Origin of the sequence: Chroococcus sp. FPU101 (assembly GCF_017312365.1) — a bacterium.
In the GTDB taxonomy this organism is placed as follows: Bacteria; Cyanobacteriota; Cyanobacteriia; order Cyanobacteriales; family Microcystaceae; genus Chroococcus.
The window spans coordinates 115343-161373 of the sequence record NZ_BLJI01000008.1; the positions used below are offsets into that span (position 1 = coordinate 115343).

Below are 46031 nucleotides of genomic sequence, written 5' to 3' on the forward strand. Positions count from 1 at the left end.
ATCTGAGCTTCAGCTATATCAATTATTTGAGTCAACATTATACAAATATGAGAATTTATCTTAAATCTATCCTACCTAAATTTTAAAGCTAGTGATCGTTTTTTTGTTTGTTTTGGGAACCCTATTAATAATTTAATCACGGGGTTCAAGATGAAAGATTTTCTAACAGGTTTAAATAACCATATCTATCAACAAGATGACTTAAGTAACAATTGGAGAAAAGCTATTAATTTAGGAACAGCGCGTACAGGGAAACAATTTAGTATTAATGGGTTTTTGGGTGGTGTCAACCGCAGAGATATTTATGATAGTGTCGATCGTCTTCAATTTAATGTTAACAGAAATTTACATTTAGAACTCGATACCGATCCCAGTGTAATTACTGAATTAGTTCGGTTTGAAAGAGGTCAAGCTTTTGTGGTCGATTCCATTGAGTACGGAGAAAGCTTATCATTAAATTTATCACCTGGCCGTTATGGTTTAAGCTTTTTTGTAGAAGGTGATTTGATTAATTATCACGTTAATGCTCAATTTTCATCGATTTTCTAATAAACTAGCTGAATAAGTATCCAAAAATAAATGAGCATCAGGATGATGTCGTAAAATAGAGACAGGATAAGAAACGGTAATCTTTTCTTCTAATGCTGTTTTAACAATTTCTGCTTTACTGATACCTGATGCTAAACAAATAATTTTTTTAGCGGATAAGATGGTAGGAATAGTGAGGGTATAAGCATATTGAGGAACTGCATCAATTTCAGGAAAGTTATTTTGTTTAACTTGTGTTTGTCGGGTCGATTCTTCTAATTTAACTAATTTTACCCAATGAGGGTCATCAAAATTAGCAACACTCGGTTCATTAAACGCAATATGACCATTTTGACCAATACCGAGGAAACATAAATCTATAGGTTGTTTGTTTAATAGATTAGCATAGCGATCGCATTCTATAATTGGTTCAGTCGCATCACCTTTGATGTAGTGAAAATGCTTTGGTTTAACTCTTTTTTCAACCCGTTCTCGCAGATAATAACAAAAACTAGCAGTATTTTCCGCTTCCACACCGAGATATTCATCTAAATGAAATAATACTAGACGTGACCAGTCTACCCCACCTAAATCAATTAGCGCATCTAAAAATTGTATCTGAGTATTTCCTGTTGCTAAAAGTAGTCTTGCTTCAGTTTGTTGGTCTAGAATACTAATAAGATATTCTCTGACAATTTGAGCCGCACCTTGAGCAAGTTCAACCTCACTAGGATAGATATTAACCGACAATTGATTAATTTGAAAGGTTTTAGGAGTATTGCTAATAAGCATCATTGAAGGAATCTAAATCTTATCTAAGTTTAACAAGGCTAATAATCAGTAGAATATCATATATACTTTATCCAAGATAAACCGATGAATCAAGCTCTCTACGATCAAGATTATCAATTATGGATACAAAATACGATTAAACACCTTCAACAAAAAGAATTTTTAGAAATAGATATCGAACATTTAATCGAGGAATTAATTGATTTGGGTAAATCAGATAAAAAAGCATTAGAAAGTAATTTAATGATTTTATTAGCACATTTACTTAAATTAAGAGTGCAAGCGGATGTACCTGAATCAATGAAAAATAGTTGGTTAGCTTCAGTTGATGAACATCGTAAGAGAGTTTTAATAGATTTAGAAGAAACGCCTTCCCTAAAGTCTTATCTAACAACAGCTATAGAAAAAGCCTATAGTAATAGTCGTGATTTGGCAATTAAAGAAAGTAAACGAGCTAAATATGGGGTACAAATTCCTAATGAAAACAATTATCCTCTAGTTTGTCCTTTTTCAATCGAACAAATTTTAGATGAAGATTTTTATAGTTAAGTTAAATTATAATTTATTTTATCACAATTTAATCTCTCAATTATTATATATGTAATAATTAAACTTGATCAACTGTCATTTTGGGTAACATTAAAACATAACGATAACCCGACTCTGGTGAACCTTGAACGATGATTTTACCGCCCTGACTTTCGGCTAAATAACATCCTAATAATAGTCCTAAAAGTGACTGAGGATGTTCTTCTGAGTTTTTTAAATTAATTTCTTTAAAACGAATCAGATTAGCTTCAATTGAATTGGTACTGACAAATTGCTGTTCGGGTAAATCAAATTGATCAACTGTTGTCGTTGATAATAATCCATCTTTTTCTAAAACTAAACCTTTGTTTATTAATGAAGGATGAAAACTCACTTGAGGTAAACCATCAGCTAACCAAGGATGAGAAACCCAAATCGCTATATTCAAGGTGTTACTGCGTCTTGAAATATGGATTCGGATTTCACCACCTGATTCTGATGATTCTAAAACACTAATCACTAAATAATAGATCGCTTGCTTAATTTTATCTTTATCAAGTAACCAAATTCCTTTACCTGGTTCGACAGAAAGTCTTAATTCTTGACGCTTCTGTTTAGCCATTTCTGATAAATCATTAAGAATCTGCTGACAAATTAATTCAACATTAATCGGTGTTAAGTTTAATTTAGAAGCATTTTGCTCTGCTACTCCTAATTTCAGAATTTCATCAACTAATGCCGTCATTTGATGACCACTATCATTAATAATTTTAAGATAGTCTTTTTGTTTACCACTAAGTTGGCCAAAAACTTCACTTCTCAGAATACTAGACATTCCGACGATGGCTGTTAATGGGGTTCGTAATTCTTGAGTAAATCCTTTAAGCAGTCGTAATTTAATATCACTAATGGAGTAAGAGTTATTTTGTTTTGTTGGTGAATGTTCATCGGGTAAAATAGAATAATGATTGTCTTCTTTTGCTGGTTTTAAACTCAGCCATTCGGATTCGTTTTGGAGACGTTTTAAGACTAGATTATCTCGTTCAAACTCGCGTAGACACCATCTAGCAGTAAGAGTTAAGAATTCTACATCTTTTAAAGTAAATTGACGCGGAGTTATATCCATCACCGCTAATGTACCAATACACTGCCCATCGCTTGTCATGAGAGGAGTACCCAAATAGGAGCGTATATTATAATGTTGAGTTAAAAGACTGCGTGCAAAAACAGGATGATCGTAAGTATCTTCAATTTGGATGACTTGTTGGCTATCAACGACATAGGTACAAAAAGCTTCTATTCTCGGAATCTTGCGCGATGAGGCAATTTGATTCATTAATCCGAGTTGTGATAATCCTATAGCAGATTTTAGGTAAAGATGATCATAGACCATGATTCCTAAAATACAAATAGGGGTTTCTAGATAACGGGCCGCCATTTGGGTAGCTTCGTCAAATACGGGTATACTATCGGTTTCTAATAAGCCAAAACCCTTTAAAAGATTGACTCGCTGTTGTTCTCGAACGGCTGGGGTAAGACCATCTAAACGACAAAAAAGTCTATTCATATTCATTTGCATATCGACTTTGACCCTTGAATTGTTCGTTTGTACTTGCATTACCTTACCTTTCTCACTCGGCCTCGTTGTATCGGGTTTTGACAAGCACTTCTTTTTCTGATCGAGCAAATTTCTATCGAACTTTAATGATAAAAACTTCTCGCGTAGAGAATTTTTCTGTGCTGCTATCCATACAATTCCCAATTTAGGGAAATAATAAACATTTTAAGCAAAATTTCTTGTTAGTAATGATTGTACCCTTGAATATAGGTAAATTTAAGGCTACAGCTAAGAAGAATTTGAAAAAATCAACCCAATTTTTACGGAATTTTAGTTTTATTGACTGTTATGTATCGTTATTTATGCTATGAAGGTATTTTAAAAAGTAAAGATTGATGAAGACGGTTAAATGCAGTTGATCAGAAACATAGGTTTTAACGGATTGTGTAAAAGCGACAACAAGTTAAGCGAGGAGCCAAGTCAAAAAACGATACAATTGTTCTAGAGATAAAATAAAAAGATCTTCTGATTGAGGGGGATTCTCGCTATGATAGAGAACTTCTCAATCATAACGCCAGCCAACCGATCGCACACCTTGGGTTAAGACAAAGATGGTATACGAACCCCTACATCACAAATATCGTCCGCAAACCTTTGGCGACTTAGTAGGACAAGATGCGATCGCCAAAACCCTAATCAATGCGATCCTGAGTCGCAGGATTGCCCCAGCATACTTATTTACAGGGCCTAGAGGAACAGGTAAAACATCCTCAGCCCGTATTCTAGCGAAATCCTTAAATTGTCTAAGCAGTGAAGTCCCAACCCCAACACCCTGCGGTCAATGTGAGGTGTGTCGTGCGATCGCAGTCGGTTCGGCTTTGGATATTATTGAAATTGATGCAGCCAGTAATACAGGGGTCGATAATATTCGGGAAATCATTGAGCGATCGCAATTTGCCCCCGTTCAGTGTCGCTATAAAGTATATGTGATAGACGAGTGTCATATGCTTAGTACGGCTGCGTTTAATGCCCTTCTCAAAACCCTTGAAGAACCGCCAGACCGTGTAATTTTTGTTCTTGCAACAACTGACCCGCAACGAGTTTTACCAACGATTATTTCACGCTGTCAACGTTTTGATTATCGACGTATTCCTCTACAAGATATGGTCGATCATCTGAGTAAAATTGCTCATTTAGAAGACATTGATATTGATCCAGAAGCCGTTACATTAGTCGCCCAAATTGCTAACGGTGGACTCAGAGATGCAGAAAGCTTACTCGATCAACTTAGCTTACTTTCAGAGACGATTACAGCCGAAAAGGTCTGGGAATTAGTCGGCGCAGTTCCCGAACGAGATTTATTAACCCTCTTACAAGCGATTCACTCCAATCAAAGCGAAACAATTCTTGATCAATGTCGTCATTTAATGAACCGAGGACGTGAACCCCTAGTTGTTCTCCAAAATCTCGCTAGTTTTTATCTTAATTTACTCATTGCCAAAACAGCCCCTCATCGTCCTGATATGGTAGCCGTTACTGCTCCAACTTGGCAAGATCTTTGTACAGAGGCTTTGCAATGGGATCTGACTGAAATTCTGAGAGGTCAACAACGCCTTAAAGATAGTGAAATTCAACTGAAAAACACAACTCAGCCGCGTCTTTGGTTAGAAGTTACCCTGTTAGGCCTACTGCCACAAATTTCCGTTTCTAATACGATATCTGTGCCTGCGGTTACTCCCAAAACCGTAACGCCTGTTATTACGTCACAACCCAAACCCGAAGCCGTTCCATCCATACCACAACCCAAACCCGAACCCGTTGCTACTCCTGTTCAAAACATTAAACCAATTGAAATTGAACCCGAACCCATCACTACATCAACCTCGCAAGATTTTAATTTAGAGCAAATTTGGCAACAAGTTATTCAAGTTGTGGAACCAACAGCGAATAAAAGCTTATTCAAAGGACATTGTACTTTACTGAGTTTTAATGGTTCTGTTGCTGACGTTAGTATTGTATCTGATGGTTTATTAAAAGTTGTTCGCCAAAGAGTTCCTAGTCTAGAAGAAGCTTTTATTAAAGTCTCTCATCAACCCGTTAAAGTTAATATACACCTTGCTTCATCTACACCTAAACCGCCTCAGAAAGAAAAACCCTCCGAACCCGTTAACCCAGTTTCAGCCCCTCAAAATAATATCGTAACCATTCAACCTCAGCCCAAAATCGAAAAACCGTCCGTTGTTTCCGTGCCAAAAGCGGTTATAGAAACGCCTTCTCCTAATCTTTCTCAACCTACAGAAACAAACATCAGTGATCCTGACCTTAAATCTGCTGCTGAAAATTTTGCCAAAATTTTTGAGGGTGAGATTGTTATCATCAATTCCAAAATTACAGAGGATGAGGACACGGAAAACGCAGACTCAACAACAGAAACAACCGATAAACCCTTTCTTGCTGGTCGTCCGACCTTAAACGATATTTCAGATGATGAAGATATTCCCTTTTAATGGTCAAAACGAATCAGAATATTAGAAGATGACTATCACCGATGTGCCTTGAGAAGTATAACAAAATCCTCATAAGAGGGGATTACAAGGAATGTGGAAACATCCATAATAAAGAGGAGGTGTCATTTTTGCAAAAAAACTTAATATGCTAAATATAGATTAAGGCACTATTATTAATCGATTCTTATGGCCGCTTCTAATTCCTCTACTCACCATTCTGGTTGGCTAAAAACGCGATGGGATACTCTTAACTTTACCTCCCGTCTTCTCATTTTAGCTCTCGCTGCACCCCTAATTGTCCTCAATATTTGGGCATTATCTGCTATTTTTGGCTATTTTAAATCTTTATTTGTCATTCTCTTGACAGCTTCCGTTTTTTCGTTTTTACTCAGCTATCCCGTCGATTGGTTAGAACACAAAGGTTTAAAACGAGGACAAGCTGCCGTTTTAGTTTTTTTTACAACTTTGCTGATTGTTTTAGCAGTCGGGGTGATTCTTCTCCCCTTAGTTTTTACACAAGCACAACAATTAGTCGCCCGTTTACCAGAGTGGTTAGATTCGGGACAACGACAGTTAATGAAACTTGAACAACAAGCTGAAACGATGGGTTTACCCGTTCATTTTGATGGTTTAATTACTCAAATTAATAGTCAACTGGGAAATGAATTACAAAATTTAGCGGGAAAAACTTTAAATTTGGCGTTAAATTTTACTGTATTTACATTAGTAAAAGTTGTTGATGTTTTACTGGTCATCTTTTTAACTTTATATATATTGCTGCATGGTCAAACCGTTTGGTCAAGTTTAATTGATTGGTTGCCGAGGAAAGTACAAAAGCCTTTTTCTCTAACATTACGTTTGAGTTTTCAAAACTATTTTTTAGGCCAGACAGTAAGCGCGACTTGTATGGCAATTGGTCTAGTTTCAGGCTTTGTATTACTAAAAATTCCCTTTGGTTTATTATTTGGCCTCACAATTGGAGTCATGGCGTTGATTCCCTTTGGCGGTACAGTCGGCATTATTTCTTTTACTTTATTAGTGGCTTTGCGTGATATCGGTGCAGGATTACAAATGTTAGCAGTTGCCCTAGTGGTACAGCAAATTGTCGAAAATGGCATCGCACCCCGTATTTTAGGCAGTGTGACGGGTTTGAATCCTTTTTGGGTCTTGGTGTCTTTATTAATGGGGGCTAGGGTTGGCGGACTTTTGGGGGTAATTGTCGCTATTCCAATGGCAGTGATGATTAAAGAAGCCTTAAAAGTAATCCGTAGTGCGCCACAAGGAGAAAGATTATTTGACCCCGATGTTCATACAGAAGCCGAAAAACTGCCAACATCGGAGGAATATCAGAAAATTGTTAAATAGTTAACCTAAGTTTTGTTTAAGGAGCAACTTATCATACCTGTGAATTTTATCAAAAATTTCATTTTTATACATAACTAGATTTCTAGGTTATATCCAATTAGCTCATGGGGGGTACAAATTGAAAAAATTAGTTAACCTTTTCTCGGTCTTCCCAGTGTTGTAATATAAATGACTGCTTCATCGGTCGGTATTCCTAAAACTTCATTGACTTGATCATCAAAAAAGCCACCAATTCCACTGACTCCAAGATCTAGATATATAGCAGCTAAGTTTAAGCGTTGTCCTAAATGTCCTGCGTCTAAATGTAAATAACGATAAGCACGATCGCCATACCGATTGACAGCTTTCCCCAGATCAGCCGTATGAAAGACAACGGCGGCGGCATCCCGTCCTAATTCTTGTCCCAAACACAGATAATGTAACTCACGACGGAAATTCTTAAACCGAATTTGTCTTAATTCTTGAGATTTGGGCGCATAATAATAGCATCCTTCTTCTAGTCCCGCAACCCCAGAAACCGCAATAAAGGTTTGCAATAAATCTAAATCAAAATAGTCTGGCGCAGGATCGAGATTTTGAGCGATATAATTTTGCGGTTGATAGGTAAAGTTTAGTAAAGCTTTTAACTCATCTAAGCGAATTTCCGCACCACTATAAGCACGAGTCGAACGCCGTTTTAAAATTGTTGTCTCTAAACCTGATAATTTGTCTCCCCAACTAATCGGATACATTTGAGTAGGAACTTTTAGACAAAAGGGAAAATTATATTTATCTTCTATTTGAGTTTCTTTAGAAATCGCTAATTCAGAGGTATGTATTTCTGTTGCTTGGTGAAAATACGTCAATAAATCACCATCAGCCAGCTTGGGATAGTTGCGCTGAGTTCCAGACGGTAAAGCCGTGATTCCAGGGGATAAATGCTGTTTAATATCTAATAAATCGGCTAAGGGAATAACTGTCATGACGCTTTCGACTTGCCAATCAAGATACAATAAATCATTCATCGCCTGATCTAAAAAACCACCAATCAGATGAGGACGATAATCGACGATCGCACTAGCTAATTCAATATTACCCAACAAATGACCCGTATCTAAAAATATACGACGATAGGCTCGATCTTCATACCGCCACGCCGAACGATAAAAAATGGCTGTTGTAACTAAAGCAACTTGGGTATTATCTAACGCAGAATGCCATAAACAAGCCGACTGTAAATCCTGCCAGACATCATTTTCCCAAAAATGAATCAAAGAATGGCTTTGAGGTTGATAGTTATAAAGTCCTGGGGGTAAAAATGGAGTCCCCCGCGAGATTAAATACAGTTCGGCTGGATACAAACCCCCTGCTGATGGCGCAGATCTTAAATATAAGGGTATTCCCATTGTCGGAACTTTAGCCGTTAGACCATAACTATATGCCAACAGTTGCGATAGGCGTTTTCCCATTACAAGATTAGCATCACTCGAAGATGAAACCTGACTGGATAAATAGGGTTTAAGATCAAATGTATTGCCAATTTTGTATTCTTTAAAAGGACTTGGCTGATTTTCCCAGTCTAACGATTTATTTTTTGCTGCGATCGTCTGAGGATCATATTTTGTTCTCTCATGATAATACTCGGCAATTGAGACTGGTAACTCGCTCATAACAATTGATCTGAGGTGGTTTTTCTTCTATCGTAACTTTGTTCGAGCCTGAAAGTTATATTAAATAAAGCAAAGTTTCCTAGACTAATTTAAAAATACGAATGCTAAAAATCTTTGTTGACCGAGGGGGTACATTTACTGATTTAGTAGCAGTATCCGATAATCAGACTATCATTGATCGGTTATTACAAGATTCTAAATTCTTGATTGTTCCTTTACCTAACCAACAGTGGGTTATTCTCTACAAACTTCTTTCCGAAAACCCCGAACGATATTCGGATGCAGTGATTCAAGGCATTCGAGATATTCTTCAGATTAATACAAATGAACCGATTCCCACCGAACAAATTGAAGTGGTCAAAATGGGAACGACAGTAGCGACGAATGCTTTATTAGAACGAAAAGGAGACCGTACTGTATTATTAATCACCAAAGGCTTTAAAGATGCCCTGAGAATTGGTTATCAAAATCGTCCGAATATCTTTGCGCGTCAAATTATCTTACCGACGATGTTATATGAAAGCGTCATCGAAGTCGAGGAAAGATACGATACACATGGCAATGAATTAATTCCTGTAAAGAAAGAACAAGTTAAACAAGACTTACAACAAGCTTATGATACAGGGATTAGAAGTTGTGCGATCGTTTTTATGCACAGTTTCCGCTATCCTCAACACGAAACACAAGTCGCCAAAATTGCCAAGGAAATAGGTTACACGCAAGTTTCAGTATCCCATCAAGTTAGCCCACTGATGAAACTGGTTGCTAGAGGTGATACTACGGTTGTTGATGCGTATTTATCTCCAATACTAAAGCGTTACGTCAATCAAGTCGCCAGTCAATTACCCAATGTGCGATTAATGTTCATGAAATCTGATGGGGGATTAATCGATTGCCATCAGTTTCAAGGTAAAGATAGCATTTTATCGGGGCCTGCGGGGGGTATTGTTGGGGCAGTTCAAACCAGTATTAGAGGAGGTTTTAATAAAATCGTCACTTTTGATATGGGAGGAACTTCAACCGATGTCGCCCATTATAACGGGGAATATGAACGACAACTCGATAGTGAAATAGCAGGTGTTAGAATGCGCGTTCCTGTATTGAGTATTCACACGGTAGCTGCGGGAGGTGGTTCAATTTTATTCTATGACGGTTCACGGTTTCGCGTTGGGCCTGAGTCAGCAGGTGCAAATCCTGGCCCTGCTTGCTATCGTAGAGGTGGGCCCCTAACGGTTACTGATGCAAATGTGATGTTAGGAAAAATTCGCTCTGATTATTTTCCTCAGATTTTTGGAAAGGAGGGAAATTTACCCATCGATGCAGAAATTGTTCGACAAAAGTTTACTGAATTAGCACAAACAATTCAAAAAACACCCGAAGAAATTGCGGCAGGATTTATGACAATTGCAGTAGATAATATGGCTAATGCTCTTAAGAAAATTAGTCTACAACGGGGTTATGATGTATCGCAATATACCTTATCAACTTTTGGGGGTGCAGGAGGTCAAGTTGCTTGTTTAATTGCCGATACATTGGGAATTAAAACGATTTTTCTCCATCCCTACGCGGGGGTATTAAGTGCGTATGGAATGGGACTAGCAGATATCCGAGTGATTAAAGAAAGTGCAGTCGAACAAATCTTAACTCAGGCTTTATTATCACAATTAGAAAAACTGCTGACATTGCTCGAAAAACAGGCGAGAAATGAGTTAAATACAGAAAAATCTACTAAAGACGAAAAAGTTATCAAAAAAGTCAGTTTAAAATATCAAGGAACGGATTCAACTTTAACGGTTAGTTTTGCGCAAGATCTAGCGATGATGCAAAAAGAGTTTGAAACAGAACATCAAACTCGATATGGCTTTATTCAACCGCAAAAAGCGTTAATTGTCGAAAGAGTTTCTGTAGAAGTTATTCAAATAGTGGAAACACCCGAAGAAGCACTAATGACGCGGACTCGTTCTCTTGATGAAATGCCCGATCCTGTAGAAATTGTTCAAATTTTTACTAAGAATTCTTGGCAAGAAACACCCGTTTATCGGCGTGAGAATTTACAGCCTTTTGATGAAGTTGTGGGAACTGCTATCATTATCGAGAAAATTGGTACGATTATCGTAGAGAAAAATTGGATAGCAAAATTAACAGAAAACAATCATTTAGTTTTACAACGAGTCTAGAATCTAAAAATAGATAAACAAAAAATTTTGTAGGGATTTGGTCAGTATACCCCTACAAAAAATCTATAATTTTCACTAATTTAAGTTGTAGAAATTCTACAATTTTAGTAGATACCTAACCAGTGTAAGAATCCTTGTCCTGTGGTGACTTCAATGATTAAGGCAAGTAAAAAGCCAACCATTGCTAACCGACCGTTCCAGATTTCAGCAGAGGGGTTAGAACCGAATTGAAATTTGGTGGCAAATTCACCATATTTCCGTTGAGATTGCTGTTCGTAGTAGTCTACAGGTTGTTTGCTTTCCATGATTAAATTCCTGAACAAGTGTGAGTTATGTAACTTGACTTTTAATATAGCGTAAAATTTGTTTACATTTCTTCATACTTTAGATAGAACTAAAATAAAAAACACCTGATTTAAGTATCAGAGACTACTAAAAGTGCTGATCGATTGAGGAGCATTGACAGTTAAATCTAAATTATTTAAACTGCAAGCTAAAAATCCTTGCCCTAAATTTAAAGCCGAAAAAGGACTTTCTTCAGGAATCATAAGAGATGCTGAGATAAAACTTGGATTAACTTTAAATTGACTGTTGAAAGAGAGTAAATCACGTTCCTTGCGACTAAAAGAAGAACCCCTAAATTGAGGTAGCCACAATTTCGTTAGATTGAGCCATTCTGACTGGCGAGAAAAAACACAAAGAGTACGATCTTTTTGAGTAACCAGCACTTCTGAGTTTTTCCATTTAAAATCAGCAAATTCTTTCGGTAAACCCCAGATTTCGCGCCCTCCTCTAATTGAATCTTCATGATCCACATAGATATGAGAAACCCAAAAACCGATATGCTGTTGATAGCGAACCAAAGCAGGAACAACGATTAATTCATGGTATTCCAAAACTGACCCCGCTTGATAGGAAGCCAGATAAACACCGCCGATACTTTTTCTAGGTAAAATCGGAATAATTTCTAATTTTGCTGGAATAAAAGGTCGAGATACTTCAATACTAATCTGATGGAGACTGATTAAAGCTTTACCTGTTAGATGCCAAGGTGCAGGAGGATAGCTCATAAGCTTTCTATTGAGCAATAATGATTCACATTTATTCTGAAATAGGAAATAAGAATTAGGATGGTTCGTAAGACAGATTATCCAGCATTAATCTTTTTTAGTTAGATCCTGCTGATCTGACTCATCAAGGGTAGCCACAGGATGACTTAGTAATTAGTCATGCTCGTGTACCATAACACAAACAAGAATCAAAAGCTTTGTCAAATTCGGTTAGCTCGTTTTGATAGGGTGTGCGATCGCAAACTTGACACGGTTACTGACTAGGTTATTTAGTTTATCGTCTATTCTTCTGACTTTTTTATTACAGACTAACGTTAAATTAAACGACTTAATTTATTTGTATATAGACAACCATTTTATATATAATTCTAGAGAAAGCTTGATTCACTAACAGTGTAATACCAAAAATGCTTAAGTTTATTGATTTATTTGCAGGGATAGGAGGCTTTAGAATTGCGTTTGAAAATTTAGGCTGTCAATGTGTTTTTTCATCAGAATGGAATAAATTTTCACAAACAACTTATGAAGCCAATTTTAATCATAAGCCAGAAGGTGATATCACTTTAATTCCCACTTCAGAAATTCCCGATCATGATATATTAACGGCGGGTTTTCCTTGTCAGCCTTTTAGTATAGCAGGAGTAACTAAACACAATGCTCTAGGTATTCGTCATGGCTTTGAGCATCCTACACAAGGAACTCTATTTTTTGAGATCGTTAAAATTATTAAAGAAAAAAGACCTAAAGCATTTATTCTAGAAAATGTCAAAAATTTACAGAGTCATGATAAGGGCAAGACATTTGAAGTAATTAAAAACGTTCTCTCACAGGATTTGAATTATCATATTCACTATCAAATTTTTGATGCTCGTTCCTTGGTTCCTCAGAATCGAAAAAGAATATTTATCGTAGGATTTGATAAAGCTATTAATTTTAACTTTCCAGAATTGCCAGATTTTAAGCCTAGAATTAGAGATATTTTAGAAAGTGAAGTCGATAGTAAATATACTTTAACTGACCATCTCTGGAATTATTTACAAAAATATGCAGAAAAGCATAAAGAAAAAGGAAATGGTTTCGGTTATGGATTAGTAGATCTAGACGGTATAGCTAGGACTTTAAGTGCTAGATATTATAAAGATGGAGCAGAAATTCTAATACCACAAGTTGGTCAAAATCCACGCCGTTTAACACCGAGAGAATGTGCGAGATTAATGGGATTTCCCGAAACATTTATTATTCCCGTTTCTGATAATCAAGCTTATCGACAGTTTGGTAATGCGGTTGTTCCTCCTGTAGTCGAGGCTATAGGTAAAGAAATTATAAAAAGTCTGGATAATCCTGTTCAAGTACTGGTCAAGCCACCTCTAATTATTAATCAATTAGAGCTTTCATTAGTTTTTTAAATTTAATTATTTATGAGCAATATGCAGAAAAAATATAATTTTATTAAGGAAGAGAATCAACTAATCAAAACAATTAAAAATGCTTATTATATGTTGCCAGTTCTCTCTAAAATAGATGAGATTTTAAAGGAAGATAATTCAATTCATTATCAAGACGCTTTTAATTCTCTTCACGACATTATTCAAGGTTCAAAACACGAAGTACTAGAATTAATTAATAAAAGAAAAAAAAGTGGACTAATCAAAGATATTAATCAAGCTTCAAAATCTGTTGTAGGTAATATTTTTCCTTATTCCTTGATGTACATTTTTTTGAAAAACAAAGAAATTCAAAATATTGAACAACATATTTATATAACTAATAGAAAAACTACTGTTAAAGGATTTGACAAAATATCGACGATAAAATTAGCTGATGGTGAAACACAAAAACCAGATTGTGATTTAATTATTTACTCGTACCCTAAAAATTCTACTGGAGCTACTTCTTCTAAGATAACCACTAACAAAGATAAAAATACAGACTGTCCTAAATGTATAATTCTATCTTTGAAAACCTCTTTACGAGAAAGAGCCGCCCAAACTTACAAATGGAAACTTTTATTAGAAATTGCTAACGAACATAGCTCTAAAATTAAAGAAAAATATGGCATTGTTTATGAGGCTCCTGAAGTGCCACTCATTTGTTTTGTAACAGTCAATTTTTATAATGAAATTAACAATCCTCAGCAACGAGGGATGTTAAAGTTTTTTGATAGATCATTTTTAGCTAAAAAAGTCAATAAAGAAATTAAAAAAGATTTGAAAATTATTAATGAAGAAGAGACAATAGAGGAAGAAAAAACGACAGAAATAAGAAAACAGAAGCCCAAAGAATTCATCAGTCCTTTGTCTGAATTAGTAAATCTTGTTAATGAATTTTTTCAGTTAGATAATAAAGAGTAACAGAAACTGATAAATATTTAGTAATCTTTGTTAGCCCAAATATGTTCAACCCATCGCAATGTGATCCAGTTTATCTCGAAATCTTTAAAAATCTCTATCAATCGATCGCCGAACAAATGGGCATTACCCTACAGAATACGGCATCATCGGTCAATATCAAAGAGCGTTTAGACTTTTCATGTGCAATTTTCGACCAAGAAGGCTTATTAGTCGCCAATGCCCCCCATATTCCCGTACATTTAGGCTCAATGAGTGAAAGTGTTCGCAGTTTAATTGAAGATGACAAAAACACGTTACAGTCGGGAAATGTTTACTTATCCAATAATCCCTATAATGGAGGAACACATTTACCCGATGTCACGGCAATTACACCCGTTTTTGCTCAAAATCAACAATTTATATTATTTTACGTCGCTTCACGAGGACATCAAGCCGATATCGGAGGAATTACCCCTGGTTCCATGCCTCCCCATAGTAAAACCATAGACGAAGAGGGAATTTTATTTGATAACTTTTTGCTCGTTGAACAGGGTCGATTTAGAGAAAAAGAGTTACGAGAAGTCTTAGCTAGTAATCTATATCCAGCGCGAAATCCAGAGCAAAATATAGCCGATTTTCAAGCCCAAATTGCCGCAAATGCTAAAGGAGCGCAAGAATTACAAAAAATGGTCGCTCAATACGGACTACCCACCGTACAAGCATATATGAAATTTGTGCAGGATAACGCCGAAGAATCCGTGAGAAAAGCCATTGATGTATTAAAAGATGGTGAATTTAGTTATCTGATGGATAATGGCGCACAAATTACTGTAAAAGTAACAATAGATTCTAATAATCGTAGTGCAACCATCGATTTTACTGGAACCTCTCAACAACTAGCCAGTAATTTTAATGCACCGAAAGCCGTCACTCAAGCGGCTGTTTTGTATGTATTTCGCACGCTAGTCGATGATAATATCCCCCTCAATGCTGGATGTCTCAAACCTCTACATCTGATTATCCCTTCTGGCTGTATGCTAAACCCAACTTATCCCGCAGCTGTTGTCGCGGGCAATGTCGAAACCTCGCAGCGGTTGTAGATGCCTTGTATGGTGCTTTGGGGGTTCTCGCAGCTTCTCAAGGAACGATGAATAACTTTACCTTTGGCAATGAGCAATATCAATATTATGAAACTATTTGCGGGGGTTCGGGTGCGGGTGCTACTTTTGATGGAACCGATGCAGTACACACCCATATGACCAACTCTCGCTTAACTGACCCAGAAGTGTTAGAGTTTCGTTATCCCGTACTCGTAGAAAGCTTTAGTATTCGTCCGAATAGTGGAGGAAAAGGTAAATATAACGGGGGAAATGGTATTACTCGAAAAATTCGCTTTCTTGAACCAATGACAGCGAATATCTTATCCAATCATCGCATTATTCCGACCTTTGGTTTAGCAGGAGGGAACGCGGGAAAAGTGGGTCAAAATTCAGTACAGCGCGAAGATGGCACAGTCAAAGAAATAGAAAGTACCGCTACTGTCGAAATGAATGCAGGTGATATCTTTATCATCGAAACACCAGGGGGTGGCGGTTATGGTGGGATAATTGATAGTTAATTTACTTATAGAGGTGACGTTGGTATGTCAAACTCAAGCAATTTTAGGCTAAAAAAGCTTGAATTTTTTCCATAAGCAATTAAATGAGTCAAAGTGAGGATTTTTAGGTAAAAATGAAAAGAGTATGATAATGACTAGATCTAAAACATGACTGCTACTCAAGAAACCAATTTAAAATCAGAAATTCCTGTTCATCAAACGTCTAATCCTTTTTGGACGGTTTTTAGTTCGACTTTTCTCACGATTTTTTTAGCGGAAATGGGGGATAAAACCCAGTTAGCCACTTTATTAATGAGTGCTGAATCAAAATCACCTTGGGTTGTGTTTGCAGGTTCAGCAGTCGCTTTAATCTCAACCAGTTTATTAGGTGTTTTGATCGGTTATTGGATTTCAAGACGATTATCCCCTAAAACGCTCGATATAGCGGTTTCACTTTTATTATTATTCATTACCGCCCTATTACTTGGCGATGTTCTTTATTCTTAGATTTTTAGATTATGAATTGGCAATTATTTGGCTTGACTTTTATGACGGTTTTTCTAGCAGAATTGGGCGATAAAAGTCAACTGGCTGCGATCGCATTAGGAGGCAGTTCTAAATCACCTCGTGCGGTTTTTTTAGGCTCAATTACTGCTTTAATTTTGGCTAGTTTTTTGGGAGTAATTGCAGGTGGTAGTATCGCTCAATTCTTCCCTCCAAAACTCTTAAAAGCCTTGGCTGCTTTGGGTTTTGCTTTATTAGCTTTAAAAATTTTGTGGTCAAGTTTGTTAGAGGAAACCGAAACTTAAACAAGTATAAATACTTAATAAATGTGATAGCTGTTACACAATTTTTTCACCAATGCTGCTTAATATTTGTTATTGTGGATTTTAACAAACTGAAATATTAATATCAGCCATTAGTAGGTTTAAACATGGTTTTATCTACTGTAAAGCCATCTGTCGATGTTCAAGGTCTTAAAGAAGTTTGGGCAACTCTTCAAAAAGATAGTTGTCCGTATCATTACAACTTCCATATGCACACGATTTGTTCTGATGGACAATTATCTCCTGTTGACTTAATGGAACAAGCGGTCAAAATTGGACTCAAAGGAATGGCAATTACAGATCATCATTCCGTAAAAGGTTATCAAATCGCTCAAACTTGGTTAGATGAAAAACATCAATTAGGTTCTGACGCTCGTTTACCTCATCTTTGGACAGGTGTTGAAGTCACTTCAGACTTATTCGGTACAGAAGTTCATTTACTCGGTTATGGTTTTTCACTCGAACACCCCGCTATGACTCGCTATTTGCAAGGGGAACGCCCGAAAGCAAATGACGCATATGCAGTTAATGTGATTCACGCCATACATCAAGCAGGGGGTTTAGTGGTTTTAGCCCATCCCTCGCGCTACCATTGTTCAGCAGAAAGGCTGATTCCTGCTGCGGCACGACTTGGCATTGATGGGATAGAAGCTTTTTATGCTTATGGCAACCCGAAACCTTGGACAACCAGTATTAAAGAAACGGAAAAAGCGTTACAACTGAGCGAAAGTTATCAGTTATTCAATACTTGCGGTACAGATACACACGGCAAAAGCTTGTTACAACGTATTTAGGTTTAATCGTTCCCAAGTTAGTCGTTTACTGGCTTCTGACAGATGCCATCGCAGCAGCTTGGCGGTTTGTCCGATTTCAATTCCACGTAAGTTGATCGCTTTACGGGGTGATTCTGTGGCTAGTGCGATCGCTATTTCTGGTTCACAGAGGCCCCATCTGACTAAATTTTCTACTCCTTTAAATAAAGGTAATGTAGTTCCTGCTAAGGTACCATTCATTAAACGCGCTGTTCCCTCTTTAACTTCTATTTGACGACTATCCCAAGGATAAAAACCATCATCTAAACCGATGGGGGCTAGGGCATCACTTATTAGGAAAATTCCTTGTTCATAGTGACTTGCCCGCAGCAGAAGATCGATCATGGTTGGTGAAACGTGACGACCATCAGCAATTAATCCACAGTATACATTTTTATTGACAATGGCCTCAGCCAGTAAACCAGGTTTGCGGTGGTGTAGCGGTGGCATGGCATTAAACGCATGAGTTACCATTGAAGCACCCCAAGCAAAGGCTTTTTTAGCTTCTTCGACGCTGGCGAGTGAATGTCCTAAACTAACAATAATTCCTTGATGATGAAGGTATTTAATGACTTCTCCGTTAAGGTCTAATTCGGGGGCTAGAGTTACAATTTTGACAAGATGTGTATAGTTACCAAGTATGTCTTCTATTGCTTCTAGACTCGGACGAAGTAAGTATTCTGCTGCGTGTGCGCCCCGTTTTTCGACGTTTAAAAATGGCCCCTCTAAATGAACACCTAAAATTTTGGCCGTTTGGATATTCGTTTGGGGATGCTGTTTAATATATTGATCGATAATTTTAAGCGATCGTTGTATGTTTTCGACTGAAGTAGTAACTAATGTTGGTAAAAATCCATCTATTCCTTGTTTCCATAAAAAGTTACAAATATCTTCTAAGACAAAGTTATCCGCCTCTGTTAGTTCGGGAAACGCTTTGCCTAATGCCCCATTAATTTGTAGATCAACTCCCCCTAATGAGATCCAATCCCCCTTTAGATCGATGATTTCTCCAATTTCTTCTAATGTTGGATTAATTTTTTCAATGATTCCATGAGGGTTAATATAGATTTGTTGTAGCTTTTCCAAACCTATAATGCGGGCGTTGACCAGTGTTATCATATAAACAAGAATTGCAAGAATTTAATTTTTTATTTTAAGGCAGAAACGCGACGCACTTTTGTTAAACAGTTTCTTGACAAATTCGCTTTTTTTTGCAAAAATATTTTTATAATGGAAATATTTGCACTTTTATAAAAATACCTATATTTCGATTATGAATAATTTTTTCTTATAAACAAGAATAACATAAAAACAGTTTAGTTTACTAAAAATTTTCTTTTTTCCCTCAAAAAATTCTCATGAATCAAGCAAAAATCGGGATAATTATGGGGAGTGATTCAGACCTACCCACGATGAAAGAAGCGATCGCCGTTTGTGAAGAATTTGGCGTAGTTTGTGAAGTGGGAATCGTTTCAGCCCATCGCACCCCCCAGAGGATGTATGAGTATGCGTCTATGGCTCATCAGAGGGGTTTAAAAGTGATTATTGCAGGTGCAGGAGGGGCAGCCCATTTACCTGGGATGGTGGCATCATTAACCCCATTACCCGTCATTGGGGTTCCAGTGACAACGAAACAATTAAACGGCTTGGATTCATTGTATTCTATTGTACAGATGCCTGCGGGTATTCCAGTGGCGACAGTTGCGATCGGTAATGCTAAAAATGCGGGATTATTAGCAATTCGGATCTTAGGCGCGAATGATCCAGAATTGTTAGAAAAAATGATGGAATATCAACAGAGTTTAAATCAAATGGTCTTAGATAAACAGGATAAATTAGACACAGTGGGCTACAAAATCTATCTAGAACAGATGTTCTAATTTTGGAGAACGCGGACATTTTGAGGAGCGATCGCAACTTTAACGTATTCTTGGGGTTGATAGCTATCTTGATTAAAAGAATTTTGTTGACGCACACTTAACACACTTTGTGGGCTCAGACGCACTAAATATCGAGTATCGGTACCCAGATAAACCACTTCTTCGATGACACCCGTATAACCCTCTACATCAGACGTAGTAGGATAAAGGAGCGCTTTTTCGGGACGAATGACGAGAGTAACAAACGTTCCCACAGGTTGAGGAGTTGAACTATTGATCTTAAACGGTAGCGTCTCATCTACTAATACTACGCCTTGATCTCCCTGTTGTTCAACGACTCGCCCAGTTAAGAGGTTACTTTCCCCAATAAAATCAGCAACAAAACAGCTTTGCGGTTCTTCGTAGATTTCTCTAGGGGTTCCGACTTGTAACAGTTTACCCTGATACATCACAGCAATGCGATCGGACATGGTTAAAGCTTCTTCTTGATCGTGGGTTACATAAATAAAAGTAATGCCTACTTTTTGCTGCATATGTTTTAATTCTAGCTGCATTTCTTGACGAAGTTTAAGATCTAATGCCCCTAGTGGTTCATCTAAGAGTAATACCTTAGGTTTTTTGACTAAGGCACGTGCGAGGGCGACTCGTTGCTGTTGTCCCCCAGAAAGTTGACGCGGATAACGATTTTCTAGACCTTCTAGTTGTACCATATTTAAAGCATCGCTCACCCGTGTCCGAATTTCTGTACGTGATAGCTTTTCCATTTCCAAACCAAACGCGATATTTTCAGCTACTGTTAGATGAGGAAAAAGGGCGTAACTTTGAAAAACCGTATTAACAGGACGATGAAACGGTAGACGTTGTGCCATCGGTTCACCTTGAACATAAATTTCTCCTGATGTTGGTAATTCAAAACCTGCAATCATTCTCAAGGTTGTAGTTTTGCCGCATCCAGAAGGGCCTAAAAGAGAAAAAAATTCACCTTCTGCCACTTTTAAATTAAGCTTTTCGACGACAGTAAAATCTTTTTTTTGAGAATTTTTAAAGGCTTTAGAAACATTAATTAATTCAACCGAAACCATCTCTTATTTACCGACTCCTAATTTAGCTTCCGTCCACGCTTCATCATAAAAACGGGTTGCTTCTCCGACATCTTGAATAAACTTTAATTTTTTGTACACTTCTGATGGCGGATAAATTGCAGGATTATCGAGTTCAGTTTTATTAATGAGTGCTTTTTCAATGGATACTTTATTCGGTGTTCCATATTTAATAAAATTAGAGTTTTTAGCACTGATTTCTGGCTCTAATAGAAAATTGATAAATTGTTCGGCTAATTCTTTGTGGGGCGCACCAGTGGGAATCGCAAAGTTATCTACCCAAATCAAAGAGCCTTCTTTGGGTATTACATAACGTAAATCTGGATTTTCTTCCATAACTTGAAACACATCACCACTCCATTCTACAGCAATATCAACCTGTCCTTGATCGAGTAAAACTTGTCCTGTATCGGGTGCAAAAGCTGCAATATTTTCTTTGTGTTGAATTAGAAAATCTTTGGCTTTATTAATTTCTTCTGGATTAGTCGTATTCGGATCGTAACCTAGATAGAGCAAAACTGCACCCATCATCATCCGCATTTCTTCAATTAAAGAAACTCGCCCTTTATATTTAGGATCAAACATTTCTTGCCAACTATCTAAATCTTGTTTCGTTTTTTTTAAGTTATAGCCTAAACCTAGAGTTCCCCATTGATAGGGTAAGCTATATTGATTATTGGGATCGAAGGGAGGATTAATAAATTTTTCATCGATATTTTTCAGATTTGGAATTTTAGTATGATTAAGAGATTCGATCATGCCTTCTTTTCCCATAATCGTCACTAGATAATCAGTGGGAAAAATAATATCATACCCAGGGTTACCCGCTTTCATCTTTGCATAAAGATCATCAGGCGATTCAAAAGTATCATATTGGACTTTAGCGTTAAATTTTTGTTCAAATTCGCTAAGGACATTGGGAGCGATATAAGTTGAATAGTTATAAACACTTAAAACATTTGACGTTTGAGATGAGTTTTCAGTTGATGGAGGATTATTTGCTGTACAACCAAAGGGAAGAATGACACCAATGAGGAACAGAAACAACAGTGAAAGCAAACGTTTTTTCATCAATGAAATTTTTTAGATAAATGTCTGGAATGATCATAACTTACATTTTCTATTTTCTCGTCTCATTCGTACTATTTTTTGTACTTTTCAATCGCGATTTGTGTTTTGAGTAATAATTTAGATAATTGATTACGAAGAAACAGAATGACTGTGTTTGCGATCGCACCGACAAAAAAACAATATCTAACCTATATTCTTTCTGACTCCGAGTCTGATGCACGTCTAGAAGTTGTTCCCGAAAGAGGAGGTATTATCACCCGTCTTTCACTCAAAGGAAAAGAAATTTTGTATCTAGATGAAAAACGCTTTGCCGATGCTTCTATGAGTGTGCGTGGTGGAATTCCGATTTTATTTCCGATTTGCGGCAATTTACCCGAGAATACCTATACACATAACGGACAATCTTACACGCTTAAACAGCATGGGTTTGCCAGAGATTTCCCTTGGGAAGTGATAGCCGAAGAAACGGAATCTTGTGCGAGTTTAAGTCTCTCCTTAGAAAGTAATACCACGACTTACAAAGATTATCCTTTTGATTTTCAGTACGTTTTAACTTACCAACTTCAGGGAAACCGTTTGAAAATTTTGCAGCAAATCATAAACCATTCGGCGCAAAAAATGCCTTTTTGTGTCGGTTTCCATCCCTATTTTCAAGTAGAGGACAAAAATCAGCTAGTTTTCGATATTCCTGCTACTCAATACCAAAACCAAATCACAAAAGAGATTCATTCATTTACAGGTGGCTTTGATTTTAATGAAGATGAGATTGATGTTGCTTTTTCTGATGTGACTCGCTCATCTTGTAGCTATACTGATCAATACCGTCGCCAAGAAATTAGCCTAACTTACTCAGATATCTACTCTACGGTTGTTTTTTGGACAGTTAAAGGAAAAGACTATATTTGTCTTGAACCTTGGAGTGCGCCTCGTAACGCCCTTAATACGGGTTTATCCTTGCATTATATCGATGCGGGTGCTAGCTTTAAATCATGGGTAGAAATCACAGTGAAAAACTTTTAGATTTAGCTCTTGCATAGACTAAATATCTATGCTAATATTAGAAATCGTGTGGAAAACACAACGGGACGCTAGCTCAGCGGTAGAGCACTCGGCTTTTAACCGATTGGTCTTGGGTTCGAATCCCAGGCGTCCCATAATAATAAAACATATCAGATCGGCTCAAGAGGTTGATCTGTATTTTTATTTTTCTAGAAAGTCCCTTAAACACGAAGGCTGATTATTTAGTCAGTTCTTTAGTCACTCATTAAGTATTGATTAAACTAAATATCGTAGCTGCTATCAATTGATTAATTTTATGAATCTTTTCAAAATTCTTGTCAAGAGCGAAGGATTAATATAGACTAATTGCAATAAATGATATAAATTGCATTGCAAGAAATAAATGCTATTAGAGCAGCCGTGTAATGGAGCGTATCAGAAAATCTGATTTTAGGGAAAACTCGAATGCAAATTACCAATCGTATTCAATTCAACAATCTTAGGGGAGATATTTTTGGAGGCGTAACGGCTGCCTTTGTTTCGCTCCCTCTAGCATTAGCCTTCGGTGTCGCTTCAGGAGCAGGAGCGATCGCAGGACTTTATGGTGCTGTCGGTGTTGGCTTTTTTGCTGCCTTGTTTGGGGGGACACCAACCCTCACTTCTGAGCCAACGGGGTCGATGACCGTCGTCATGTTGGCGGGTCTTTTTCAAATTATCTTTGGTTTCTTCAAACGTTGTCGGTATCTAAGTCAAATCTTAACTCGTTAATTAGCTCAAATCATGACTAACCTATCTTTCTTTTTATCGCCATTTTCTTTATTAGCAACCACTCCAGAGACTGAAAATGCACCAATTGTCCTAACGGGAGTATTACTAACCCTAGTTGTAATCTACATTGCTAGTAAAGTTGGTGGCGAATTATCTAAACGAGTCAATTTACCCCCTGTGTTGGGTGAATTGATCGGTGGAGTCATCGTTGGCGTATCGGCACTTCATTTAATCGTACTACCCGAAGCGGGGGCGAGTGCTGGCGACTCTGTGATTATGCAATTTCTACAAATGCTTAATCATCTGACTCCAGAGGCAATGGAGACTATTTTTCAAAGCCAAAGTGAGGTCATCTCTGTCCTAGCAGAATTAGGGGTGATTGTCTTACTCTTTGAAATCGGTTTAGAATCGGATCTTCAAGAACTCCAAAAAGTCGGCATCAGCGCGATGATTGTTGCAGTAGTGGGGGTAACCGTTCCTTTTGGTCTGGGTACAGTGGGCTTAATGACGCTCTTTCATGTCCCCGCCATTCCAGCGATCTTTGCGGGTGCTGCTCTAACGGCTACCAGTATTGGTATTACCTCAAAAGTTCTCTCAGAAATTGGACAACTCAAATCAAAAGAAGGACAAATTATTGTTGGGGCTGCCGTCATTGATGATGTTTTAGGGATTATCGTCTTAGCGGTAGTTGCCAGTCTGGCTAAAACAGGTGAAATTGATGTTTTTAATGTCATCTATTTGATTATCAGTGCGACCGTCTTTCTGGTTGGTGCTATTCTTCTAGGTAAGGTCTTCAATAAAACCTTTGTCGCTTTAGTGGAGCGTTTGCAAACCAGAGGACAAACAGTAATTCCCGCCTTTACCTTTGCTTTCCTCATGGCGTTTTTAGCCAATGCGATTCATCTAGAAGCCATTTTAGGTGCTTTTGCGGCGGGTTTAGTTCTCGATGAAACTGAGCGACGCAAAGAGTTAGATCAACAGGTAATTCCCATTGCAGATATCTTAGTTCCCATCTTTTTTGTAACGGTAGGGGCTAAAGCTGATTTAGGTGTACTTAATCCAGTCATTCCAGAAAATCGAGAAGGTTTAATTATCGCTAGTTTTTTGCTCCTCGTTGCCATTATTGGTAAAGTCGTCACGGGTTGGTCAGTTTTCGGACAACCTCAAATTAACCGTTTAGCGATCGGTGTTGGGATGATTCCTCGAGGAGAAGTCGGATTAGTGTTTGCAGGAATTGGTACGGCAAGCGGAGTTTTAAATAAATCTTTAGAGGCGGCTATTATCATTATGGTCATCTTGACAACTTTTCTTGCTCCTCCTTTTTTAAGGTTAGCCTTCAAAGAGTCGGAACCTACACCAGAGAGGGGGGAAGTATTGGATAAATCGCTTAGTTAGTCATCAATTAAGAATTCGGGGTTAATTGTTTAGAACAACTTTTCCAAATAATCCCCGATTCCTAATTTTTTCTTTTCCTTTCAGTAACTTATACAAGCCTTATTTTAATTTCTAATGTTAGTGAACCTACACTGACTCTAAAAATCAATTTTTATGTTAGAAGCCTACATCTTAGCGACTATCTTGTGCGGTTTTTTGGGAATCATTTTCAAAAAAAATTTGATTATGAAAATTATCTCGATGGATGTCATGAGTACTGGGGTCATTGCCTACTATGTACTGGTGGCTTCACGAGGAGGCTTATTAGCTCCCATCTTAGGCGAAACTAACAGTCGTGCCTATGCTGATCCCGTGCCTCAAGCCGTCATTTTAACAGCGATCGTCATTGGGCTTTCTATTCAAGCACTGATGCTCGTTGCGGTGATGAAGTTGGCTAAAGATCATCCCACCTTGGAAAGTGATGAAATCGAGAAAACGAATACCCCATGACTACCCTGACGATCATCTGGATTGCTTTGCCTTTTTTTCTGGGGTTTATGATCTATTTAATTCCCAGATTAGACCGCTATCTCGCTTTAGGTGTGGCGATTATTTCTGCTGCTTATGCTTTCATGCTATTTGCGGAGCCATCGCCTCTAAACTTAACATTACTTGATAACTTTGGCGTTACTCTAGAAGCTGATCGCTTAAGCGGCTTTTTTATCTTAACCAATGCTTTGGTAACCACTGCGGTGATCTGTTACTGCTGGCCAACTGCTAAAACAGCTTTTTTTTATGCCCAAACCATTATTTTACACGGCAGCGTTAATGCGACCTTTGTCTGTGCAGACTTTATCAGTTTATATGTAGCCTTAGAAGTTCTCAGTATTGCTGCATTTCTATTGATTGCCTATCCTCGGACAGAACGCTCAATTTGGGTTGGCTTACGCTATCTTTTTGTCAGCAATACAGTAATGCTTTTTTATCTCGTTGGTGTCGCCCTAGTCTATGAGAAGCATTATTCCTTTCATTTTTCGGGTTTAAAAGATGCTGCTCCTGAAGCTCTCGCTCTCATCTTACTCGGTCTTTTGACCAAAGCAGGTATTTTTGTCTCAGGGTTATGGCTACCTTTGACCCACTCTGAATCAGAGAGTCCCGTTTCAGCTTTAATGTCGGGTGTAGTGGTCAAAGCGGCTGTTTTTCCTATGGTTCGTTGCGCTTTGATTTACCCAGAAGTCGATCCGATTATACGGATCTTTGGCGTGGGAACAGCTTTACTGGGTGTGTTTTATGCCGTTTTTGAAAAAGATAGTAAGCGAATGTTAGCTTTTCACACAGTTTCCCAGTTAGGTTTTATCCTTGCGGCTCCTGAAGTGGGGGGATTTTATGCCCTGACTCACGGACTGGTAAAAGCGGCTCTCTTTTTAATTGCTGGAGTCTTACCGAGTCGCAATCTAAAGGAATTGAAACAGATTCCCATTGATTCTAAACTATGGCTGGCTTTAGTGATAGCAAGTTTTTCAATTTCTGGCTTTCCCCTATTAGCGGGTTTTGGAGCAAAGGTATTGACGATGAAAAACCTTCTACCTTGGCAGGTTATTGGGATGAATCTTGCTGCTGTTGGGACGGCGATTTCTTTTGCGAAGTTGATCTTTTTACCCCCAGGAGGAGAAGAAAAAAAACTACATTCTGGTTTTTGGTTAGGGGTAATTCTGTTGTTGGGTGGCTTGATTGCTGCTAATGGGGTCTACTATGAGGCTTATAGTTTAGCAAATACCGTCAAACCTCTAATTACGATCGCGATTGGCTGGTTAGCCTATTTTCTAGTTTTTCAACGTTTAGTCATCTATTTACCCCGTTTTTTGGAGCAATTCGAGCATCTAATCGGTGTAATGAGTCTTATCTTAATTGTGTTGTTGTGGATGGTGTGGACATGATTTTACATCTTATCTTACGCTTAACCATCTGGTTTTTACTCACGTCGGATCTCAGTATTGCTAATATTCTGATTGGCGTAGCGATCGCTGTTTTGCTACCATATCCCTATCCCTCTAGAGAAAAATTAAAGGATTGGCTCAAGACTCTAGGAAAAATCATTTTAGCCATTCCTCAAGCCTATTTTGAAGCAATCGAAATGATTTTACATCCTCATCATCGAGAAGATGTGACATGGGAGAAGGTTCAATCAGGACGATCGCTTGGTTTAATTTTCCTTGATATTTTCCTGATCACTTTCACCCCCAAGACAATTGTTTTGAAATATCACCAAGATGGTTGGTATGAAGTTCACAGAGTGCGACGGGGTAAACAGTCATGAACCTCGTTTTAATTGCAATGATTTTTACCCTCTTAATCCCGATTTATGTAGTGTGGCGGGATGAGCAGATCTGGCAGAAGATGTTAGCTTTTGGCAGTATCTCGACCAAAACATCAATCATGATCCTCGTTCTCTCGGTCTTGCGGGATGATTGGATGATTGGTGTAGTGGCGGTGATCATCCTCAGTGTGGGGAATGCTGCCTTGATGCTGTTAGCACATATTCTAAAACGTATGGAGAGCAAAAACTGATGATTGAGCTATTAAGTTATATCTGTCTTGGAGTAGGAATTTTTTTCTGGTTCTGGGGGACTCTGACACTGGTTGATCATCGCTCAGTCTTATTTAAGCTGCATGGTCTTTCGGTGGCGGATACTCTTGGTTCAATGAGTATCATCGTTGGATTGCTGCTAAAAATTCCGCGTGAATGGCCGTTATTGCTTTTGGCGATTATTAGTCTAGCCATCTGGAATACCATGTTAGGGTATGTTTTAGCCTATTGCTCCAGTGGTGGAGGTGATGATGAATAATCTCGATCTTCTGCTAATCGTTGCTCTACTACCGTTGGTCGCTTTTTTGCTGGTTCTTCAGGTCAATCCCTACCATGCTCTGGTGATTCGTGGCGTACTAGGGGCGATAGCGGCTTTAGTTGATGCGCTGTTAGGGGCGGCAGATGTGGCGTTAACAGAAGCTTTGGTGGGGACAATGTTGGCGATTATGCTTTATGCGGTGGCGGTGCGTTCTTCTCTAGTGTTACGTTTGGGAGTGATTCAAGATGAGTCGTCTGGACTTGGACAATTAATCAGTGAGTTACGCACAATTTTAGGGAAACGCTATTTGCGTCTTGAACTGGTACCTTATAGCAATTCTCAAGATTTAGAGCAGGGGTTAAGAGATAAAGATGTTCATGCCATCTGTACTTTGCGGGAATTGGCTAACAAAGAACAGTCATCCTATCAAACTCAAACCCGTATTCAAAGGATTTATGACATTCTACACAGTGAACTTTCTCATTCAGAAAGCATTTTGACTTATGTAACTGTTTCGGATTCAAAGGAGAAATAAGGATGAAATGGCTTTATGTTTTAGCAGCGATCGCCTTTTACTTAAAGGTTTTATTGATGTCCCATCGACTACCAGACGTATCGGATCTTGCTATTGTTGAGTCAATTGTTCAAGATAGTGGTGTACCGAATGCAGTATCAGGTATTATTTTCCGAAATCGTCTTTATGACACAATCTTTGAGGTGGTTGTTTTTACGATTGCTATCATGGGAGCGACTTTTCTCTTAGCCAATGAAAAGCCAATTCACAAGATTTATCAGTTTACCGACCAACCCTCAATTATTTTAGCTCGTTTAGGAGCTACGATTACTGCCTTGGTTAGTCTTGAGTTGGGCATTAGAGGGCATCTTAGTCCAGGTGGTGGTTTTGCTGCTGGAGTAGCGGGGGGGACTGCGATCGGTTTGATTGCCATTACTTCTAATTCGGAATCGATGCAAGGGATCTATCGACGTTGGCACGCTGCTACTTGGGAGAAAGTTTCTGTTTTAGTTTTTATTCTGCTATCGGTGATTACTTTAGCTGGATATGAATTACCCCATGGAGAGTTAGGAACTTTGTTAAGTGGTGGAATGATTCCGCTATTTAACTTTTTGGTTGCCTTAAAGGTTGCTTTGGGTTCTTGGGCGATTATTTTGGTTTTTATTCGTTATCGAGGCTTATTGTGAAGCATAAGCCACCTTATCCTAGTTTGCTTAGTTATCATGCTATGAAAACCTAAAAATATGGCTAGCTTTGTTAGGCGATGATCTCAGATTATTGTAATTGACGAGAAGCCAAAATATAGCGAAAAATATATTCAGCGATTTCTACTTGATTTTTAACTTTCTCTTGAGAATCTCCCCAAACGGTTACGCCATGTTCAAGAATCAGTAAAGCAGGAATATCAGGTAATTGATCCTGAAAACGCTGAGTAATTTCTTGTGCAATTTGAGGAACATTGAGATAATTTTTAAAAACGGGCATCATCACTTTTGGATTTTCTTCCCATATTCCTAAACCTTTAACCATTTCTATCGGTGGTAAGGGTAAATAATCACCTTCAATAAAAGGAGTCATTAAATTTGCTTCTACTGAATGAACATGATAACAAGCATTTGCATTACTGAAAAGAGAATAAATAGCCTGATGAATACTGGTTTCAGCAGAAGGACGATTGTTAGGATTAGGAGATTCTATCATTTCACCTTTTAGATTCATCCTAACAAAATCATCGATTTGAAGATTGCCTTTACTTTTGCCACTTGCTGTTATCCAAAAACTTTGATCAGGAAGTTTGGCGGATAGATTTCCTGCTGTGCCAACCATCCAACCTTGTTGATAGAATTGACTAGCAGATGTCATTAATTGAAAACGAGGATCATTATTCATTATGCCAATATTTAGATAAATAATTTTGAATATCTGTAAAATCGTTCCAGGGAATATAGGGTTTATGTTCAGCTTCCATATAATCGATTAAACGATCACGTGCAAAAACCAGATTAGCCGCACTAGCCATATTAATATCGGTTAAAGAATCTCCGATCGCTATCGATTCATCTACTGAATATTGTGCCATAACTTTCACCTTAGCAACCAATTCGGCTTGATCTTCAAAATCTGAACAAACTTTTAGATTAGGATAATTTATATTAAGATCGACGGCAAAGATAGCAAAGACTTTTTTAAGCAAACCCTCACGCTTTAAAACAGTTTCTACCATCTCCCGTAGTCCTCCTGAAACTACTACAAAAGGAACTTTCTGAACTTCTAAAAAATCCATAAATTCAGCCAAACCCGAACGAATCGGCTTGTCTTGAGCATAGGCTAAAATATCACTATAACAAGTTGAGGGAATTGATTCTAGAATCTGCCGTACACCTGCTCTTAAAGTTATTTGACGACGATACATTTTCGGCATCAGTTCGGCTGATAATTCGGGGGCGAATTCTTTCAGCATTCCTGCAAAAGTTTCAATTGCAGTAATTGTTCCATCAAAATCACAAAATACGACTTTTGGCAAGTGTTCTGGCATCTTTTAAAATTGTCTAATCTGAGCATTTATTTGCTATAGTTAATTATATCGATTAACTCCATCTTTTCAAGTTTAACGCCTCAATCAGATTATGGTTAAGATTATCAGTCGTCAATCAATCGGAAAACAAAGCGTTTATGATATTGGTCTAGAAAAAGATCATAATTTTATTTTAAATAATGGCTTAATCGCTTCAAATTGTTTTAATAAATCTCATTCAACGGCTTACGCATACGTTACTTATCAAACTGCTTATCTTAAAGCTAATTATCCAGTCGAATATATGACTGCTTTGCTAACAGCAAGTAGTGATGATAAAGATAAGGTGGAAAAATATCGAGAAAATTGTCAGAAAATGGGAATTACAGTAGAGCCACCTGACATTAATCGTTCTCAAAAACATTTTACACCGATTAAAGAGAACATTCTTTTTGGTTTATCGGCTGTTAGAAATTTAGGAGAAGGAGCGATAGATGCGATTTTAAAAGCAAGAGAATCAACCGAAAAACCATTTGAGTCATTAGCGGATTTTTGTGCAAAAGTTGATCTAAGAGTAGTTAACCGAAAAGCTTTAGAAACATTAATTTTGTGTGGTGCTTTTGACCAAATTAATTCCAACCGTAATCAATTAATACATGATGTAGAATTAATTATTCCTTGGGTACAAAAAAGAGCTAAAGAAAAAGCGACAGGACAAATGAATTTATTAGATTTATTGGGAAGCAATTTAATCAATGAGTCGTCACAAGAAAATGAATTTGAGCAAGCCCCAAGCGCACCAACCGTAGCCGATTTTTCTCTACAAGAAAAGCTTAGATTAGAAAAAGATCGACTAGGATTTTATATTTCTGAACATCCACTTAAAACGATGCAAAACTCAGCTACATTTCTTTCTCCGATTAATTTAAGTAATTTAACTGAAGCAAAAACCCGTAAAAAAGTAAGTGCTATTGTTTTGATTACAGCCATTAAAAGAATTACGACCAAACAGGGTAAACCCATGGCTTTTTTAACGTTAGAAGATGCTTCAGGGCAAAGTGAAGCGGTTGTTTTTTCAGATACTTATGAAAGAATTCAAGATCTCTTAGCAGAAGATAGACAGTTAATTGTTTGGGGAAAAGTTGATCGCCGCGAAGATAAAGTACAATTAATTATTGAAGATGTTGAATTAACTGAAAAAGCTAAATTAGTCATGGTTCAATTAACAATTCATGATGCTACTAATACTTCAATTCAAACTCATCTTAAAAGTATTATTCAAGAAAATATAGGTGATAAAAATAAAGGTAAAGTTCCAGTCGTGGCAATTATTGGCAATGGTAATGATCGTCAATTTGTTCGTTTTGGTGAAAATTATTGGGTACAAAATGAATCGACTGTTGTTCAATCATTAACTAATGCTGGTTTTGCCGCTTATACTGAACCCTTAGTTAAGATTTAATATAATAGTAGTATTTTCAAAGAACTGGTCGCTATTCTTTAAGCTTTTCAGGTGGTGGAGAAAACACACTGATTAACTCTCTTGTCTTAGGATGAAAAAAGGACAAATGATAAGCATGGAGATGATAACCGCAATCACTAGGAACGGCTAATTTTTCTGCTGTAATCATCTTAGGTTTACCACCGATATCATAAAGAGGATCTCCAAGTAAAGGATAGCCAACAGTTGCTAAATGAATCCGAATTTGGTGCGGTCTTCCTGTTAAAATAGTTACTTCTACAAGAGTTGTTTGAGCAGTTCTTTGTATCACCAGACACTCACTATGAGCCGAGAAACCATCAGGTGTGGCACCATAAATATAACCTAGAATTGAATGAGGTATTTTTCCAATAGGTTGAGTAATCGTAAACTGATTAGGTAAATCACTTTTTCCGACTAAAGCACGATAGATTTTAGTGATTTGACGATCACGCATTTGTTGACTTAAACTAGCTCTAGCTTGAGATGTTTTGGCTAATAACATTAGTCCAGATGTGCCTCTACCTAAACGATGTATTGGATAGGGAGTGTTTAAAGGATACTGTTGTTGCACCTTCGAGAGTAGAGTATGTTCTAAAAATCCTCCACCGGGTAATACAGGTAAACCTGATGGCTTGTCTATAATCAGTAAGTCTGCATCTTCGTATAATATGGCAAATGACAAAGGTACCTCAGGTTCTTGCCAAGGTGGACGATGATAGGTTAAATTTTGTCCCTTTTGTAGGAGTGTGTCTGGTGTTGCGGGTTGATTATTGATTAAAATTTGTCCAGATAAGATTCTTTCTCGCCATTCTTCCTTTGTGGAGTGATGATAGTGTTGAATATAGTAATCTAATAAAGTTAATCCTACTTCAGTGTGTTTGATTTGATTTCGGTACACCCAACCTTGATTCATTTTGATTTGAAAAAAACGTGTTTAATTGGGTAAAGGATATCAATGATATTCCCTTACCCTATTCTTTGTCTTAAGAAATAGTAACAAAATCAGTCGCTGTCAAAGTGGTTGTATTTACCCCAGTTAAGTTAGCTAAAGTTTCGCTACTTCTTTGGATCGAATTACCACTGAAGAACAAATCACCAAACGTCAATCCACCTGCTAAACCGATTTTATCAATTCCAGAAACAAAATCCGTAATCGTATCTGTTCCTTCACCACTAGCTAGAACAAAGGTATCAGAACCACTATTACCTGTGAGTGTATCATCATTCAAACCACCATTAAGGATATCTGAACCATATTCACCCACTAATATATCATTACCATTTCCGCCATTTAGCGTATCATTACCACCTAAGACTGCACTAAAATCGATACTACGGAGAGCAAAATTAGCTCCATTAATCGCACTTATGTCTAAGCGGGTAAATAACGCTTCATTAAAACTAGCGGTAAAAACACCATTAGTATCAATGTCATAGGTTTTCGTGCCAACGGGCGTAGTACCATTAAAAGCACTGATTTGTACTTCAGATTCCGAAGTGGCGAGAGTTACGCGGTCTAAATCAATCACCGCAGCAAGAGCCGCATATAGACCTTGAGTCGGTAAATTATACTGTAAAGTGGCTTGCAATACTTCTGAATCATTAATCCGTTTTCTCAGTTCTGTATTGCCATCTGTACTACCAATAATGCCGATCGCTTCTCCTTGATCGACGAAGAATTTATTCGTGCCAGTCGTCGTCAGTTGAATGGGGTTTAAATCATTAACGATCGTACCATCTTCGTTAACGGTGGTATTAGGATTATCGACACCATTGGTATTAATGGTATTGACACCGCCGCCATTTTGTGTTTGTCTGGCATCTCCCACAACTACACCATCGATAAGGGCTTGGGTAAATAGAGAATCGCGCTTTAAACGAATCTGTATGGCTGAATCATAAACGGTACTATCTTCGAGGTCGCCAATCAGTGTATCGTTTCCTGCAAGCCCATTCAAGAGGTCATTTTTGTTAAGTCCTTTAATGAAGTCGTTTCCTAATGCACCAAATAGGGTGTCGTTATTGGATGTGCCGATTTTAACTAATCCCGTAACGGCTGTTACTGATACATTGACGGTTGCAGTATCGTTGAAGGTGCCATCGCTGAGGGTGTAATCAAAACTGGCGTTACCTATAAAACTGTTATTGGGTGTAAAGGTGATGAAGTCATCTTCATAATAAAGAGGTGTGCCGCTATTGTTGAGGATGGCTGTACCGTTGCTAAAGTTACTGACACTCACGATGATTAAAGTATCATTATCAGGGTCGCGATCGTTGGCTAAAAGTGTGGTAGCACTGATATATAGTGGGGTATTTTCTTCGGTAGTTACTGTATCATCATTAGCTTCAGGTGCTGAGTTATCATCTAAACCATTAATCGTAATGGTAATTGTTTGTGTGGCGGTTCCATCAATACTTGATACGGTAAAGGTTTCGGTTTTGCTTTCTCCAGTATTGAGGTATTGTACAGCACTATTCGCAACGATGTAATTATAGTTTCCTGTGGGTGTAATACTCAAACTGCCTAAGTTTGATGCTGAACTGGTTACAGTTGTACTAAATTGGTTTTCTCCAGTATCGACATCATTTACTGTGAGTGTAGCCGTTGCGGTTAAATCTGGATTACTATCATCTTCAGTAACGGATGCGATGGAAGTGCCTGTGATGGTTGCAGTATCGTTTACACCATTAATGGTAATTGTGATGTTTTGAGCAGTTCCATCAATACTTGATATTGTAAAGGTTTCGGTTTTGGTTTGAGCCGTTCCTAAATACTGTACTGCACTATTCGCAACGATGTAATTATAGTTTCCTGTGGGAGTAATACTCAAACTGCCTAAGTTTGATGGTGAACTGGTTACAGTTGTACTAAATTGGTTTTGATTTGCATCAACATCGTTAACGGTAAGATTTCCTGTAGCTGTTAAGTTAGGGGTAAAAGCATCTTCGGTAACGGATGCGGTGGAAGTGCCTGTGATGGTTGCAGTATCGTTTACACCATTAATGGTAATTGTGATGTTTTGAGCAGTTCCATCAATACTTGATATTGTAAAGGTTTCGGTTTTGGTTTGAGCCGTTCCTAAATACTGTACTGCACTATTCGCAACGGTGTAATTATAGTTTCCTGTGGGAGTAATACTGAGACTGCCTAAGTTTGATGCTGAACTGGTTACAGTTGTACTAAATTGGTTTTGATTTGCATCAACATCGTTAACGGTAAGATTTCCTGTCGCTGTGAGATTGGGATTGCTGGCATCTTCTGTGACCGACGCATTGACATTTCCTGTAATAATTGCTGCATCGTTTACACCATTGATGGTAATTGTAATATTTCTAGTGGCGGTTCCATCAACACTTCTGACGGTAAAAGTCTCAGTTTTGGTTTGACCCGTTCTTAAATACTGTACCGCACTATTAGCAACGGTATAAGTATAGGTTCCTGTGGGAGTAATACTCAGACTGCCTAAGTTTCCTACTGAACTGGTTACAGTTGTATTAAATTGATTTTCTCCAGTATCAACATCGTTGACAGTAAGATTTCCTGTCGCTGTGAGGTTAAGATTGCTGGAATCTTCTGTAACCGACGCATTGACATTTCCTATAATATTTGCTGGATCGTTGATTCCTGTAATCGTAATCGTAGCGGTTTGGGAAGTACTGCCACCATTGGAGTCAATCACATTATAAGTGTAGGTGATGACAGAGTTCTGACCCGCATTCACGCTATCATAATCTCTGGGGTCGATATTTAAGCGATTTCCATTGACGGTAATGCCAGAAGTATTGCCAGTTGCCGTTAATCCTGAAATACTGAGTGTCTCTCGTCGATCTAAATCACTGGTACCCGTTAGTAAATCGAGGTTAAAAGATCCAGTATCCTCGATAGCAGTGGCAGTCAGGGGCGCACCCACCAATGGAGCGCGATTGGCACGCTGGAACACGGTTTGGCCTGTATTTTTACCGATAAAAGTATCCAAGTCCCCATCTAAGTCGATATCAGCAAAGGTGGTTGAGGCAGCACGCCCCACATCTTCTATGCCGAAGGGGTTAGTAGCTTCAAAAGTGAAAGAGGGAGATCTGACCGTTCCAGTATTGCGGAAAAAATTGGTATTGCCATAATAGTCACCAGAAAAAGCATCTAAGTCTCCATCCCCATCGATATCGTTCAAGGTTAGTGAACTAGAATTACCCACATTTGGCAGTCCGAAGGGGTTAGTAGCTTCAAATGTGAAGGAGGCAGTCGTCGCCGTTCCCGTATTGCGATAAAACTGAACATTGCCTGGATTATCAACACCAAAAAAATCTTCGTCTCCATCTCCATCGATATCAGCAAAAACGAGCGCAGAATAGAAGACATCGGTCGCAGGTAGCCCAGAGGTGCTGGTCTGTAGGGAGAAGGAGGGATTTGTAGCTGTTCCTACATTTTTGTAGAACCTGAGAGTTTCCGCAGTATCAAATCTATGGAATAAAGCATCCACGTCTCCATCTGCATCAATATCAGTAAAAGATAGAAACGCCAAACTAGTCGTCACCGTCGGCAGTCCGAAGTTATTAGCTTCTGGGGTAAAGATTGGCGCGATCGCTGTTCCCGTATTTCGGTAGATTTGAACTTTTCCTCTAAATTGAAAGTCCGTAGTACTTGGAATTTGAGTCAGAGAAAAGATGATCGCATCCAAATCGCTATCACCATCAATATCGACAAAGTTTGGGAAAGCAAAAAAACCGATATCTGTTAGTCCGAAGGGGTTAGAAACGGGAGCCACGAAATTAATTGCTGGAGGCGGGGCGGGCTGATTCTGGTAGTACAGCGTATTGCCGTTACTATTCCCAACGATTGCATCAAGGTCGCCATCGCTGTCAAGGTCGGCAAAGGTTGGCGTGGCAGATCCTCCCACATCTGTGAGTCCGAAGGGATTAGTCACTGGAGTGGCAAAACGGGGATCAATGGGAGTTCCTGTATTTCTGTAGTAAAAAGTATTGCCATCACTATTCCCAACGATTGCATCAAGGTCACCATCACTGTCGAGGTCGGCAAAGGTCGGCGTGGCAGATGCTCCCACATCTGTGAGTCCAAAAGGGTTGGTCAGTGGAGGGGCATAAATCGGATTAATGCGGGTTCCTAGATTTCTGTAGTAAAAAGTATTGCCATCTCGATTCCCGACGATTGCATCGAGGTCGCCATCGCTGTCGAGGTCGGCAAAGGTCGGCGCGGCAGATATTCCCACATCTGTGAGTCCGAAGGAATTGGTCACTGGAGGGGCAAAAATCGGATTGCGGGCATTTCCTGTGTTTCTGTAGTAAAAAGTATTACCATCACTATTTCCGACGAACGCATCAAGGTCGCCATCGCTGTCGAGGTCGGCAAAGGTCGGCGCGGCAGATATTCCCACATCTGTGAGTCCAAAAGGGTTGGTCAGTGGAGGGGCAAAAATCGGATTACGGGCATTTCCTATGTTTCGGTAGTAAAAAGTATTGCCATTTCGATTCCCAACGATTGCATCGAGGTCACCATCGCTGTCGAGGTCAACTAAGGTGGGTGTGGCATACAATTCCACACCGATTAATCCAAAGGAGTTGGTGATGGGATTTAAAAAGTTAGGATTAGTCATAATTTTTTCTTAGTGGCATTTTGCGGGAAGGAAAAATATTCTGTTTAAGCCAATCAGTTACAAATTGGTTTGGTAGATTCTCTAAATTTTGATTAAGACACCCCAATCATGAGTTTACAGGAGCAATGTTAGATTTAACGTCATTTTTAGTGTAAGATTTTGGTTTTTTAACAATTTTTAAGATTTGCGGCCTTTGAGCAACGCTTTAAGCTAATTCTAAGCTGTGTCTAGAATTTGCGATAACCAAATGGTTTAAATGTTTAACAATTTGAACGCTGTTTGCACAGTTTCATTAAGTGGTTTAAGTTGCCAATTCAATTTCTGTAATAATGGGTCTAGAGCAATACTGGTTAGATCGCTGATTTGATAAATGATTTGTATTATATGACATTCATTCTTTACCAGTTCGATTTCTAGGGCATGAACTAAACGTGTGCCGATACCAAGTCCTTGATAGGAAGGCAACACCAGCAGCGAGATCAGTTCTGCTATTCCATTGGTCAAGATTTCTGCGATCGCAAAACCAATTATTTTCCCTGCTACTGATCCCGAAATTCCAATCAGTTCCCCTCTTTGTGGTATATTTGTCCAACGTTGGCTTAGACGGGGAAATGTTAAATCATCGTAGGGCAGTAAATTACTAGGATTTAGGTGATAAACACGCTGATATTTAATCTGATCCTTTATTGTTCCTTCTCTTTGCAGGAGAGGGTTAGGGTGAGGTTTTGGTAGTCCCGCAACGGGTGCTGGCTGACCTAAACTTGGACTTTGGGCTGTGGGTTTAGTAATAACAATCCCCCCCGAACTGGGAAAAGTAACCAAACGTTGTATCTCATCATTTTGTAATCCTACTGCTTGCGGACGACGAACATTCGACAAAACCGCCACATCAAATAATTCTTCAACAATGCCATCGAGGTGTAACCAGTGGAGTACTTCTCCTGTGGAAAGCGAGATCACCATCAGTCCACATTGAGGGCTTTTTCCATCTTTGGCTAATCTTTCTTCTAAAACCAATCCAGTAAAAGTACGCGCCCTGAGTTTCGATAAACCGACTATTGCCACATCCCCCCAAAATGCCAAACCCCTCAGAAACCCTGGACAAAAAGCAATTGGGACAAATTTCTCACCCTCAATGTATCCCAGTTCACCTGTACCAGAATTGAGTAACCATAATTTTCCCTGATAATAACGGGGAGAATGAGGCATCGATAAACCTCTGATCATAATCTCATTACTCGATACATCAATCACCACACCGCCATCTTTGCGATGATTTCGCCATCCCGCCGCCGTATCAGTAGTACTGCAAGCCGTTACATAAGCGGGTTTTCCCTCCTTCATCGCTAACCCATTAAGATGACAACGGTCTTCAGCAACGAGTTTTGAAATAAAGGACGGTTGCCAAATCGGAACAAAACTATAATCAGGACTGAGAGTGGCTAAACAACTAAAATCAGTATTGACAAAAATAACATTATGTAAATTGTCTAACACCACATCATGAACATTGAGATCCCCTGTCGTGTAAGCAGTTCTTGGAACATAAAGACGATCCGCTTGCAGATCTCGCGAAGCGAGGGCGCAATTTCCCCACATCTCGCCCGCACTCAAGTGATTATCCAAACGCCAAATTTGATAGCGCGTACTTAGGTAAATCTGCTCATCGACTGCGTAGAGTCCCATTGGTTTATCGAATAACCGTTCATGGGCCGCAATTTTTCCCTCATTAGTTATCCCAATCAAAAAAAGACGATTAGTTTGATAGGTGGTAAAAGCAAGACTAACGTGTTCTTGTTGTAGCCAAAGAAGGAGAGAATCCGATGCAGAAATCTTTAAAAGAGGGTTAGACATGAGAGCCAAAAACGGAATAAGGTGAGATAGTGACCAGTAAATCGGTTAAAAAACCATATTCAAACAAGTTATAGCTTCGTTTAGTTGATTACTGTAATTTTTCAGTTACACCGCTTAACTTTAGAGTCTACAGAAGGGATGTTAAACATAGCGTAAATCTTAAGATAATATTTTTTTTCTTTACAATTTGTTATGTTCGTTGAAATTGAGTGTTTTTTCAATCATTCGTGTTGAACAGATCGAAGCCCTGACATAGAACGTAGGTAGCTTAATATAGATCAAGATATACAAGAATAATGCTTCTCAACTAGCGGATCAGCAATAATAAAGAAGAGACGATATAAGTCTAGCCCTTACTTTGACCTTAATATTTTTTGATTCTGAGACAAAATACTATGCAACCCGTTGAAACGCAAGTCACATCCTCTGAAGCAATGGATACCCCGAAGCTAGGTTTACCCGTAACGATTATTACTGGTTTCCTTGGCAGTGGTAAGACAACCTTACTCAATTATATTCTGACGAATCAACAAGGTTTAAAGACAGCCGTTTTAGTCAATGAATTTGGTGAAATTGGAATTGATAATGAATTAATTGTAGCGACTGATGAAACAATGGTGGAACTCAACAACGGATGTATCTGCTGTACAATTAATGAAGATCTCGTGCAAGCGGTTTATAAAGTTTTAGAACGTCCTGAAAAAATTGATTATCTAGTCGTTGAAACTACGGGTTTAGCAGATCCTTTACCTGTTGCACTGACTTTTTTAGGCACAGAATTACGCGATATGACTCGTCTAGATTCGATCGTTACTCTAGTTGATTGCGCTAATTTTAGTTTAGATTTGTTTAACTCACAAGCAGCACAAAGTCAAATTGCCTACGGTGATATTATTATTTTAAATAAAACCGATCTAGTCGATGAGGCTGATGTTGATGCTTTAGAAGTCAGAATTAGAGATCTAAAAAATGATTCAAGAATTCTTCGTACAACAAAATCACAAGTTCCCTTACCGTTGATTTTAAGTGTTGGTTTATTTGAGTCGGATCAATATTTCGAGCAAGTAGAAGATCATCACGATCACGAGCATGATCATGTACATGATGAACATTGTAACCATGAACATCATGATCATCATCACGATCATGATCACCATCATCATCATTCAGATCACTTAGAAAATGATGGTTTTACTTCGATTTCTATTGCTAGTGATCAACCTTTTTCCATTCGCAAATTTCAATATTTTCTCGATAACCAATTACCAGAGAATGTTTTCCGCGCTAAAGGTATTCTTTGGTTTGATGAAAGTCCCAAACGCCATATTTTTCATCTAAGTGGAAAACGGTTTACAATTGAGGATGACGAATGGAAAGATCAACCTAAAAATCAACTGGTTTTAATTGGACAAAATTTAGATCACGAAAAACTCAAAGAACAGATCAATCATTGTCTCTGTATGCCTTCTACCACTCGTGGTAAAGGTTTTGGCAAATAAATCTAATTTAGGGGTGGCTCAAACCACCCTTATATTGTATCTGGATCTACACCAAGGGAGCGCAATATTTCTTCTAATTGTTGGCTACGGTTTTGTGCTACTAAAGCTTGTTCTTCGGGGGATAAATAACGCCTTCCATGCTCATCATACCAGTATAGCCATTCACGTTCTACGCGATCGTGTACTCCCCACGCCCGTCCAATTCCTAAACCAACTTCAGGCATCCAAAACGGTTCACCGATGCGCCTTTGATAAATTCCATCAACCAAACAATACATTTCAAACGGTTCATGTTGATCTCCCATATTAACCCCAAAAAACCAGTCTAAACGAGTTGACCAGATAAAACTAAGGATAAAACGCAGAAAATTAGGGACTAGGGTTTGTAATTCGTTGTCCACTGGTAAATCGTCCGAGTCTAAAAGTTCGTCACTGGTAGGAAGTCGTAAGCTGGGGTCAAACTGTACCATAATGAGATAAATAATACCATTGTTCTAGTTTTTAAAATTATATATACTTTATGCGAGTCGTGATTCAACGGGTTATCTCTTCACAGGTGAAAGTGAATGAGCAAATTATTGGCAAAATTGGTCAAGGATTAAATTTATTAGTCGGAATTGCAGCGACAGATACAGAAGTAGAATTAGATTGGATGGCGCGAAAATGTTTAGAACTCCGATTATTTAAAAGCGAAACCGACGGCGAAAAATGGGAAAAATCAGTACAAGAAATTCAAGGCGAAATATTAGTCATTAGTCAATTTACACTGTATGGAGACTGTCGTAAAGGTCGTCGTCCATCATTTAGTGATTCGGCACCCCCGACAAAAGCTGAAACACTTTATAATCAGTTTGTTGAAAAATTAAAAACCAGTGGTTTAAAGATAGAAACGGGTCAATTTGGGGCGATGATGCAAGTGAGTATCGAAAATGATGGCCCAGTGACTTTAATTTTAGAAAAATAAAGACGCGATTAACCCGCGCCTCTACTTCATGTTATTATTTACTACCAACGGTGACGCGATCGTTACTAGCCGCATAAGCCGCTTTTTTCGCTCTGGCTTCCGCTTGTTTGAGAGGATCCATCCGTTTTTCTAACCACTTAAAGAAATAAGATGATAAGGTTGTTAGAACCAGATAAACGAGCGCAACTGCAATATAAATTTGAAACGCTTTATAAGTAGTTGCTACACCTAATTGTCCTTGACGAAATAACTCTTCAAAACCAATAACCGCCGCTAAACTGGTATCTTTAATCAGGGTAATAAATTCATTCCCTAATGGGGGTAACATCCGACGAAATGCTTGAGGAAAAATCACCTCTTTCATCGTTTCAGCATGATTCATCCCCAAAGATTGACAAGCTTCCCACTGTCCTTTATCAATCGATTCAATCCCACCGCGCATAATTTCAGCTAAGTATGCAGCAACGTTTAAACTTAGGGCAATAATCGCCGCAGGAAGTCGATCTAAACTAAAATCAAGTCCAATTCCTTTAAACAGTGCAGGTAATCCAAAATAGATAATAAATAACTGCACTAGCATCGGAGTGCCTCGGAAAAAATCGACATAAATTCTACAAATCGTTCTCAGCCATTTGTAGGGAGAAATCAGCGCAAGTGCAACCCCTGTTCCACCCAGTAAACCAAACAAGAACGATAGAGATGTGAGTAATAAAGTCCAAGGAACCCCGTAGAAAATCAGTCTACGGAACGTATCACCCCAATCAAAACCCGATTTTGTTGCTCCTTGTAAAGCGGGTGCAACTGGGGGTATAGTTGGAACTTTTCCAGAAAACCATCTTTGAAAAATTGCTTCATATTTGCCGTTTTCTAACAGTGTCGTTAAAGCATTATTGATGTCGTCAACTAGCGGCGAATTCTTAGGTAAAGCAATTCCATAATATTCTTCTGTAATTTGCTCTCCTACTACCTTAATTCCTGCTAATCCTGCTTCTTTAACAGCATACAAGGTGACAGCAGCATCATTAACTACAGCATCGACTTTTCCGTTAAGAAGTTCCTGTAAAGCTAATGCCGCCGAATCAAACTGAGAAACTTTGGCCCCTTCAATAGCGGTGGCTGTAGTTGCACCTGTTGTCCCAATTTGAACGGCGATTCTTTTTCCTTTTAAATCATCCAGACTTTTGATGCTATCGTTATTGTCTTGGACAGCGATCGCTAATCCTGCTTTAAAATAAGGACGGGAAAAGCTTAGAGTCTGTGCGCGTTCGGGTGTAATCGTCATCCCTGATACGGCTGCATCAATACTACCCGATTGCAAGGCTGGAATCAAACCATCAAACGGCAAACTCACCCATTCAATCGGTCTTTTTAATTCTTCTCCAATCGCTTCTAATAACTCAACATCAAATCCTGTGAGTTTTCCCGTCGCTTTATCCTGCATTTCAAACGGAGGGAAAGTGGGTTCTGTCCCAATTCTTAAAGGTTTACCTTCTTGTGAAATCGCTGGAATTGCACTGAGGAGAAAAGCTAAAATTAAGCCAATCATTCCCAATGCTAATATCCGTCTTTTTTTAAAACGCCTAAATATTAACATTTTTAGAGTTTCCTCCGCCTAAAATGAAGCGTATCGGTTGAAAGTTTAAAATATATGATGCCATCGTTAGTATCAATCCTAAACCTTGTTGCAAAATGTAACATCACATACAATAAGCCTGAAAAAACTACGATAATTTAAAACAACAAAGATTAATCAGCTTTCCTTCAAAGAGTTATGTCAGATTCGACAGCCGTTATCTCCTGTAATAATTTACGCAAAAGTTTTGGTTCTTTAGAAGTTTTAAAAGGAGTGACGAGTCAAATTCATAAGGGTGATGTCGTTTCAGTGATTGGCCCTTCTGGATGTGGCAAAACAACTTTTATTCGGTGCTTAAATCGTTTAGAAACGCTCACCAGTGGACAGCTAGAAGTGATGGGGATGGATATGTCTTCCCCTAAAGTTAGTCAATCGGCTTTACGAAAAATGCGTAGTAAAGTCAATATGGTGTTTCAGCACTTCAATTTATTTCCCCATTTGACTGTACTCGAAAATTTAATGTTAGCTCCTTGTAAAGTTTTGAAACATCCCGTAGCAGAATCCAAAGAGCGAGCATTTTACTATTTAGATAAAGTAGGTTTAGCCGCGAAAGCCGATTTTTATCCAGATCAACTTTCAGGGGGACAAAAACAACGAGTAGCGATCGCTCGTAGTCTCTGCATGAAACCTGAAGTGATACTCTTTGATGAACCGACTAGCGCACTTGATCCCGAATTGGTTGGTGAAGTTCTAGAAGTAATGCGAAAAATGGCAGAAGCAGGGATGACGATGGTTGTTGTTACCCATGAAATGCAGTTTGCCGAAGAAGTCGCTAACCGTGTTTTCTTTTTTAATCAAGGTGTAATTGAAGAAGAAGGAGATCCAAAAGTAATCTTTAATAATCCTAAAAGCGATCGTCTTAAAGCCTTCCTGAGTCGGATCAATAATTAAATTTTTTCAACAACTCTCCTTATTCATATTCTTCTCCTTGAGTCAGGGGAGGAATTTTATCTACAAGCAACCTCATCGAGTCCTAAATTGATAAAGCCTTTTGTTAAGACAAAGATCATTAGAGTGTTTAAGATCTATTATGATCAGTTTGTTCGTGGCTGCACATACACTCACTTATGGCGCGACTTCCCACTCTAAAATACGATCGAGGCACCTTAATTTTACATCCACCACCCAAGGCGAAAGCGTGGTTAGATTTAGCCGAATGGGACGATCGCATCGAAAAATATCGCATACGTGGCATTAATTATCGTAGTCTAATCGAAATCCTACAAGCTGAAAAAATCGAATTTATTGACCAAGCTAAAGAATTTTTCCCCTTAGAGTTAATCTCCAGTTTTGAACGAGAACCCTATCCCCATCAACAAGAAGCCTTACTTGCTTGGAAACAAGCCCAAAGACGCGGTGTAGTTGTTTTACCGACTGCTTCGGGAAAAACTTATCTCGCACAACTCGCGATGGAGTCTACCCCCAGAACTACTTTAATTATCGTACCGACTATTGATTTAATGCACCAATGGTATGCACAGATGTTAGCCGCCTTTCCTGATGTTGAAGTGGGTTTATTAGGGGGGGGTTCTAAAGATCGTAGTCCCATTTTGATCGCTACTTATAACAGTGCCGCTATTCATTCAGAAACATTAGGAAATTTATATGCACTCTTAATATTTGATGAGTGTCATCATCTGCCTACCGACTTTTTTCGGACAATTGCCGAAGATGCGATCGCGCCCTATCGTCTAGGTTTAACTGCGACTCCTGACAGAAGCGACGGAACTCATCAAGAACTAGATCAATTAATTGGATCAGTTATTTATCGTAAAACCGCCGAAGAACTCTCAGGAAAAGCTTTAGCCGAACATCAAGTCATTCAAATTAAAGTTAAGCTTTCAACCCATGAAAGAGAAAGATATACAAAAGCAATTCAGACTCGGAATGATTTTTTACGTCAATCTAAAATATCTTTAGGTAGTCTTCAAGGATGGCAATTATTTGTACAAGCAAGCGCGAAAACAGCCGTAGGAAGACAAGCCATGTTAGCCCACCGAGAAGCGAAAGAAATAGCCCTTGGAACCGATGGTAAGCTGAGAGTTCTTGCTGATATTATCTGTGAACATTATCCCGATACTATTTTGATTTTTACGAATGATAATGCAACTGTTTATCGGATATCCAAAACTTTTTTAATTCCTGCAATTACTCATCAAACTCCTGTCAAAGAAAGACACGAGATTTTAACACTTTTTCGAGAAGGCGAATATAAAACCTTAGTCACTTCTCATGTATTAAATGAAGGCGTTGATGTTCCTGATGCTAAAGTGGCGATTATTCTTTCGGGAACAGGTTCACAAAGAGAATATATTCAAAGATTAGGACGGGTTTTAAGAAAAGGACAACAAGAAAATAAATTAGCAATTTTGTATGAAGTGGTTGCCGAAGATACTAGCGAAGAAAAAACATCGCAAAGGCGACAAGGTAAAAAGCAAGAGTCTAAATATGCTGTTTCTTCGAGTAATAAACAATTAGAATTAATTCCTTTTCCAACATCTAAACCTGTTCCTAAAGCGGCTGAATCTTCTACACAATGGAAAACTGATAATCAGGAAATAAATGAAGATGATTAAAATTATATAAATTTGCTATTTAAAATACAACAAATAACAAATTTATGTTAATTTATTATTAATAGCGATTGGGGTAAAAAAGTTATGTTATACCAATTATTGAAAAA

At 38.3% G+C, this 46031-nt stretch carries 41 protein-coding genes, 1 tRNA gene and 2 pseudogenes (1 of these 44 cut by a window edge); 28 read left to right on the forward strand and 16 right to left on the reverse strand.

The window, feature by feature from the left end; all coding sequences use genetic code 11:
- On the reverse strand, positions 1-38 hold the beginning of the coding sequence (locus CFPU101_RS10025; protein ID WP_206815257.1) for a type II toxin-antitoxin system Phd/YefM family antitoxin. The gene continues 205 nt to the left of window position 1, outside the view; only the first 38 of its 243 coding nucleotides appear in the window; it begins with the start codon at positions 36-38; the stop codon falls past the left edge of the window.
- A 112-nt stretch (positions 39-150) separates the two neighbouring features.
- On the opposite strand from CFPU101_RS10025, the gene CFPU101_RS10030 reads away from it, so the two are divergent.
- Complete coding sequence (locus CFPU101_RS10030; RefSeq protein ID WP_206815213.1) at positions 151-549, forward strand: hypothetical protein; 399 nt, start codon at positions 151-153, stop codon at positions 547-549.
- On the opposite strand, the gene CFPU101_RS10035 is transcribed toward CFPU101_RS10030, so the two are convergent.
- On the reverse strand, positions 535-1323 hold the full coding sequence (locus CFPU101_RS10035) for a glucosamine-6-phosphate deaminase (RefSeq protein ID WP_242577855.1): 789 nt from the start codon (positions 1321-1323) through the stop codon (positions 535-537). The genes CFPU101_RS10030 and CFPU101_RS10035 overlap by 15 nt on opposite strands.
- Before the next feature lie 81 nt (positions 1324-1404).
- On the opposite strand from CFPU101_RS10035, the gene CFPU101_RS10040 reads away from it, so the two are divergent.
- A complete protein-coding gene (locus CFPU101_RS10040; RefSeq protein WP_206815214.1) occupies positions 1405-1869 on the forward strand; it encodes a DUF29 domain-containing protein in 465 nt (154 codons plus the stop codon).
- Positions 1870-1927: 58 nt separating this feature from the next.
- On the opposite strand, the gene CFPU101_RS10045 is transcribed toward CFPU101_RS10040, so the two are convergent.
- Positions 1928-3466 (reverse strand): GAF domain-containing sensor histidine kinase, encoded by a 1539-nt coding sequence (locus CFPU101_RS10045; RefSeq protein ID WP_206815215.1) that lies wholly within the window; start codon positions 3464-3466, stop codon positions 1928-1930.
- 551 nt (positions 3467-4017) lie between these two features.
- Between CFPU101_RS10045 and CFPU101_RS10050 the strand changes: the two genes are divergently transcribed.
- Both CFPU101_RS10050 and CFPU101_RS10055 read left to right on the forward strand, forming a co-directional pair.
- On the forward strand, positions 4018-5913 hold the full coding sequence (locus CFPU101_RS10050) for a DNA polymerase III subunit gamma/tau (RefSeq protein ID WP_206815216.1): 1896 nt from the start codon (positions 4018-4020) through the stop codon (positions 5911-5913).
- Between the two features lie 186 nt (positions 5914-6099).
- Complete coding sequence (locus CFPU101_RS10055; RefSeq protein WP_206815217.1) at positions 6100-7278, forward strand: AI-2E family transporter; 1179 nt, start codon at positions 6100-6102, stop codon at positions 7276-7278.
- A gap of 131 nt (positions 7279-7409) precedes the next feature.
- On the opposite strand, the gene CFPU101_RS10060 is transcribed toward CFPU101_RS10055, so the two are convergent.
- The gene (locus CFPU101_RS10060; protein WP_206815218.1) at positions 7410-8927 is read right to left on the reverse strand and encodes a SagB/ThcOx family dehydrogenase; all 1518 of its coding nucleotides are present in this window, start codon (positions 8925-8927) and stop codon (positions 7410-7412) included.
- A gap of 101 nt (positions 8928-9028) precedes the next feature.
- Between CFPU101_RS10060 and CFPU101_RS10065 the strand changes: the two genes are divergently transcribed.
- Positions 9029-11104 carry a hydantoinase/oxoprolinase family protein gene (locus CFPU101_RS10065; protein ID WP_206815219.1) on the forward strand — a complete coding sequence of 692 codons (2076 nt, stop codon included), beginning with the start codon at positions 9029-9031 and terminating at the stop codon, positions 11102-11104.
- 104 nt (positions 11105-11208) lie between these two features.
- Here the strand turns inward: CFPU101_RS10065 and CFPU101_RS10070 are convergent, their stop codons facing one another.
- Both CFPU101_RS10070 and CFPU101_RS10075 read right to left on the reverse strand, forming a co-directional pair.
- On the reverse strand, positions 11209-11409 hold the full coding sequence (locus CFPU101_RS10070; protein WP_206815220.1) for a chlorophyll a/b-binding protein: 201 nt from the start codon (positions 11407-11409) through the stop codon (positions 11209-11211).
- 117 nt (positions 11410-11526) lie between these two features.
- The gene (locus CFPU101_RS10075) at positions 11527-12174 is read right to left on the reverse strand and encodes an acetoacetate decarboxylase family protein (RefSeq protein WP_206815221.1); all 648 of its coding nucleotides are present in this window, start codon (positions 12172-12174) and stop codon (positions 11527-11529) included.
- A 407-nt stretch (positions 12175-12581) separates the two neighbouring features.
- Here CFPU101_RS10075 and dcm point away from each other — a divergent pair, with 407 nt between their 5' ends.
- The 6 genes and pseudogenes from dcm to CFPU101_RS10105 all read left to right on the forward strand — a co-directional run bounded on the left by dcm (position 12582) and on the right by CFPU101_RS10105 (position 17722).
- A complete protein-coding gene (dcm, locus tag CFPU101_RS10080; RefSeq protein ID WP_206815222.1) occupies positions 12582-13580 on the forward strand; it encodes a DNA (cytosine-5-)-methyltransferase in 999 nt (332 codons plus the stop codon).
- A gap of 21 nt (positions 13581-13601) precedes the next feature.
- The gene (locus CFPU101_RS10085) at positions 13602-14525 is read left to right on the forward strand and encodes a BsaWI family type II restriction enzyme (RefSeq protein WP_206815223.1); all 924 of its coding nucleotides are present in this window, start codon (positions 13602-13604) and stop codon (positions 14523-14525) included.
- 116 nt (positions 14526-14641) lie between these two features.
- Positions 14642-16122: pseudogene (locus CFPU101_RS10090) on the forward strand (hydantoinase B/oxoprolinase family protein).
- A 147-nt stretch (positions 16123-16269) separates the two neighbouring features.
- A complete protein-coding gene (locus CFPU101_RS10095; protein ID WP_206815224.1) occupies positions 16270-16608 on the forward strand; it encodes a TMEM165/GDT1 family protein in 339 nt (112 codons plus the stop codon).
- 11 nt (positions 16609-16619) lie between these two features.
- Positions 16620-16910, forward strand: a complete 291-nt coding sequence (locus CFPU101_RS10100) for a TMEM165/GDT1 family protein (RefSeq protein WP_206815225.1) — start codon at positions 16620-16622, stop codon at positions 16908-16910.
- A 125-nt stretch (positions 16911-17035) separates the two neighbouring features.
- Positions 17036-17722, forward strand: a complete 687-nt coding sequence (locus CFPU101_RS10105; protein ID WP_206815226.1) for a PHP domain-containing protein — start codon at positions 17036-17038, stop codon at positions 17720-17722.
- On the opposite strand, the gene nagA is transcribed toward CFPU101_RS10105, so the two are convergent.
- On the reverse strand, positions 17708-18859 hold the full coding sequence (gene nagA / locus CFPU101_RS10110; RefSeq protein ID WP_206815227.1) for an N-acetylglucosamine-6-phosphate deacetylase: 1152 nt from the start codon (positions 18857-18859) through the stop codon (positions 17708-17710). The two genes, CFPU101_RS10105 and nagA, sit on opposite strands and share 15 nt — an antisense overlap.
- 239 nt (positions 18860-19098) lie before the next feature.
- On the opposite strand from nagA, the gene purE reads away from it, so the two are divergent.
- The gene (gene purE, locus CFPU101_RS10115; protein WP_206815228.1) at positions 19099-19620 is read left to right on the forward strand and encodes a 5-(carboxyamino)imidazole ribonucleotide mutase; all 522 of its coding nucleotides are present in this window, start codon (positions 19099-19101) and stop codon (positions 19618-19620) included.
- Here purE and CFPU101_RS10120 read toward each other — a convergent pair.
- Positions 19617-20702, reverse strand: a complete 1086-nt coding sequence (locus tag CFPU101_RS10120; RefSeq protein ID WP_206815229.1) for an ABC transporter ATP-binding protein — start codon at positions 20700-20702, stop codon at positions 19617-19619. The two genes, purE and CFPU101_RS10120, sit on opposite strands and share 4 nt — an antisense overlap.
- Positions 20703-20705: 3 nt before the next feature.
- Complete coding sequence (locus CFPU101_RS10125) at positions 20706-21791, reverse strand: PotD/PotF family extracellular solute-binding protein (RefSeq protein WP_206815230.1); 1086 nt, start codon at positions 21789-21791, stop codon at positions 20706-20708.
- A 144-nt stretch (positions 21792-21935) separates the two neighbouring features.
- Here CFPU101_RS10125 and CFPU101_RS10130 point away from each other — a divergent pair, with 144 nt between their 5' ends.
- The 11 genes and pseudogenes from CFPU101_RS10130 (at position 21936) to CFPU101_RS10180 (ending at position 28978) form a co-directional block, all read left to right on the forward strand.
- Entirely contained in the window at positions 21936-22811 is an 876-nt protein-coding gene (locus CFPU101_RS10130) for an aldose epimerase (RefSeq protein ID WP_206815231.1), read from the forward strand.
- 62 nt (positions 22812-22873) lie between these two features.
- Positions 22874-22945: transfer RNA gene (locus tag CFPU101_RS10135), tRNA-Lys, on the forward strand.
- 310 nt (positions 22946-23255) lie between these two features.
- Positions 23256-23546: pseudogene (locus CFPU101_RS10140) on the forward strand (SulP family inorganic anion transporter); the annotation flags it as partial.
- Between the two features lie 24 nt (positions 23547-23570).
- The gene (locus CFPU101_RS10145; protein ID WP_206815232.1) at positions 23571-24953 is read left to right on the forward strand and encodes a cation:proton antiporter; all 1383 of its coding nucleotides are present in this window, start codon (positions 23571-23573) and stop codon (positions 24951-24953) included.
- A gap of 153 nt (positions 24954-25106) precedes the next feature.
- A complete protein-coding gene (locus CFPU101_RS10150) occupies positions 25107-25442 on the forward strand; it encodes an NADH-quinone oxidoreductase subunit K (protein WP_206815233.1) in 336 nt (111 codons plus the stop codon).
- Positions 25439-26869 (forward strand): cation:proton antiporter, encoded by a 1431-nt coding sequence (locus CFPU101_RS10155; protein ID WP_206815234.1) that lies wholly within the window; start codon positions 25439-25441, stop codon positions 26867-26869. Before CFPU101_RS10150 ends, CFPU101_RS10155 begins: the two co-directional genes overlap by 4 nt.
- Entirely contained in the window at positions 26866-27249 is a 384-nt protein-coding gene (locus tag CFPU101_RS10160) for a Na+/H+ antiporter subunit E (RefSeq protein ID WP_206815235.1), read from the forward strand. The genes CFPU101_RS10155 and CFPU101_RS10160 overlap by 4 nt, the downstream gene beginning before the upstream one ends.
- A complete protein-coding gene (locus CFPU101_RS10165) occupies positions 27246-27500 on the forward strand; it encodes a hypothetical protein (protein ID WP_206815236.1) in 255 nt (84 codons plus the stop codon). The genes CFPU101_RS10160 and CFPU101_RS10165 overlap by 4 nt, the downstream gene beginning before the upstream one ends.
- Positions 27500-27778 (forward strand): monovalent cation/H(+) antiporter subunit G, encoded by a 279-nt coding sequence (locus CFPU101_RS10170; protein WP_206815237.1) that lies wholly within the window; start codon positions 27500-27502, stop codon positions 27776-27778. The genes CFPU101_RS10165 and CFPU101_RS10170 overlap by 1 nt, the downstream gene beginning before the upstream one ends.
- A complete protein-coding gene (locus CFPU101_RS10175) occupies positions 27771-28313 on the forward strand; it encodes a DUF4040 domain-containing protein (RefSeq protein ID WP_206815255.1) in 543 nt (180 codons plus the stop codon). Before CFPU101_RS10170 ends, CFPU101_RS10175 begins: the two co-directional genes overlap by 8 nt.
- A 2-nt stretch (positions 28314-28315) precedes the next feature.
- On the forward strand, positions 28316-28978 hold the full coding sequence (locus tag CFPU101_RS10180; RefSeq protein ID WP_206815238.1) for a Na(+)/H(+) antiporter subunit B: 663 nt from the start codon (positions 28316-28318) through the stop codon (positions 28976-28978).
- A gap of 88 nt (positions 28979-29066) precedes the next feature.
- Here CFPU101_RS10180 and mtnB read toward each other — a convergent pair whose 3' ends face one another.
- Positions 29067-29681: a methylthioribulose 1-phosphate dehydratase gene (gene mtnB, locus CFPU101_RS10185; RefSeq protein ID WP_206815239.1), complete on the reverse strand. Its 615-nt coding sequence runs from the start codon at positions 29679-29681 to the stop codon at positions 29067-29069.
- Positions 29674-30315, reverse strand: a complete 642-nt coding sequence (locus tag CFPU101_RS10190; RefSeq protein WP_206815256.1) for an HAD-IB family phosphatase — start codon at positions 30313-30315, stop codon at positions 29674-29676. The genes mtnB and CFPU101_RS10190 overlap by 8 nt, the downstream gene beginning before the upstream one ends.
- Positions 30316-30418: 103 nt before the next feature.
- On the opposite strand from CFPU101_RS10190, the gene CFPU101_RS10195 reads away from it, so the two are divergent.
- Complete coding sequence (locus tag CFPU101_RS10195) at positions 30419-31768, forward strand: OB-fold nucleic acid binding domain-containing protein (protein WP_206815240.1); 1350 nt, start codon at positions 30419-30421, stop codon at positions 31766-31768.
- Positions 31769-31799: 31 nt separating this feature from the next.
- Here the strand turns inward: CFPU101_RS10195 and CFPU101_RS10200 are convergent, their stop codons facing one another.
- The 3 genes from CFPU101_RS10200 to CFPU101_RS10210 all read right to left on the reverse strand — a co-directional run bounded on the left by CFPU101_RS10200 (position 31800) and on the right by CFPU101_RS10210 (position 39252).
- Entirely contained in the window at positions 31800-32702 is a 903-nt protein-coding gene (locus CFPU101_RS10200; RefSeq protein ID WP_206815241.1) for an RluA family pseudouridine synthase, read from the reverse strand.
- A gap of 70 nt (positions 32703-32772) precedes the next feature.
- Positions 32773-37398, reverse strand: coding sequence for an S-layer family protein (locus CFPU101_RS10205; RefSeq protein WP_206815242.1), 4626 nt, complete (start codon positions 37396-37398; stop codon positions 32773-32775).
- Between the two features lie 252 nt (positions 37399-37650).
- A complete protein-coding gene (locus CFPU101_RS10210) occupies positions 37651-39252 on the reverse strand; it encodes a TIGR03032 family protein (protein ID WP_206815243.1) in 1602 nt (533 codons plus the stop codon).
- Between the two features lie 395 nt (positions 39253-39647).
- On the opposite strand from CFPU101_RS10210, the gene CFPU101_RS10215 reads away from it, so the two are divergent.
- Positions 39648-40751: a GTP-binding protein gene (locus CFPU101_RS10215; RefSeq protein ID WP_206815244.1), complete on the forward strand. Its 1104-nt coding sequence runs from the start codon at positions 39648-39650 to the stop codon at positions 40749-40751.
- 29 nt (positions 40752-40780) lie between these two features.
- Here CFPU101_RS10215 and CFPU101_RS10220 read toward each other — a convergent pair whose 3' ends face one another.
- Positions 40781-41221 carry a hypothetical protein gene (locus CFPU101_RS10220; protein WP_206815245.1) on the reverse strand — a complete coding sequence of 147 codons (441 nt, stop codon included), beginning with the start codon at positions 41219-41221 and terminating at the stop codon, positions 40781-40783.
- Positions 41222-41271: 50 nt separating this feature from the next.
- On the opposite strand from CFPU101_RS10220, the gene dtd reads away from it, so the two are divergent.
- Positions 41272-41715, forward strand: a complete 444-nt coding sequence (gene dtd, locus CFPU101_RS10225; protein ID WP_206815246.1) for a D-aminoacyl-tRNA deacylase — start codon at positions 41272-41274, stop codon at positions 41713-41715.
- Positions 41716-41749: 34 nt separating this feature from the next.
- Here dtd and CFPU101_RS10230 read toward each other — a convergent pair whose 3' ends face one another.
- Positions 41750-43309 carry an ABC transporter permease subunit gene (locus CFPU101_RS10230; protein ID WP_206815247.1) on the reverse strand — a complete coding sequence of 520 codons (1560 nt, stop codon included), beginning with the start codon at positions 43307-43309 and terminating at the stop codon, positions 41750-41752.
- A gap of 177 nt (positions 43310-43486) precedes the next feature.
- Here CFPU101_RS10230 and CFPU101_RS10235 point away from each other — a divergent pair, with 177 nt between their 5' ends.
- Both CFPU101_RS10235 and CFPU101_RS10240 read left to right on the forward strand, forming a co-directional pair.
- Complete coding sequence (locus CFPU101_RS10235) at positions 43487-44239, forward strand: amino acid ABC transporter ATP-binding protein (protein ID WP_206815248.1); 753 nt, start codon at positions 43487-43489, stop codon at positions 44237-44239.
- 176 nt (positions 44240-44415) lie between these two features.
- Positions 44416-45924 (forward strand): DEAD/DEAH box helicase, encoded by a 1509-nt coding sequence (locus CFPU101_RS10240; RefSeq protein ID WP_206815249.1) that lies wholly within the window; start codon positions 44416-44418, stop codon positions 45922-45924.
- Positions 45925-46031 lie beyond the last annotated feature (107 nt).

What these genes read in the sequence shown, in the direction of transcription:
- CFPU101_RS10030 (WP_206815213.1), top strand. Translation starts at nt 151, where the DNA reads ATGAAAGATTTTCTAACAGGTTTAAATAACCATATCTATCAACAAGAT.
- CFPU101_RS10045 (WP_206815215.1), bottom strand. Translation starts at nt 3,466, where the DNA reads ATGCAAGTACAAACGAACAATTCAAGGGTCAAAGTCGATATGCAAATG.
- CFPU101_RS10195 (WP_206815240.1), top strand. Translation starts at nt 30,419, where the DNA reads ATGGTTAAGATTATCAGTCGTCAATCAATCGGAAAACAAAGCGTTTAT.
- CFPU101_RS10070 (WP_206815220.1), bottom strand. Translation starts at nt 11,409, where the DNA reads ATGGAAAGCAAACAACCTGTAGACTACTACGAACAGCAATCTCAACGG.
- CFPU101_RS10205 (WP_206815242.1), bottom strand. Translation starts at nt 37,398, where the DNA reads ATGACTAATCCTAACTTTTTAAATCCCATCACCAACTCCTTTGGATTA.
- CFPU101_RS10210 (WP_206815243.1), bottom strand. Translation starts at nt 39,252, where the DNA reads ATGTCTAACCCTCTTTTAAAGATTTCTGCATCGGATTCTCTCCTTCTT.
- CFPU101_RS10075 (WP_206815221.1), bottom strand. Translation starts at nt 12,174, where the DNA reads ATGAGCTATCCTCCTGCACCTTGGCATCTAACAGGTAAAGCTTTAATC.
- CFPU101_RS10050 (WP_206815216.1), top strand. Translation starts at nt 4,018, where the DNA reads ATGGTATACGAACCCCTACATCACAAATATCGTCCGCAAACCTTTGGC.
- dcm (WP_206815222.1), top strand. Translation starts at nt 12,582, where the DNA reads ATGCTTAAGTTTATTGATTTATTTGCAGGGATAGGAGGCTTTAGAATT.
- CFPU101_RS10220 (WP_206815245.1), bottom strand. Translation starts at nt 41,221, where the DNA reads ATGGTACAGTTTGACCCCAGCTTACGACTTCCTACCAGTGACGAACTT.
- CFPU101_RS10155 (WP_206815234.1), top strand. Translation starts at nt 25,439, where the DNA reads ATGACTACCCTGACGATCATCTGGATTGCTTTGCCTTTTTTTCTGGGG.
- CFPU101_RS10215 (WP_206815244.1), top strand. Translation starts at nt 39,648, where the DNA reads ATGCAACCCGTTGAAACGCAAGTCACATCCTCTGAAGCAATGGATACC.
- CFPU101_RS10100 (WP_206815225.1), top strand. Translation starts at nt 16,620, where the DNA reads ATGAATTGGCAATTATTTGGCTTGACTTTTATGACGGTTTTTCTAGCA.
- CFPU101_RS10065 (WP_206815219.1), top strand. Translation starts at nt 9,029, where the DNA reads ATGCTAAAAATCTTTGTTGACCGAGGGGGTACATTTACTGATTTAGTA.
- CFPU101_RS10165 (WP_206815236.1), top strand. Translation starts at nt 27,246, where the DNA reads ATGAACCTCGTTTTAATTGCAATGATTTTTACCCTCTTAATCCCGATT.
- mtnB (WP_206815239.1), bottom strand. Translation starts at nt 29,681, where the DNA reads ATGAATAATGATCCTCGTTTTCAATTAATGACATCTGCTAGTCAATTC.
- nagA (WP_206815227.1), bottom strand. Translation starts at nt 18,859, where the DNA reads ATGATAACACTGGTCAACGCCCGCATTATAGGTTTGGAAAAGCTACAA.
- CFPU101_RS10240 (WP_206815249.1), top strand. Translation starts at nt 44,416, where the DNA reads ATGGCGCGACTTCCCACTCTAAAATACGATCGAGGCACCTTAATTTTA.
- CFPU101_RS10105 (WP_206815226.1), top strand. Translation starts at nt 17,036, where the DNA reads ATGGTTTTATCTACTGTAAAGCCATCTGTCGATGTTCAAGGTCTTAAA.
- CFPU101_RS10060 (WP_206815218.1), bottom strand. Translation starts at nt 8,927, where the DNA reads ATGAGCGAGTTACCAGTCTCAATTGCCGAGTATTATCATGAGAGAACA.
- CFPU101_RS10150 (WP_206815233.1), top strand. Translation starts at nt 25,107, where the DNA reads ATGTTAGAAGCCTACATCTTAGCGACTATCTTGTGCGGTTTTTTGGGA.
- CFPU101_RS10200 (WP_206815241.1), bottom strand. Translation starts at nt 32,702, where the DNA reads ATGAATCAAGGTTGGGTGTACCGAAATCAAATCAAACACACTGAAGTA.
- CFPU101_RS10120 (WP_206815229.1), bottom strand. Translation starts at nt 20,702, where the DNA reads ATGGTTTCGGTTGAATTAATTAATGTTTCTAAAGCCTTTAAAAATTCT.
- CFPU101_RS10180 (WP_206815238.1), top strand. Translation starts at nt 28,316, where the DNA reads ATGAAATGGCTTTATGTTTTAGCAGCGATCGCCTTTTACTTAAAGGTT.
- CFPU101_RS10085 (WP_206815223.1), top strand. Translation starts at nt 13,602, where the DNA reads ATGCAGAAAAAATATAATTTTATTAAGGAAGAGAATCAACTAATCAAA.
- dtd (WP_206815246.1), top strand. Translation starts at nt 41,272, where the DNA reads ATGCGAGTCGTGATTCAACGGGTTATCTCTTCACAGGTGAAAGTGAAT.
- CFPU101_RS10035 (WP_242577855.1), bottom strand. Translation starts at nt 1,323, where the DNA reads ATGATGCTTATTAGCAATACTCCTAAAACCTTTCAAATTAATCAATTG.
- CFPU101_RS10160 (WP_206815235.1), top strand. Translation starts at nt 26,866, where the DNA reads ATGATTTTACATCTTATCTTACGCTTAACCATCTGGTTTTTACTCACG.
- CFPU101_RS10040 (WP_206815214.1), top strand. Translation starts at nt 1,405, where the DNA reads ATGAATCAAGCTCTCTACGATCAAGATTATCAATTATGGATACAAAAT.
- CFPU101_RS10175 (WP_206815255.1), top strand. Translation starts at nt 27,771, where the DNA reads ATGAATAATCTCGATCTTCTGCTAATCGTTGCTCTACTACCGTTGGTC.
- CFPU101_RS10145 (WP_206815232.1), top strand. Translation starts at nt 23,571, where the DNA reads ATGACTAACCTATCTTTCTTTTTATCGCCATTTTCTTTATTAGCAACC.
- purE (WP_206815228.1), top strand. Translation starts at nt 19,099, where the DNA reads ATGAATCAAGCAAAAATCGGGATAATTATGGGGAGTGATTCAGACCTA.
- CFPU101_RS10095 (WP_206815224.1), top strand. Translation starts at nt 16,270, where the DNA reads ATGACTGCTACTCAAGAAACCAATTTAAAATCAGAAATTCCTGTTCAT.
- CFPU101_RS10125 (WP_206815230.1), bottom strand. Translation starts at nt 21,791, where the DNA reads ATGAAAAAACGTTTGCTTTCACTGTTGTTTCTGTTCCTCATTGGTGTC.
- CFPU101_RS10130 (WP_206815231.1), top strand. Translation starts at nt 21,936, where the DNA reads ATGACTGTGTTTGCGATCGCACCGACAAAAAAACAATATCTAACCTAT.
- CFPU101_RS10170 (WP_206815237.1), top strand. Translation starts at nt 27,500, where the DNA reads ATGATTGAGCTATTAAGTTATATCTGTCTTGGAGTAGGAATTTTTTTC.
- CFPU101_RS10055 (WP_206815217.1), top strand. Translation starts at nt 6,100, where the DNA reads ATGGCCGCTTCTAATTCCTCTACTCACCATTCTGGTTGGCTAAAAACG.
- CFPU101_RS10230 (WP_206815247.1), bottom strand. Translation starts at nt 43,309, where the DNA reads ATGTTAATATTTAGGCGTTTTAAAAAAAGACGGATATTAGCATTGGGA.
- CFPU101_RS10235 (WP_206815248.1), top strand. Translation starts at nt 43,487, where the DNA reads ATGTCAGATTCGACAGCCGTTATCTCCTGTAATAATTTACGCAAAAGT.